General features: G+C 53.8%; 54 protein-coding genes and 2 pseudogenes (2 of these 56 running past the window's edge). 25 read left to right on the forward strand and 31 right to left on the reverse strand.

Annotated elements, in window-relative coordinates; translation table 11 throughout:
• Positions 1-1,114, forward strand: partial view of an aconitate hydratase AcnA gene (acnA, locus tag AC1UKS_RS10325; protein ID WP_482436737.1) — the final stretch only. 1,571 nt of this gene lie to the left of the window's left edge; only the last 1,114 of its 2,685 coding nucleotides appear in the window; its start codon lies off the left edge, out of view; its stop codon occupies positions 1,112-1,114.
• Between the two features lie 68 nt (positions 1,115-1,182).
• On the opposite strand, the gene ribA is transcribed toward acnA, so the two are convergent.
• On the reverse strand, positions 1,183-1,776 hold the full coding sequence (ribA, locus tag AC1UKS_RS10330) for a GTP cyclohydrolase II (RefSeq protein WP_013202380.1): 594 nt from the start codon (positions 1,774-1,776) through the stop codon (positions 1,183-1,185).
• 230 nt (positions 1,777-2,006) lie between these two features.
• Here ribA and pgpB point away from each other — a divergent pair, with 230 nt between their 5' ends.
• From pgpB to yciH, 5 genes are all read left to right on the forward strand, one after another.
• The gene (gene pgpB, locus AC1UKS_RS10335) at positions 2,007-2,768 is read left to right on the forward strand and encodes a phosphatidylglycerophosphatase B (protein WP_482436739.1); all 762 of its coding nucleotides are present in this window, start codon (positions 2,007-2,009) and stop codon (positions 2,766-2,768) included.
• Between the two features lie 143 nt (positions 2,769-2,911).
• Positions 2,912-3,220, forward strand: coding sequence for a LapA family protein (locus tag AC1UKS_RS10340; RefSeq protein WP_013202378.1), 309 nt, complete (start codon positions 2,912-2,914; stop codon positions 3,218-3,220).
• A 6-nt stretch (positions 3,221-3,226) separates the two neighbouring features.
• Complete coding sequence (gene lapB / locus AC1UKS_RS10345) at positions 3,227-4,396, forward strand: lipopolysaccharide assembly protein LapB (protein WP_265910619.1); 1,170 nt, start codon at positions 3,227-3,229, stop codon at positions 4,394-4,396.
• Between the two features lie 222 nt (positions 4,397-4,618).
• Positions 4,619-5,335 (forward strand): orotidine-5'-phosphate decarboxylase, encoded by a 717-nt coding sequence (gene pyrF, locus AC1UKS_RS10350; protein ID WP_482436740.1) that lies wholly within the window; start codon positions 4,619-4,621, stop codon positions 5,333-5,335.
• Positions 5,335-5,661, forward strand: coding sequence for a stress response translation initiation inhibitor YciH (gene yciH, locus AC1UKS_RS10355; RefSeq protein ID WP_482436741.1), 327 nt, complete (start codon positions 5,335-5,337; stop codon positions 5,659-5,661). Before pyrF ends, yciH begins: the two co-directional genes overlap by 1 nt.
• Positions 5,662-5,778: 117 nt before the next feature.
• Here yciH and osmB read toward each other — a convergent pair whose 3' ends face one another.
• Both osmB and AC1UKS_RS10365 read right to left on the reverse strand, forming a co-directional pair.
• Positions 5,779-5,997, reverse strand: coding sequence for an osmotically-inducible lipoprotein OsmB (osmB, locus tag AC1UKS_RS10360; RefSeq protein WP_013202374.1), 219 nt, complete (start codon positions 5,995-5,997; stop codon positions 5,779-5,781).
• A gap of 398 nt (positions 5,998-6,395) precedes the next feature.
• Positions 6,396-6,725 (reverse strand): hypothetical protein, encoded by a 330-nt coding sequence (locus tag AC1UKS_RS10365; RefSeq protein ID WP_482436742.1) that lies wholly within the window; start codon positions 6,723-6,725, stop codon positions 6,396-6,398.
• Between the two features lie 599 nt (positions 6,726-7,324).
• Between AC1UKS_RS10365 and araD the strand changes: the two genes are divergently transcribed.
• Both araD and AC1UKS_RS10375 read left to right on the forward strand, forming a co-directional pair.
• The gene (gene araD, locus AC1UKS_RS10370; RefSeq protein WP_482436743.1) at positions 7,325-8,026 is read left to right on the forward strand and encodes an L-ribulose-5-phosphate 4-epimerase; all 702 of its coding nucleotides are present in this window, start codon (positions 7,325-7,327) and stop codon (positions 8,024-8,026) included.
• Between the two features lie 199 nt (positions 8,027-8,225).
• Entirely contained in the window at positions 8,226-9,095 is an 870-nt protein-coding gene (locus tag AC1UKS_RS10375; protein ID WP_013202370.1) for a crotonase/enoyl-CoA hydratase family protein, read from the forward strand.
• On the opposite strand, the gene pdeR is transcribed toward AC1UKS_RS10375, so the two are convergent.
• From pdeR to AC1UKS_RS10400, 5 genes are all read right to left on the reverse strand, one after another.
• Positions 9,092-11,074, reverse strand: a complete 1,983-nt coding sequence (gene pdeR, locus AC1UKS_RS10380) for a cyclic di-GMP phosphodiesterase (protein ID WP_265910614.1) — start codon at positions 11,072-11,074, stop codon at positions 9,092-9,094. The two genes, AC1UKS_RS10375 and pdeR, sit on opposite strands and share 4 nt — an antisense overlap.
• 159 nt (positions 11,075-11,233) lie before the next feature.
• Complete coding sequence (locus AC1UKS_RS10385; RefSeq protein ID WP_482436744.1) at positions 11,234-11,524, reverse strand: YbdD/YjiX family protein; 291 nt, start codon at positions 11,522-11,524, stop codon at positions 11,234-11,236.
• Positions 11,517-13,583 carry a carbon starvation CstA family protein gene (locus AC1UKS_RS10390; protein ID WP_265910613.1) on the reverse strand — a complete coding sequence of 689 codons (2,067 nt, stop codon included), beginning with the start codon at positions 13,581-13,583 and terminating at the stop codon, positions 11,517-11,519. The genes AC1UKS_RS10385 and AC1UKS_RS10390 overlap by 8 nt, the downstream gene beginning before the upstream one ends.
• Before the next feature lie 177 nt (positions 13,584-13,760).
• Positions 13,761-15,701 (reverse strand): exoribonuclease II, encoded by a 1,941-nt coding sequence (locus tag AC1UKS_RS10395; RefSeq protein ID WP_482436745.1) that lies wholly within the window; start codon positions 15,699-15,701, stop codon positions 13,761-13,763.
• A gap of 116 nt (positions 15,702-15,817) precedes the next feature.
• Positions 15,818-18,127, reverse strand: a complete 2,310-nt coding sequence (locus AC1UKS_RS10400; RefSeq protein ID WP_482436746.1) for an FdhF/YdeP family oxidoreductase — start codon at positions 18,125-18,127, stop codon at positions 15,818-15,820.
• A 286-nt stretch (positions 18,128-18,413) separates the two neighbouring features.
• On the opposite strand from AC1UKS_RS10400, the gene AC1UKS_RS10405 reads away from it, so the two are divergent.
• Together AC1UKS_RS10405 and AC1UKS_RS10410 are read left to right on the forward strand one after the other, a co-directional pair.
• Entirely contained in the window at positions 18,414-19,961 is a 1,548-nt protein-coding gene (locus tag AC1UKS_RS10405) for a PTS transporter subunit EIIC (protein ID WP_482436921.1), read from the forward strand.
• 172 nt (positions 19,962-20,133) lie between these two features.
• Entirely contained in the window at positions 20,134-21,069 is a 936-nt protein-coding gene (locus AC1UKS_RS10410) for a LysR family transcriptional regulator (RefSeq protein WP_105759731.1), read from the forward strand.
• Here AC1UKS_RS10410 and AC1UKS_RS10415 read toward each other — a convergent pair.
• The 6 genes from AC1UKS_RS10415 to pdxR all read right to left on the reverse strand — a co-directional run bounded on the left by AC1UKS_RS10415 (position 21,058) and on the right by pdxR (position 27,950).
• Positions 21,058-22,221: a CMD domain-containing protein gene (locus tag AC1UKS_RS10415; protein ID WP_482436747.1), complete on the reverse strand. Its 1,164-nt coding sequence runs from the start codon at positions 22,219-22,221 to the stop codon at positions 21,058-21,060. The genes AC1UKS_RS10410 and AC1UKS_RS10415 overlap by 12 nt on opposite strands.
• 217 nt (positions 22,222-22,438) lie before the next feature.
• A complete protein-coding gene (gene sapF, locus AC1UKS_RS10420) occupies positions 22,439-23,248 on the reverse strand; it encodes a putrescine export ABC transporter ATP-binding protein SapF (protein ID WP_265910609.1) in 810 nt (269 codons plus the stop codon).
• Positions 23,248-24,240 carry a putrescine export ABC transporter ATP-binding protein SapD gene (sapD, locus tag AC1UKS_RS10425; RefSeq protein WP_013202360.1) on the reverse strand — a complete coding sequence of 331 codons (993 nt, stop codon included), beginning with the start codon at positions 24,238-24,240 and terminating at the stop codon, positions 23,248-23,250. Before sapD ends, sapF begins: the two co-directional genes overlap by 1 nt.
• Positions 24,241-25,131, reverse strand: a complete 891-nt coding sequence (gene sapC, locus AC1UKS_RS10430; protein WP_482436748.1) for a putrescine export ABC transporter permease SapC — start codon at positions 25,129-25,131, stop codon at positions 24,241-24,243.
• Between the two features lie 290 nt (positions 25,132-25,421).
• Complete coding sequence (locus AC1UKS_RS10435) at positions 25,422-26,387, reverse strand: magnesium and cobalt transport protein CorA (protein WP_265910607.1); 966 nt, start codon at positions 26,385-26,387, stop codon at positions 25,422-25,424.
• 78 nt (positions 26,388-26,465) lie between these two features.
• The gene (pdxR, locus tag AC1UKS_RS10440; protein WP_482436750.1) at positions 26,466-27,950 is read right to left on the reverse strand and encodes a MocR-like pyridoxine biosynthesis transcription factor PdxR; all 1,485 of its coding nucleotides are present in this window, start codon (positions 27,948-27,950) and stop codon (positions 26,466-26,468) included.
• 104 nt (positions 27,951-28,054) lie between these two features.
• On the opposite strand from pdxR, the gene puuE reads away from it, so the two are divergent.
• The 4 genes and pseudogenes from puuE (at position 28,055) to uraH (ending at position 30,754) form a co-directional block, all read left to right on the forward strand.
• Complete coding sequence (gene puuE, locus AC1UKS_RS10445; RefSeq protein ID WP_482436922.1) at positions 28,055-29,320, forward strand: 4-aminobutyrate transaminase; 1,266 nt, start codon at positions 28,055-28,057, stop codon at positions 29,318-29,320.
• A 67-nt stretch (positions 29,321-29,387) separates the two neighbouring features.
• Positions 29,388-29,929, forward strand: a pseudogene (locus AC1UKS_RS10450) (spermidine dehydrogenase); the annotation flags it as partial.
• A gap of 20 nt (positions 29,930-29,949) precedes the next feature.
• Positions 29,950-30,096, forward strand: a pseudogene (locus AC1UKS_RS10455) (cytochrome c); the annotation flags it as partial.
• Positions 30,097-30,334: 238 nt separating this feature from the next.
• On the forward strand, positions 30,335-30,754 hold the full coding sequence (uraH, locus tag AC1UKS_RS10460) for a hydroxyisourate hydrolase (RefSeq protein WP_265910603.1): 420 nt from the start codon (positions 30,335-30,337) through the stop codon (positions 30,752-30,754).
• Between the two features lie 83 nt (positions 30,755-30,837).
• On the opposite strand, the gene AC1UKS_RS10465 is transcribed toward uraH, so the two are convergent.
• From AC1UKS_RS10465 to AC1UKS_RS10480, 4 genes are all read right to left on the reverse strand, one after another.
• The gene (locus AC1UKS_RS10465; RefSeq protein ID WP_482436752.1) at positions 30,838-32,769 is read right to left on the reverse strand and encodes a methyl-accepting chemotaxis protein; all 1,932 of its coding nucleotides are present in this window, start codon (positions 32,767-32,769) and stop codon (positions 30,838-30,840) included.
• A 458-nt stretch (positions 32,770-33,227) separates the two neighbouring features.
• Positions 33,228-33,467 carry a transcriptional regulator gene (locus AC1UKS_RS10470; protein ID WP_482436753.1) on the reverse strand — a complete coding sequence of 80 codons (240 nt, stop codon included), beginning with the start codon at positions 33,465-33,467 and terminating at the stop codon, positions 33,228-33,230.
• Positions 33,468-33,865: 398 nt separating this feature from the next.
• Positions 33,866-35,047, reverse strand: a complete 1,182-nt coding sequence (locus tag AC1UKS_RS10475; protein WP_482436754.1) for an MFS transporter — start codon at positions 35,045-35,047, stop codon at positions 33,866-33,868.
• 86 nt (positions 35,048-35,133) lie between these two features.
• Positions 35,134-36,270, reverse strand: a complete 1,137-nt coding sequence (locus AC1UKS_RS10480; RefSeq protein ID WP_482436756.1) for an alpha/beta hydrolase — start codon at positions 36,268-36,270, stop codon at positions 35,134-35,136.
• Positions 36,271-36,438: 168 nt separating this feature from the next.
• Between AC1UKS_RS10480 and AC1UKS_RS10485 the strand changes: the two genes are divergently transcribed.
• The 3 genes from AC1UKS_RS10485 (at position 36,439) to AC1UKS_RS10495 (ending at position 39,212) form a co-directional block, all read left to right on the forward strand.
• Positions 36,439-37,323, forward strand: coding sequence for a LysR family transcriptional regulator (locus tag AC1UKS_RS10485; protein ID WP_482436757.1), 885 nt, complete (start codon positions 36,439-36,441; stop codon positions 37,321-37,323).
• 172 nt (positions 37,324-37,495) lie between these two features.
• Positions 37,496-37,771, forward strand: a complete 276-nt coding sequence (locus AC1UKS_RS10490) for a metal/formaldehyde-sensitive transcriptional repressor (protein ID WP_013202339.1) — start codon at positions 37,496-37,498, stop codon at positions 37,769-37,771.
• 331 nt (positions 37,772-38,102) lie between these two features.
• Positions 38,103-39,212, forward strand: a complete 1,110-nt coding sequence (locus tag AC1UKS_RS10495) for an S-(hydroxymethyl)glutathione dehydrogenase/class III alcohol dehydrogenase (protein WP_482436759.1) — start codon at positions 38,103-38,105, stop codon at positions 39,210-39,212.
• A 105-nt stretch (positions 39,213-39,317) separates the two neighbouring features.
• Here the strand turns inward: AC1UKS_RS10495 and AC1UKS_RS10500 are convergent, their stop codons facing one another.
• The 7 genes from AC1UKS_RS10500 to AC1UKS_RS10530 form a co-directional block, all read right to left on the reverse strand.
• Positions 39,318-39,458, reverse strand: coding sequence for a hypothetical protein (locus AC1UKS_RS10500; protein ID WP_482436760.1), 141 nt, complete (start codon positions 39,456-39,458; stop codon positions 39,318-39,320).
• Between the two features lie 45 nt (positions 39,459-39,503).
• Entirely contained in the window at positions 39,504-40,151 is a 648-nt protein-coding gene (gene grxB / locus AC1UKS_RS10505; protein WP_482436762.1) for a glutaredoxin 2, read from the reverse strand.
• A gap of 31 nt (positions 40,152-40,182) precedes the next feature.
• A complete protein-coding gene (locus tag AC1UKS_RS10510; RefSeq protein ID WP_482436763.1) occupies positions 40,183-40,536 on the reverse strand; it encodes a putative quinol monooxygenase in 354 nt (117 codons plus the stop codon).
• 126 nt (positions 40,537-40,662) lie between these two features.
• Positions 40,663-41,109, reverse strand: a complete 447-nt coding sequence (locus AC1UKS_RS10515; RefSeq protein WP_482436764.1) for a LysR substrate-binding domain-containing protein — start codon at positions 41,107-41,109, stop codon at positions 40,663-40,665.
• A 9-nt stretch (positions 41,110-41,118) separates the two neighbouring features.
• Complete coding sequence (locus AC1UKS_RS10520) at positions 41,119-41,358, reverse strand: LysR family transcriptional regulator (RefSeq protein ID WP_482436766.1); 240 nt, start codon at positions 41,356-41,358, stop codon at positions 41,119-41,121.
• Positions 41,359-41,532: 174 nt separating this feature from the next.
• A complete protein-coding gene (locus tag AC1UKS_RS10525) occupies positions 41,533-42,132 on the reverse strand; it encodes a nitroreductase family protein (protein WP_482436767.1) in 600 nt (199 codons plus the stop codon).
• 176 nt (positions 42,133-42,308) lie between these two features.
• The gene (locus AC1UKS_RS10530; protein WP_265910591.1) at positions 42,309-42,518 is read right to left on the reverse strand and encodes a YdgH/BhsA/McbA-like domain containing protein; all 210 of its coding nucleotides are present in this window, start codon (positions 42,516-42,518) and stop codon (positions 42,309-42,311) included.
• 325 nt (positions 42,519-42,843) lie between these two features.
• On the opposite strand from AC1UKS_RS10530, the gene AC1UKS_RS10535 reads away from it, so the two are divergent.
• A complete protein-coding gene (locus AC1UKS_RS10535; RefSeq protein ID WP_482436768.1) occupies positions 42,844-45,201 on the forward strand; it encodes a phosphoketolase family protein in 2,358 nt (785 codons plus the stop codon).
• An 88-nt stretch (positions 45,202-45,289) separates the two neighbouring features.
• Here AC1UKS_RS10535 and chaB read toward each other — a convergent pair whose 3' ends face one another.
• The 4 genes from chaB to pspF form a co-directional block, all read right to left on the reverse strand.
• Complete coding sequence (gene chaB / locus AC1UKS_RS10540) at positions 45,290-45,523, reverse strand: putative cation transport regulator ChaB (RefSeq protein ID WP_013202329.1); 234 nt, start codon at positions 45,521-45,523, stop codon at positions 45,290-45,292.
• 74 nt (positions 45,524-45,597) lie between these two features.
• Positions 45,598-46,563 carry a putrescine export ABC transporter permease SapB gene (sapB, locus tag AC1UKS_RS10545; protein ID WP_482436770.1) on the reverse strand — a complete coding sequence of 322 codons (966 nt, stop codon included), beginning with the start codon at positions 46,561-46,563 and terminating at the stop codon, positions 45,598-45,600.
• A gap of 2 nt (positions 46,564-46,565) precedes the next feature.
• The gene (sapA, locus tag AC1UKS_RS10550; protein WP_482436771.1) at positions 46,566-48,188 is read right to left on the reverse strand and encodes an ABC transporter substrate-binding protein SapA; all 1,623 of its coding nucleotides are present in this window, start codon (positions 48,186-48,188) and stop codon (positions 46,566-46,568) included.
• A 327-nt stretch (positions 48,189-48,515) separates the two neighbouring features.
• Positions 48,516-49,505: a phage shock protein operon transcriptional activator gene (gene pspF, locus AC1UKS_RS10555; protein ID WP_482436773.1), complete on the reverse strand. Its 990-nt coding sequence runs from the start codon at positions 49,503-49,505 to the stop codon at positions 48,516-48,518.
• 174 nt (positions 49,506-49,679) lie between these two features.
• Here pspF and pspA point away from each other — a divergent pair, with 174 nt between their 5' ends.
• From pspA to tyrR, 7 genes are all read left to right on the forward strand, one after another.
• Positions 49,680-50,345 carry a phage shock protein PspA gene (gene pspA, locus AC1UKS_RS10560; RefSeq protein ID WP_013202325.1) on the forward strand — a complete coding sequence of 222 codons (666 nt, stop codon included), beginning with the start codon at positions 49,680-49,682 and terminating at the stop codon, positions 50,343-50,345.
• A 72-nt stretch (positions 50,346-50,417) separates the two neighbouring features.
• Positions 50,418-50,645, forward strand: a complete 228-nt coding sequence (pspB, locus tag AC1UKS_RS10565; protein WP_013202324.1) for an envelope stress response membrane protein PspB — start codon at positions 50,418-50,420, stop codon at positions 50,643-50,645.
• Entirely contained in the window at positions 50,642-51,007 is a 366-nt protein-coding gene (pspC, locus tag AC1UKS_RS10570) for an envelope stress response membrane protein PspC (protein WP_482436775.1), read from the forward strand. The genes pspB and pspC overlap by 4 nt, the downstream gene beginning before the upstream one ends.
• Before the next feature lie 54 nt (positions 51,008-51,061).
• Positions 51,062-51,298 (forward strand): phage shock protein PspD, encoded by a 237-nt coding sequence (gene pspD / locus AC1UKS_RS10575; protein ID WP_013202322.1) that lies wholly within the window; start codon positions 51,062-51,064, stop codon positions 51,296-51,298.
• A gap of 64 nt (positions 51,299-51,362) precedes the next feature.
• Positions 51,363-52,760, forward strand: a complete 1,398-nt coding sequence (locus tag AC1UKS_RS10580) for a YcjX family GTP-binding protein (RefSeq protein WP_482436776.1) — start codon at positions 51,363-51,365, stop codon at positions 52,758-52,760.
• Positions 52,757-53,815: a TIGR01620 family protein gene (locus AC1UKS_RS10585; protein WP_482436778.1), complete on the forward strand. Its 1,059-nt coding sequence runs from the start codon at positions 52,757-52,759 to the stop codon at positions 53,813-53,815. Before AC1UKS_RS10580 ends, AC1UKS_RS10585 begins: the two co-directional genes overlap by 4 nt.
• 147 nt (positions 53,816-53,962) lie before the next feature.
• On the forward strand, positions 53,963-55,525 hold the full coding sequence (gene tyrR, locus AC1UKS_RS10590) for a transcriptional regulator TyrR (RefSeq protein ID WP_265910584.1): 1,563 nt from the start codon (positions 53,963-53,965) through the stop codon (positions 55,523-55,525).
• A gap of 83 nt (positions 55,526-55,608) precedes the next feature.
• Here the strand turns inward: tyrR and tpx are convergent, their stop codons facing one another.
• Positions 55,609-56,112: a thiol peroxidase gene (gene tpx / locus AC1UKS_RS10595; RefSeq protein ID WP_013202318.1), complete on the reverse strand. Its 504-nt coding sequence runs from the start codon at positions 56,110-56,112 to the stop codon at positions 55,609-55,611.
• 88 nt (positions 56,113-56,200) lie between these two features.
• Positions 56,201-57,296: the 3' portion of a diguanylate phosphodiesterase gene (locus AC1UKS_RS10600; protein WP_482436779.1), read on the reverse strand. Its footprint extends 122 nt past the window's final position; 1,096 of the gene's 1,218 nt are visible here — the last part of the coding sequence; its start codon lies off the right edge, out of view — the gene reads right to left on this strand; it ends in the stop codon at positions 56,201-56,203.

Below are 57,296 nucleotides of genomic sequence, written 5' to 3' on the forward strand. Positions count from 1 at the left end.
CGATTTGACCGTTGGCGCCGTATTGTCCGGCAACCGTAACTTCGAAGGTCGTATTCATCCTTATGTGAAAACGAACTGGCTGGCATCACCGCCATTAGTGGTGGCCTATGCGCTCGCCGGCAACATGAATATCAACCTGCAACAGGATCCCATCGGGCAAGATAAGGCCGGTAATCCGGTCTATCTGAAAGATATCTGGCCATCGCCGGAAGAGATTGCCGAAGCTGTGCAGCTGGTGTCGACCGATATGTTCCATAAAGAGTACGCCGAGGTGTTTGAAGGCACGCCAGAATGGCAGCAAATCAAAGTCAGCGAAGCCGCGACCTATGACTGGGATGAAGGATCGACCTATATTCGCCTGTCACCGTTCTTTGATCATATGGGCAAAGTGCCCGATCCGGTTAAAGACATTAAAGGTGCGCGGATCCTGGCTATGTTGGGCGATTCGGTGACCACTGACCACATCTCTCCTGCGGGCAGTATCAAAGCGGAAAGTCCGGCAGGGCGTTATCTACTCGATCATGGCGTCGAACGTAACGACTTCAACTCCTACGGTTCGCGTCGTGGTAACCATGAAGTGATGATGCGCGGGACCTTTGCGAACATTCGTATTCGCAACGAAATGGTCCCGGGTGTGGAAGGTGGCGTAACCCGATTTGTGCCGGGTGACGAGCAGTTAGCCATTTACGATGCGGCGATGAAATATCAGCAGCAGGGTACGCCTCTGGCCGTCATCGCGGGCAAAGAGTACGGATCTGGCTCAAGTCGTGACTGGGCCGCCAAAGGACCGCGTTTGTTGGGTGTACGCGTGGTGATCTCCGAATCCTTCGAACGTATCCACCGATCCAACCTGATCGGTATGGGGATCCTGCCACTGGAATTCCCGCAGGGCGTAACCCGTAAAACGTTGGGATTAACCGGCGACGAATGGATTGACGTGGAAAATCTGACGCAGCTTAAGCCTGGCGGAACGGTGAACGTGACGCTGACTTATGCTGATGACCGCAAGGAAGTGCTGGAAACCCGCTGCCGCATAGATACCGGCAATGAACTGACCTATTACAAAAACGATGGCATTTTGCACTATGTCATCCGTAATATGCTGGACACGTAGTCATCAAAAGCAATCTGAAATGAAAAAGGGCCGATCTCAGTCGGCCCTTTTTTTGTGCTAATTACGGCTCAGTCTTTTGACAGCAGATGGCCCATTTTGGCCGCCTTGGTATCCAGATAGTGCGCGTTTTCGGGATTACGACCGACGATCAGCGGGACGCGTTCAACGATGTTGATCCCGGCTTCGCTGAGGATCTCAACTTTACGCGGATTATTGGTCAGCAGACGCACTTCGTTCACCCCTAACAGCTTGAACATATCGGCGCACAGGGTGAAGTCGCGTTCATCAGCGGCAAAGCCAAGCTGGTGGTTAGCTTCAACCGTGTCATAGCCTTTATCCTGCAAGGCATAGGCGCGGATCTTGTTTAGCAAACCAATATTGCGTCCTTCCTGACGATGGTAGAGCAGCACGCCCCGTCCTTCTTCGGCGATATGGTTCAGCGCAGCTTCAAGCTGGAAGCCACAATCACAACGCAGGCTGAACAGCGCATCGCCGGTCAGACATTCGGAATGTACGCGAGCAAGTACCGCATCGCTGTTGGTAATATCTCCATAAACCAGTGCCACATGATCGTGACCGGTTGCCAGTTCTTCAAAACCAACCATCAGGAAATCTCCCCATGGCGTGGGCAGTTTGGCTTCTGCTACCCGTTTAAGCTGCATGTGACTCTCCAGAACCATCAAGTGTTGCGCTATCATCATGGTAGCGCGCTGTCAGCAAACTGACACAATTCATAACGCTTATTTTGCCACAATCAAGGCGAAGGCGGTTAACGAGTTAGAGCGATTGTAGTGATACCGCACAATTATCACCTTGTCAGTCAGTATGTTATTATTTTTTATCATAAACTTATCTTGTTTTGATCATACACCCGGTCCAGTAAAGGATGACTATGAGAGAAATTGCGCTTCGCACCACATTGGGTGCACTGATATTGCTTATTATGCCAGCAGCCGTCTGGCTATCGGGTTGGCAGTGGCAACCGGTTGAAATGGGCATCGGTTATAAAATGCTGTTCTGGTTGACCGAAACGGTGACCAGCCCGTGGGGTACGCTGACCAGCGCGGTGCTGTGTGGCTGGTTTTTATGGTGCCTGCGTTTTCGTTTCAAACCGGCACTCCTGTTGCTGGTGATTGTGATTTCGGCCATTCTGGTCGGGCAGTATGCCAAGAGCTTTATAAAGGAGCAGGTGCAGGAGCCTCGTCCTTATGTTCTGTGGCTTGAACACAATAATGGGCTTGATGAAAAAACATTCTACGAGCAGAAACGCCCGGAGCGCAGCACGCTGGTGCGCAATGCACTGATCAACAATACGCAGCTGCCTGACTGGTTAAAGCAACATTGGGAATTCGAGACCGGTTATGCGTTTCCCTCAGGCCATACGATGTTTGCCGCCAGCTGGGCATTGCTGGGGATTGGGCTGCTCTGGCCGCGTCGCCGCATCGTCACGGTGGTGATATTAGTGGCGTGGGCCGTCGGTGTGATGGGCAGTCGACTGGTACTGGGCATGCATTGGCCACAGGATCTGATTACCGCCACCGCAATCAGCTGGGCGCTGGTCACGCTGGCAACCTGGCTGGTGCAGCGCTATTGCGGGCCGTTGACCGTGCCGCCGCAGGAAGAGCAGGAAATCGAGCAGCGCGATGCGGAGTGATTGAATTTCTGGCTTTTGTCCCCATAACTGAGGGATGTGCAGGAATTTTTCATGGTCTCCGCGTTTCCAGACGCATCGGACAAGCAACAGCGCTTTTTTTTTGGCATAATTCATCTGGTTAACACCAGACTATGGGATGGACTGTGAAATATTTGCTGATTTTTTTACTGGTATTGGTGATCTTTATCATCTCTATTACGCTTGGGGCGCACAACGATCAGGTTGTTTCATTCAACTACCTGTTAGCGCAGGGTGAATACCGCGTATCCACGCTGCTGGCCGTACTGTTTGCCGCCGGATTCTTACTTGGTTGGGCTATTTGCGGTCTTTTCTGGCTGCGCGTACGTGTTTCACTGGGCCACACTCAGCGTAAATTAAAACGCCTTCAGCAACAGCTGGGGCAGGCAGAAGAGACCGTGACAGTGTCACAAGTCCCTGCCGTTAAGGAATAATCTCTTATGTTGGAACTGCTGTTTCTGTTATTACCTGTTGCCGCCGCCTACGGCTGGTATATGGGGCGCCGTAGTGCGCAACAGGACAAGCAACAGGAAGCAAGCCGCCTGTCACGCGATTATGTGGCGGGCGTTAACTTCCTGCTCTCCAATCAGCAGGACAAAGCGGTCGATCTGTTCCTTGATATGCTAAAAGAGGACAGTGGCACCGTTGAAGCGCACCTGACGCTAGGCAACCTTTTCCGCTCGCGTGGCGAAGTTGACCGCGCTATTCGTATCCACCAGGCCTTGATGGAAAGCGCCTCACTCACTTACGATCAGCGCCTGTTAGCGATACAACAGCTGGGCCGCGACTATATGGCCGCCGGCTTTTACGATCGTGCTGAAGAGATGTTCAGCCAGCTGGTTGATGAAACGGATTTCCGCGTGGGTGCCTTACAACAGCTGTTGATCATCCATCAGGCAACCAGCGACTGGCCTAAAGCGATTGAAGTGGCCGAGCGCCTGGTGAAGTTGGGCAAAGATAAGCAGCGGATGGAAATTGCGCATTTCTATTGCGAACTGGCCTTGCAGGCAATGGGCAGTGACGATCTCGATCGCGCAATGGGCCTGCTGCGGAAGGGTGAGTCAGCCGACCGGCAGAGCGCACGCGTGTCGATCATGATGGGCCGTATCCATATGGCCAAAGGCGAGTATGCCAAAGCCGTTGGGCACCTGCAGCGCGTGCTTGAACAGGATAAAGAGCTGGTCAGTGAAACGCTGGAAATGCTGGAAACCTGTTATCAACAGCTCGATCAGCCGAAAGCCTGGGCAGAGTATCTTAAGCGTTGCGTGGAAGAGAATACCGGAGCAGCGGCAGAGCTGTACCTCTCTGATGTGATTGAACATGACGAGGGCGGGGAAGTGGCACAGCTGTATATCAATCGTCAGCTTCAGCGCCATCCGACTATGCGGGTGTTCCACCGTCTGATGGATTTTCACCTGCATGAAGCGGAAGATGGCAGGGCGAAAGAGAGCCTGATGGTGCTGCGTGACATGGTAGGCGAGCAAATCCGCACCAAACCCCGTTATCGCTGCCACAAATGTGGCTTCACCGCCCATGCACTTTACTGGCATTGTCCTTCATGCCGTGCGTGGTCTTCGGTAAAACCTATTCGCGGTCTCGACGGCCAGTAACCCGTAATTGGGCCACTGGCCTGTTGTACACCCCAATTTTAGTTACAACATACTAAATAATATTATTAATAAGATACCCGTGGCATCGGCGTTGTTTGCGGTCTGACAGGGCAGGCTGACGAAAACTCACGCGCCAACCTGTGATTTTGCCGGTGTCGCAGGTAGAATGCTTGCCGTTTATCTCTTGTGCCAAAGGCGCATCACTCTTAAGAGGGCTCTTCTATGCAATCACTTTCGGTCACCGGTTCCCCCATTCTGGTCGCGCTGGATTATAACGATCGCGCTGCCGCTATGGCTTTTGTGGAACGCATTGACCCACAGAGTTGCCGGTTGAAAGTAGGCAAAGAGATGTTCACCCTTTTCGGACCTGAGCTGGTGAAAGACCTGCACACGCGGGGTTTTGACGTCTTCCTCGACCTGAAATTCCACGATATCCCTAATACTACCGCCCACGCCGTAGCGGCGGCCGCCGAATTAGGTGTCTGGATGGTCAATGTCCACGCCAGCGGCGGAGCGCGGATGATGACTGCCGCGCGTGAGGCGCTGCTGCCTTTTGGCAAAGATGCGCCGCAGCTGATTGCCGTCACCGTACTGACCAGCATGGAGGCTTCAGACCTGAAAGATATTGGCATCGATACGTCCCCGGCCGACCATGCCGAGCGTTTAGCGCGTCTGACCCAGCAGTGCGGGCTGGACGGTGTGGTGTGCTCAGCGCATGAAGCGGTTCGCTTTAAACAGGCTTTTGGCTCAGACTTCAAGCTGGTGACGCCGGGCATTCGTCCAGCGGGCAGCGACGCGGGCGACCAACGTCGGATCATGACACCAGAACAGGCGCAGCAGGCTGGCGTGGATTATATGGTGATCGGGCGTCCAATTACCCAATCGTCCGATCCGCAAGCCACGCTGAAAACCATTCTTGCATCATTACAGGAGGCATAATGGCCGATAATAACAGCCGCCTCGTTTACTCGACGGAGTCAGGCCGTATTGATGAGCCGAAGCAGGAAGTCCAGCGGCCTAAGGGCGACGGCATCGTGCGTCTGCAACGGCAAACCAGCGGCAGAAAGGGCAAGGGTGTTTGCCTGATTACCGGGCTGGAGATGAATGCTGCAGAAATCGAAAAGCTGGCGGCGGAATTGAAGAAAAAATGTGGCTGCGGCGGTTCGGTGAAAGAGGGCGTGATTGAAATACAGGGCGACAAGCGTGACCTGTTAAAAACGTTACTCGAAGCGAAGGGGTTGAAGGTGAAGCTGGCAGGAGGCTGAAGCGACATCGCTGCAGCAATCCCCTCTGGGGCTGGTCATCTCAAGCCATAATAAAGGCCGCGAATTTCGCGGCCTTTTGCTGTAGATGCATTGCATAGTCTGAATTTATTATGGTTATTATTTGCTGATTTGGTGGCCGATAATACCACCGACGGCGGCACCACCCACGGTGCCCAGTCCGCTACCGTTGGACAGAATATTTCCGCCAATAGCACCAGCACCAGCACCAATTGCCGTATTACGATCGCGTTTAGACCAGTTCGAGCAAGCGCTCAGTGAAAGCACCAGAGTTGCGGCTAACACGCCAGCGGTAATACGTTTTGCGGTCATTGACATCATCAATTCTCCTTAATGTCTTTTACAGAGATATCTTTCTCAGTATAGCGTCTGCTTTGCGTTGAAGGCCCAATCCGGGCATATTTATGAGTGGTTTATCTCACTTAAAGGAAATTAACCGCTATAAAAAATGCTGTGCTTAGTCCGCAGTTGGAACGCAAGTAATCGCTGGCAACAGAGCGGATAAAGATAGAAACCTAACTATAACATCGGGTTCTATTGCCTTTCTGTATTGTATTCACCGCTGATCATCTTCACAGGTAAAAAATCCTAAATACGTAGACATTTCTGGTCCTAAAACGCGTTACCGTGAATCATCCAGTTCCACCATTAAAACGTAACGGCTTGGGATGTGGGGCATTCTTTACCTCAGTTTAATACATTCAGTTAATCAGCAATCAAAGACCATGCGCACGGCCATTAGGGCTGTTATGCGCTGATGCCTGGGCGTTCTCTGCACCCCGACCCTGATGGCCAATGCTGCCTTTATTGTGGCCCGCTTTGTCGTGGCGTGTGTGGCTAATCTGGAAGGCTGAGACGTATGGAACCGCAACCTGTACGCCGGGAATCGTCGTAGCAAGTTGCGCGGCGGTTGTTACCTGCGTTACGCCGTTGGTCGTTACTAAAACCTGCGTTGACGGCTTAAGGGTTGACGCCGCGACGTTGATAGTTGGCACGCGCTGGTTAATCGCAGCAGGTGCAACCGGCGTTTTTTGTAATACTGTCATATAGATATTGAAACGCGCTTCCGCTAAGGCCGGTAAGTGATGGCGAGTTTTCCTCCGCAACAGCAGCAAAAGTAGAAACGGCGGCAACAGCCAGGGCGATCATTTTGATACTGGTATTCATATTCAGGCATTCCGTAATTTGGGTATGTGCGCATTCATTACGGTCAGATTCCCCCTTTGACGGCGGTAACAGGGCATGCACATCTAACCGAAACTTATTTCACTTCCCGGAAAAAGCCCCCTGATACCTGCCAGGCATTCAGGGGGAAAGCTCACCAGGAATAAAACGATGGCAACAATGTCGGAATGGAATCGACATGCCATTTCTCGTCGGTGCGCAAATTACGCCGTTTAGGATTGGTTTAAGTTGATATACATCAATCGCGAGTGGAAACGATTACACGCGTAAACTAATCCCTTATTTTGCAGGAAAAAAAATGTTTGCAGGCTGTTTTTGATTATTCGTGCGTAGAGAGGATCCATGTTGTTCACACATTTACTGGCCTACAGCGAATTCCTGCCGGACATCCAGCGAATAGCTCCATACCCAGTCCGTAATTCGCGGGGGAAAATGGAGAAAATGGGGCTGGAGAAGAAAAATGTTAGAACAGTTAAAACAACAGGTACTGGAAGCCAATCTGGCATTGCCAAAACACGGTCTGGTAGTCTTTACCTGGGGTAATGTCAGTGCGCTGGATCGCGACAGTGGGCTGATGGTGATTAAACCTTCGGGTGTCAGCTATGACGTCATGCAGCATGACGATATGGTGGTGGTTAACGTCGCCACGGGGGAGGTGGTTGAAGGCAGCAAACGACCTTCATCTGATACGGATACCCATCGCGCGCTCTATCAGGCCTGGCCAGAGGTAGGCAGTATCGTCCATACCCATTCCCGCCATGCGACGATCTGGGCCCAGGCTGGCCGGGATATCCCTGCCTGGGGAACCACCCATGCGGATGATTTCTATGGCGCTATTCCCTGCACACGACAAATGACGCCAGAAGAGATTCAAACGCGATACGAATGGGAAACCGGGCAAGTGATTATTGAAACCTTCCAGCAGCGTGAAATCGACCCGCTGGCGGTTCCTGCAGTACTGGTGAACTCGCATGGGCCATTCTGTTGGGGCAGATCGGCAGATGATGCCGTTCACTCAGCCGTGGTGTTAGAAGAAGTGGCTTACATGGGGATCTTCAGTCAGCAGCTCACGGCCAACCTGCCTGCCATCCAGCAGCCACTGCTGGATAATCACTATTTGCGTAAGCACGGCACTAACGCCTGGTATGGTCAGAAAAAATAATTTTATCAGGCCCGTTAACGTAATTCAGGCAAACGTTTTGTCTGAATTACGGTCTGTCAGTATTTAGCACTATTTTTTGCTTGACTGCCCATCCTGCCCACCTGTTTTATCTTAAAAATCAAAACCAGATTTTGTGATTACCCGCTCTGGATTACGCTGGAACCGCGCTTAAGCGCTCCCATAACCAGAGGATAGGATAATGACAGTAATTAATCAGACTACATGCAGGTTGTTTAGCGAAGTTGGACAAACCACACAGCTCTCCGCTTACTACGAGGAAGGGCGTCGCACCATGTGGATGTTACTTCGCGCGCAACCGCGCCCCAGCTTCAACCACGAGCTGATCGAAGAGATCATGAACCTCAGTTATGCCGCTCAGCGTTCTGGCTTACCCATCGACTTTTGGGTGACCGGTTCGCTGGTTCCGACGATGTTTAACGCCGGTGGCGATCTGCGGTTCTTTGTTGAATCGATTAAAAATGGACGGCGTGAAGCACTCAGGGCTTATGCCCGGGCCTGCGTGGACTGCATTCATGCCGCCGCACGCGGCTTTGATACCGGCGCAGTCAGTATTGCCATGATTGAAGGCAGCGCTTTGGGTGGTGGCTTCGAGGCTGCATTGGCCCACCACTTTATTCTGGCGCAAAACACCGCCCGCATGGGCTTCCCGGAAATTGCGTTTAACCTGTTTCCTGGCATGGGCGGCTATTCATTGGTCGCCCGTCGTTCAGGCATGAAACTGGCGGAAGAGCTGATCTGTGAAGGGGAGTCACATACCGCCGAATGGTTTGAACAACGTGGACTGGTCGATAAGCTGTTCCAGCCGGGTGATGGATACCAGGCGACGCGTACTTTTATCGACACCATGAAGCCAAAACTGAACGGCGTGAAGGCGATGCTGAAAGCGCGTCAGCGTGTGTTACAGCTGACGCGCGCGGAGCTGATGGATATCACGGAAGACTGGGTAGACTTCGCGTTCACCATTGAACCGAAGGATATTGCCTATATGGAACGCCTGGTGCAGTTGCAGAACCGTCACAGTGCGCAGGTTTTGCGTAAAGTCGGCTAAGCCCTGGTCCGGTTCGCCAGCCAATGCTCGATATCGTCGGCGGGCATGGGTCTGGCATAGAAATAACCCTGGCGGGTATCCACACCACTCGCCAGGACAAAGGCCTCTTCCTCTTTGGTTTCAATCCCTTCAGCAATGACCTGCAAATCCAGTGCCTTCGCCACCGCCACAATCGCCTTAACTAACGACTGCGATACCGGCTGATCGTTTACGTTGCGGACAAAACTCTGGTCGAGCTTAATGGCATCGATAGGCACGCGAGCCAGCTGTGAAAGCGAGGAATATCCGGTACCGAAGTCATCCAGATGCACCTCTGCACCCAGCTGCTGGAACTGCAACATCAACGCCAGCGCCTTTTCTTCATTCTCGATCAGGCAACTTTCAGTCAGTTCAATATCAATCGGGCAGCGCGACAGATTCAACTGCTCCAGCGCCAGTTTCAAATCGGTATAAATACTCTGATCGGTCAGCTGACGGGCGGAGACATTCACCGCCACGCGTAAATCGATGCCTTTCTCCCGCCAGCGAACGACCTGTTCAAGCGCAGTCAGCATCACCCAGCGACCGAGCGGCACAATCAATCCCGACTCTTCGGCATAAGAGATAAAATCGCCTGGCGGAACCAGACCACGTTCCGGCGAAAGCCAGCGCACCAGCGCCTCCACACTTTTCACCTCGCCATTTCCGTCAATTTTCGGCTGATAATGGATAATCAGCTGATTCTGATCCAGCGCTTTGCGCAGGTTGGTATCCAGCCACAGATATTCAAATACCCGTTGGTTCATTTCGGCAGAGAAGATGCAGAATTTACCACGACCATTTTCTTTGGCTGTATACATGGCGGTGTCAGCATTGCGCATCAGGCTCTCTTTATCTTCGCCGTGCTGCGGGCTGACCGCGATGCCAATGGAGCAACCTGAATAGACTTCAATCAGGCCGATACGGAACGGCTGCTTCAGACGATCGAGGATGCGCGATGCCATCGCTTCCAGCGAAGCCTGACTGGCGGCGGTGGCCAGCACGATGAATTCATCACCGCCCAGACGCGCCAGGGTCTGATCTTTATCCAGACAGCTTAAAATCGCCAGCGAAACGGCCTGCAACAGCTGATCGCCAAACATGTGCCCGTAGGCATCATTGACCTTCTTAAAGTTGTCCAGGTCGAGATAGACGATGCCAATCTGTTGCTCACCACGCTGTTCCAACGCCTCAGCGATAGCGTGGTTAATCGCATTGCGGTTTGGCAGGCCGGTAATAGTGTCGGTATTCGCCAGCACGCGCAGGCGCTCCTGAGCGCGACGTTCTTCAGTAATGTCGGTCCCCGAGCAGATCAGGTAGATCTCATTTTTCCCGCTGCCGCTGTGGACAAATTTATTGCGGAACAGGAACAGGCGCTGGCCCTTTTTGGTTTTGATCCAGCGTTCTACTTCGTAAGAGCTGCCATCGCGGAAAAAGCCGCTGATATTACGGCGGGAAGAAGAAGCTTCCTGCTTGGTCATAAACAGCTGGAATACATTACGGCCAATCACTTCCTGTTCTTTCAGGCCGGTATATTCTTCGCTCAATCGATTAAAGCGCTGAATGTTGCCGCGCTGGTCGACAATAACGATCACCGAATTGGCTTCAGAAACCACCTGTTCGGCAAATGAGAGTCCCAACACCAGATCGCGCGCCACGGCGGAGGTATCTCCCCACGCGGATGCGCTGCCGGCCCATGAGGTTTGATTAACTCTTCTGCCGACCAGATGCATAGAAAGAGGTTCACCGTACAGGGACAGTGTCAGGTTAACGCTGGACGTAATTACCGTCATGCTGCGGATCAGGCTGGCCTGTGGGCCAGTTAGCGCCACGGCGATATGTGTACTTGCCTGTTCATCCTCAGCAAAAAGGAGTGCATCGCTATCTGCCATTAAACGCCAATGAGGGCTGGTGGTACCAAAATAGGTATAAAGTAATGATTGCCCTGGTTCATCGGTCATCAGGTGTCTCCTTGAGGGATGCAATGAAGGCTGTATCTTCTTATTTTAGCAACAGTATTCGGCAACCAGTATAATCTCAAGGTGTATCTCAGATATATTTTTCGAGCAAAAATTAACGGGCAGAGGAAAATGCCCCGATCTGGCGATCGGGGGCGTGGATTAGCAGGGACATTTGCCTAACTTCCCAGCCTTACTCGGGAAGCGGGCATCAAGACAGTAGCGATGAAATTCTTTCTCTGTCATAGGTTTAATCTGAGGATGCTGCTGATTCATGTGCCGAAGATAACCAGGGTAATCCTGTACGCCCACCATCAGGCGGAAGGTTTGCGCCACACGTGACATAAGAAGCCGTAACGTTAATTTCTCTGGTGATTTTGTGCTATTCATCGCCAGGCAGCGATAAATGATCAGCGAACGTCGTTTAGGTATCGCAAAAACAGCATCAGACATGGCGAGCCTCACTACGCAAGGAAACGGCGGTTTCGTGGGTGGTCGGTGTTGCGCTGTTCAGCGCGCGACGGATCACGAAGAAGGCAGAAATCAACATCGTCACCGCCACCAGCATAAAGAAAGCGCAGAGCGCGGCGTTGATTTGATTGCTAAAGACGATGGTTTGCATATCTGCCACGGATTTGGCCGGGGCAATAATGATGCCGTTATCGATCCCTTTAGAGAACTTATTGGCTTGTGCCAGGAAACCAATGCTCGGCTTCTCATGGAAAATCTTCTGCCAGCCCGCGGTCATCGAGGTGATAAACAGCCAGACGGTCGGCAGGATGGTTACCCATGCATAACGCTGCTTCTTCATTTTGAACAACACCACTGTGCCGAGGATCAAGGCCATCGACGCCAGCATCTGGTTACCGATGCCGAACAGCGGCCACAGCGTGTTAATGCCGCCCAGCGGATCGACCACGCCCTGATAAACGAAGAAGCCCCAGCCGGCCACCGCCACTGTGGTGCCAGCCATATTGCCTAACCAGGAACGGTTGTTGGCCAATGAAGGCACCACCACGCCGACCAAATCCTGCACCATAAAACGACAGGCGCGCGTGCCGGCATCGACCGCGGTAAGAATAAACAGCGCTTCAAACAGGATTGCGAAGTGATACCAGAACGCCATCATCACCCGGCTGTTAAACACCTCGGTAATGATATGCGCCATGCCTACCGCGAAGGTTGGCGCACCGCCGGCACGGGAGAGGATAGTGCTTTCGCCGACGTCCCGGGCAATGCCGGTCAGCATCTCAGGCGTCACCACAAAGCCCCAGCTGTTGATTGCCTGCGAGGCGGTTTCCACCGTGGTGCCAATCAATGCGGCGGGCGAGTTCATCGCGAAGTACACGCCAGGTTCAATCACCGAGGCGCAAATCAACGCCATGATGGCCACGAACGACTCCATCAGCATCGCGCCGTAGCCGATAAACCGAATGTGGCTCTCACGCTCAATCAGCTTCGGCGTGGTGCCGCTGGAGACCAGCGCATGGAACCCGGAGATCGCGCCGCAGGCAATGGTGATAAACAGGAACGGGAACAGGGCACCGGAAAACACCGGGCCGCTACCGTCGATAAAGCGGGTTACCGCCGGCATTTTCATTTCCGGCATGGCAAACAGAATCCCGACCGCCAGGCCTGCAATTACGCCAATTTTCAGGAAGGTAGACAGATAATCTCGCGGCGCCAGTAACAGCCACACCGGCAGAACCGAAGCAATAAAGCCGTAAATAACCAGCACCCAGGTCAGGGTCGTGCCTTTCAGCGTGAAGAACGGTCCCCAGTAGGGATGTTGCGCGATATCACCGCCATAGATAATCGCTGCCATCATCAGCACAAAGCCAATCAGTGACACTTCCGCGATTTTTCCGGGGCGAATAAAACGCATATAAATGCCCATAAACAGCGCAATCGGGATGGTCGCCGCGATGGTGAACAATCCCCACGGACTGTTTGCCAGCGCCTTAACCACCACCAGCGCGAGGGCGGAAAGAATAATGATCATCACGCCCAACGCCCCGAGCATGGTGACCACACCGGCAAAGGCACCCAGCTCCTGTTTGGCCATTTCACCGAGTGAGCGTCCGTCTCTGCGGGTCGAAATAAACAGGATCAGGAAGTCCTGCACCGCACCGGCCATCATCACGCCCACCAGGATCCAGATGGTGCCGGGCAGAAAGCCCATCTGCGCGGCGAGGATCGGCCCAACCAGCGGACCGGCACCGGCGATGGCGGCAAAATGGTGGCCGAACAGCACCCATTTATTGGTGGGAACATAATCCAGACCGTCGTTATTGCGTTCCGCAGGTGTGCGGCGACGGTCGTCTAACTCAAAGATATTTTTAGCGATAAACAGGCTGTAAAAACGGTAAGCAATGCTGTAGCACGCGATGGAAGCCACCACCAACCACAATGCATTAACATGTTCGCCGCGGCTGAGCGCCAGCATAGCAAACGCCCCGGCTCCAATTAACGCCACCGCGGACCAGGTGACGCCGGTTTTGACGTTTTTCATCACATTACTCCTTGCAGGATCCATAAGAAGGTCTGAACAAGAACTTAAAGTAATGTAATTGTTTGTTAATGAAAGCGAAGGCAGGGAGAAGTGTGAGGCGAGAAGCTTTTTTTCTGTTACGGAGGAGGGGAAGAGATGTCAGGTGGGATAACGGATGCTATCCCACCTGAAAAGCCTTTACGCCACCGGGCGTGCAACCACGCTGCGGTTTTCCATACGGACTTCAGCAATGGTCACTTCAATCAAATCGGTCACGCGATAAGCCACTTCACCTTTGATCTGCACGATGCCATTTTCCTGGCTGCATACCAGCTCATCACGCACGGCGTGGATGAACGGTGCCGGGATAAAGGCAACCGCGCCGTTCGCCGTCAGACGAACGCGCATGCCGCCGCGAGAAACGTCGATGATTTCAGCGCCGAAACGCTGGTCGGTGCCCGCCGCGCTCTGCAGGAATCGCGAATACAGCCAGTCGCCAACGTCACGTTCTGCCATGCGGTTCTGACGGCGACGTTCGCCCATCTTCACCGTGATGTCATCATTTGGACGGCGGGCTTCTTCCCCTTTGATCATCGCTTTCAGCAGGCGATGGTTGATCATATCGCCATACTTACGGATCGGTGAAGTCCAGGTGGCATACGCCTCCAGACCCAGGCCAAAGTGCGGGCCCGGCTCGGTGCTGACTTCAGCAAACGACTGGAAACGACGGATGCGGCTGTCCAGGAACTGCGTCGGCTGTGAATCCAGCTCGCGGCGCAGTTCGCGGAAGCCTGACAGGGTGGCGATCGCCAGCGGATCCACTTTCAGGCCGTGGTTTTCCAGCATGGTGGCCGCCAGTTCCGCTTTCTCGGCATCAAAGCCCAGATGGATATTGTAGATGCCGAAGCCCAGTTTCTGACGCAGCACGGTGCCGGCACAGATATTGGCGGTGATCATCGCTTCTTCCACAATGCGGTTAGCAATGCGGCGGTGCTCAGCCACGATATCCAGCACTTCGCCTTTCTCGCCCAACAGGAAGCGGAAGTCAGGGCGATCTTTGAACACCAGCGCATGGGTTTGACGCCATTCGCCGCGCGCCAGGCACAGGCGATGGAGCAGACGGATCTGCGCTGCAATCGCGTCGTTCTCAGGCTGCCATTCGCTGGTACCGTCGCTTTCCAGCCAGTCGGAGACGTGGTCGTAAGCCAGTTTCGCTTTGGACTCAATCCACGCGGCAAAGAAGTGAATCTCTTCACTCAGGGTGCCGTCTGCGGCCACGTTCACGCGGCAAGCCAGCACCGGGCGGCGCTCGTTCGGGCGCAGCGAACAGATGTCATCAGACAGCTGGCGCGGCAACATTGGGATGTTGAAGCCCGGCAGATAGTTAGTGAATGAACGCTCAGCGGCAATCGCATCCAGCTCGCTACCGGCCGCGACATAAGCGGTCGGATCGGCGATGGCGATGGTCAGACGAAGCGCGCCGTCGGCGGCTTCTTCCACATACAGCGCATCGTCCATATCTTCGGTGCTGGCGCTGTCGATGGTAACGAATTCAAGGGCGGTGAGGTCTTCACGCTCCAGCTGCTCGTCCAGCATCTCGCCGGCGGTGGCCTCTGGCGCTTCACGCTCAAGATTATGACGGGAGAGGGTGACCCACCAGGGGGCTAAGTGATCGTCAGCCGTGGTGATAAACGCCGTCAGTTCAGCATAAAACGTGCGATCGCCTTTCAGCGGGTGGCGGCGCATTTCCGCCACGGCCCAGTCGCCATTCTGGAAATCATGCGTCACGTTACGATCGGCACGACACTGAATGGCGTCTTTCATCAGGGGATGATCGGGAACGATCGACAGGCGATCGTCTTTGCGCTGAACGCGGCCAACAAAACGGGTCAGGAAAGGCTCAATCAGCTTTTCCGGATCGGCAACTTCACGATCCTTATCGGTTTGCAGGACGGCGACCACGCGATCGCCGTGCATGACTTTTTTCATGAACGGCGGTGGAATGAAGTAACTTTTTTGTGCGTCGACTTCCAGGAAGCCAAAGCCTTTTTCGGTGCCTTTCACTACCCCTTCAACACGCGGCGTCTGGGAGTGGAGTTTCTCTTTGAGCTGCGCGAGCAGCGGGTTATCCTGGAACATAATCTCAACAGTTTTCGTGGCCTAAGAGCGGCAGACAGTTTTACGCGATTAACCGCTTCGCGGCAAGTAAAAAGCCGGGAAACCCGGCTTTGATTAATTCTGAAAATGCAGAGAACTTACGCGATGCGCAGGTCGCTTTTTGCCCCGGAGAGGGTGATTTTCACCGGCACCGATTTGGAGGTTGGCGTCCCGCTGCCATCACCAAAGCTGGAAAGGGGAACCAGCGGATTGGTTTCCGGATAATAGGCGGCAAGGTTACCCTTAGGAATATTGTAAGAGACCAACTTAAAGTTGAACACTTTACGAATAATTCCGTCATTCCACAGGGTTTCGATATCGACATCATCGCCGGCGCTGAAGCCCATTTTTGCCATATCGTCCGGGTGCATAAACAACACTTCGCGCTGACCATAAACGCCACGGTAACGGTCATCAAGGCCGTAGATGGTGGTGTTGTACTGGTCATGCGAACGCAGCGTCTGCAGGGTGAACGGCACCTCAACATCGCCCAACTGCGGGAACAGGGAGTTCGGCAAGCGTGCGCTGCTGAACTGCGCCTTATTGTTCAGGGTGTTGAAGCGGAATTCGGCTGCGGCATTGCCCAGGTAGAATCCGCCTTTAATATCGCACTTCTGATTGAAGTCGGCGAAGCCCGGTATGGTGGCGGCGATATGGTCACGGATCTTATTATAATCGGCGGCCAGTTCGAGCCAGTCCAGCTTCTGATTGCCGAGCACGGCGTTGGCGATGCCGGCAACAATCGCCGTTTCTGAACGCTGGGTATCGGCAATCGGTTTGCCCACGCCTTCAGAGGCGTGAACCATGCTGAAGGAGTCTTCAACGGTGATGAACTGCGGTCCGGACGCCTGGATATCCTGCTCGGTACGGCCAATGGTTGGCAGGATCAGCGCATCAACCGCACCCGGGCACAGGTGGCTGCGGTTCAGTTTGGTGCTGATTTGCACCGTCAGTTCGCAGCGACGCAGCGCTTCTTCAGTGCGTGGGCTGTCCGGTGCTGCAGCGGCAAGGTTGCCACCCAGCGCGATCAGCACTTTAATTTCATTGCGCAGCATCGCTTCCAGCGCTTCTACGGTGTTATGACCGATGTTGCGCGGCGGCTCGAAGTCGAAATGCGCCGCCATGCTGTCGAGGAAAGCCTTGGAGGGTTTTTCATCGATGCCCATGGTGCGGTTGCCCTGCACATTACTGTGGCCACGCACCGGACAGAGGCCCGCGCCTTTTTTACCTAACTGTCCAAACAGCAGTTGCAGGTTGGTGATTTCACGCACCGTATCAACCGAGTGTTTGTGCTGGGTAATGCCCATCGCCCAGGTACAAATCACCCGCTCGGCACTTTGATAAATCGCCGCCGCTTCTCGGATTTGCTGCTCGGTTAAACCGGACTGCTGGACAATTTGCGCCCAGTCTGTCGCTTCAACCACCGCCAGATACTCTTCAATCCCTTCGGTTTTGGCATTGATGAACACTTCATCAAACAGGCCTTTTTCACCGGCGGCAATCAGTTCGTTATGGGATTGCGACAGGGCTTTGACCATGCCGCGGATCGCCGCCATATCCCCACCGAGGTTCGGCTGGTAATAGGTTGAGCTGATGGTGCCGGCTTTGCTGGTGACCACTTCCAGCGGTTTTTGCGGATCGGCAAAGCGTTCCAGACCGCGTTCGCGCAGGGTATTGAAGGTGACGATTTTCGCGCCATGATCGGCAGCGTGACGCAGGCTGTGCAGCATACGTGGATGGTTGGTGCCCGGGTTCTGACCGAAGACGAAAATCGCATCAGCATGGTCAAAATCGTCCAGACGGATGGTGCCTTTACCGACGCCAATGCTGCGTTTAAGGCCGGTGCCGCTGGCTTCATGACACATATTGGAGCAATCAGGGAAGTTGTTGCTGCCGTTCATGCGACCAAACAGCTGATACAGCCAGGACGCTTCATTACTGGCGCGGCCGGAGGTATACAGCTCCATTTGATCCGGATTGTCCATCGCCTTGATATGTTTGGCGATAAGCGTAAAGGCATCATCCCAGCTAATCGGTTCGTAGCGATCCGTTTCGCGGTTATACCGCAATGGTTCAGTCAGTCGCCCCTGATACTCAAGGAAGTAGTCACTCTGCTGATACAGGGAAGAGACGCTGTACTTTTCAAAGAAGCTGGCATCAACATAACGGCGGGTCGCTTCCCAGGTCACGGCTTTCGCGCCGTTTTCGCAGAAGCTGAAGGTGCTTTTATTGTCATCTCCCCAGGCGCAGCCCGGGCAGTCAAAGCCTTTGGCTTTGTTCATGCGCATCAGGTTACGCATGTTTTTCAGGACTTGTTTGCTGTCAAAGACAAAACGGGTGGTGGCTTCAAGAGATCCCCAGCCGCCTGCCGCAGCCTTATACGGCTTAATTTCAGTTTTAAATTTCATTGGGCTTCACAGGTGTCTTAATTGTTTTAGAGTTGTTAAGAAACTATTGCTTCTTTTGTGGGATTAGTCTGCAACCCGGTAAAAAAATTGTCTAATTGATTGGTTTAATGGTGCGATAGGCGCTGTTTATCGCAAAAGCGTGAACTGACTCAAAGAATCGTCCGTCGCATTGTGTATTTACCAGGCCCCTGCCAGAGAACAGGCTAATAATTAACCTTTCTTCAGTGACGACGAGGTGCCTGTGAAAGAATTTGCCAGCAAAATCCATGCGTTCGGCAAGGCGCTGATGATGCCGATTTCGGTGATCGCCGCCGCCGGTATTTTCCTTGGTGTGGCGGCTGCAATGCAGAACCCGGCGATCACTGGCGAAGCCTTTGCCAGCCTGCATACGCCGCAGTTAATCATAGGTTTTATTCGTAAGGTGGCCGGGGCGCTGTTTGCCAATCTGCCGTTGTTCTTTGCGGTAGCCAGCGCCATTGGCCTGGCGAAGGCCGAAAAGCCCACGGCGGCGTTTGCGGCGGTGATTGGCTTTATCGCTATGCATGTCGGGGTAAGCGCCACGCTGGGGGCGCAGGGACTGACGGCGGCAACCACCACGCCAGACGCGTTGCAGGCCAAAGGCATGGCGCAGACCGCAGCGATGATGACTTCCGCCGAATATATCCAGATGCTGGGCATCTTTACTTACAATATGAGCGTGCTGGGTGGGGTGATTTCCGGGCTGTTGACGGTGGTAATCCACAACCGCTTCTACACCACGCAGTTGCCAACGGCGATCGGCTTCTTTGGCGGCAGGCGGCTGGTGCCGATTATTACCGTGCTGGTGCTGCCGCTGGTGGGGGTGCTGCTGGCGATGATCTGGCCGACCATCGGCGCTGGCATTGCCTGGGTTGGCGAGCTGATTGGTAAAAGTGGCCAGTATGGCGCCTTCCTCTATGGCACCAGCGAGCGGCTGCTCATCCCAACGGGGCTGCACCATATTTTGAATGAAACGGTGCGCTTTACCCCCATCGGCGGGGTGGCGACCATAAACAATGAGACCATTGTGGGCGCGCTGAACATCTTCAACACCGCCTTAACCCATCCAGGTTCGATCCCCGATGAAACGGTGCAAAATGCCACCAGGTTCCTCGCCCAGGGCAAAATTCCGGTAATGATGTTTGGTTTGCCTGCCGCCGCGCTGGCGATGTACCACACCGCGCGACCGGAGCATAAGCAGCGGGTGAAAGCTCTGGTGCTGGCGGGTGCGCTAACCTCCTTTACCACCGGGATCACCGAGCCGCTGGAATTCTGCTTTATCTTTGTCTCGCCGGTGCTCTATCTGTTCCACGCCGTGCTCAGCGGACTCTCATTTATGCTGATGTCCGCGCTACATTTGATGATTGGCAACATCCAGGGAGGCGCCATCGATCTGGTGGTATTCGGTATTCTCGGCGGCAGTAAAACGCAGTGGTGGTGGGCCATCGTGCTCGGACTGATTTATGTGCCGGTTTACTACTATGGCTTCAAGTTTGTCATCACCAAAATGCGTGTTGAAACGCCAGGGCGGGAGACGGATGAAGCCGAAACCGCGCCGCAAAAAGTCACCGCCGATCAGCGAACCCGGGTGATCATCAGCGGTCTGGGCGGCGAAGCCAATATAGAGGACGTCGATTGCTGTTTCACCCGGCTACGTGTGCGGGTGAAAGAAATGCGGGAAGTGGTCGATCAAACCTTACTGTCGACGGGTGCCAATGGCGTTAACCGGGTCAGCGATCATGATGTGCAGGTCATTTACGGTCCGCAGGTGGAAAAAATTGCCCACGAGGTGAAAACAGCGCTGGGCGTTGGCTGAAATCTGCCGATAAAAAATACCGGCTGCGAAGCCGGTATGATCAACAGCATCTTGTGAAGACTGTTAAGGGGAGTAAACTTCAGCGGGTTTTCCAGAAAATAGCCCCTCATTCAATCTGATAACCCGAATGCCAGCATTAAGGACCGCCTTCACCACATGAAAGTTAACAACGATGGACATTAAACAGCTTATCTATCTGGTCAATCTGGAGCGCGAGCGCCACTTTGGTCGTGCGGCGGAAGCCAGCTTTGTCAGCCAGCCTACGCTGTCGATGCGCCTGAAGAATCTGGAAAAAGAGCTGGGATTATCGCTGATCAACCGCAGCAACAACTTTGATGGCTTCACCGCAGAAGGTGAACGCGTGCTCTCCTGGGCGCGTGAAATCGTCTCAGTATATCAGGGGCTGAAACTGGAAGTGGAATCGCTCAAGCACGGCGTGAAAGGCACGTTACGCATCGGCGTGGTGCCGCAGTGCAGTATTTCCCTGCCGTTGATGCTGAAGGGCATCAGCGAACGCTATCCCCAGCTGGATTATCGCGTCGCAGTGTTAAGCGCCGACCAGTTACTGGATGCGCTTAACAGCCACACGGTGGATGTTGGCATCGGTTTCTTTGAGCTGGCCACGCTGCGCGAGCTGCATTTTCAGGCTGAACCCTTGCGGGATGACGGTGTGGAAGTGGTGTTTCATCCGCAGCATTTTCCCCAGCTGGTTGGGGACACGCCGCTGGAACTGAGCGATCTTGCCGACGTTCCGCTGTGCCTTGCCGAGCAGACGCGCTATTTCCGCCGCTATCTTGATACGCATTTTCGTGAAGCGGATATCCGGCTGCGCGTGGTGCTGGAAACCACCTCGATATTTCAGCTGGTGCAGGGGATTCAGGTGGGGCTGGGCTGTCTGATTTCGCCGTGCGGCCATTTGTTGCCGGAAATGACCCCGGAATTGCACAGCCGCAAGCTGGCGATTGCGCCAATGTCACGTCAGGCTGCGGTGGTGATTGCTGAACCGGGCAGGGCGACGCCGCTTGCCCAACACTTCTTCGACGAGGTGCGTCGCTGGCTAAGCGAAGGACAGGGCGGAAGGCTATCCGCCCCGAGTTTAACGGGCTGAATCCACTGCGGGCGCGGTGGAACCCAAAGCCTGCATCAGGCGATTGTTCCACGCCGCCAGCGCGATACTTTGCACAATACTGAACACCGCGCGATCGCTAAAACCGGCTTCTTTCAGCGGTTGTAGGTGGGCCGCACTGAATCGCTCAGGAGAACGGGTCAACTGGGCCGCGCAGTGGATCACCGCTTTTTGTTCCGCTGTGGCTTTATTCAGCGCCTGTTCCACGCTTTCAAGCAACGCTTCACGTAACGACGCATCGGCAAACTGCTGGAAACAGAGCGGGCTTCCGTTGATGCGTGCACTGACGGCGGAGGCCAGACGACCGGCTTCAGTACCGGTCACGTCCTGCATCGCGTTGAGTAAATTTCCCCAGCCATACAACGCTTCACCATCGTGGGCCAGCAGCCAGGCGCTATCACGTAACAGTTGCTGAGGCTGGCACCAGGTTAAGGCTTCCAGCTGACTGGCTGAGGCGTAACGTAACTCAACCGGCGGTAAAAACGGGCGCCAGGCGTCCAGATGCTGGAAGCAATCGGACGCCGCATCTTCTGGCAGGGTAACGCCGGGGATCCAGCGCACCGGCAACGCCAGCAGGGCATTCATGCCCGCCACAATACGCGCCTGATAGCTGACAAAACCGATCAGCTGATGGAAGGTGACGATATCCGGTGCCGTTAATCCCACTTCATCCAGACGGGCCAGAGCCACGCTGTCGACCAGGGTTGGCTGGCTAGCCAGTTGACGCGCATATTCGGTGATCTGGGTAAGGCGTCGGTTGCTCTCGCGTGAAGAGTCCGGGCCGGTCAGGGGATTCAGACGCGCGGCATAGTGGTTACACAACCGCTGAATGCCGGTGACCTGAGCCACGGTCAGCGCGGTGCTGAGACGATCGTAAATGGTCAGCGTATGGGTTTTGCTGGTGGCCAGCTGCTGCGGCAACAGCAGCTGATACAAATCTCGCGAAGCCAGCATCGCAGGCTGACATTGGCTGATGGTTGGCCCTAAGGTGTCGGCATACTGCTGAGCCAGACCAAGCAGAAAGCGGTCTTCAATCTCGGCCGCTTCTGGAAACAGCGGCGCAGCATGGGGCGTTAATGTGGACTGCGTTTCATGATACCAGTGGCTGTTGCCGGGAAAACGGCGCTGTTCCATGATCATTCCTTTTCAAGTTAACCGGCCCGGTGAACCAAAAAAGAGGGGTATGCGCGTCAACGGGCCTGAAGAGCCTGACTATCCTCGCGCAAGCGCTGAGGTGAACCAAAGAATGATCGGTGCTAACACATAGCGGAATGGTATAACGGCGCGGGAGTTGGCGTGAACCGCGCAGAAATCAGACATTCCGCACGGTTCTGGCAAAGCTTAGCGGAATTTATGCCAGGTCTTTACGCCAGGCGTCGGCTTTTAACGGTTCACCGAAGTGGCTGTTAATCAGGCGTTTAGTCAGATCGTGGAGCGGGCAGGCCAGCACGTCCGCCGTGCTGCCGCGTTCCACCACTTCGCCCTGGTGCATCACAATCACCTGGTCGCTGATGTGCTTCATCATCCCCAGATGCTGGGTAACGTAGATATACGAAATCCCGTGCTTATCCTGCAGCTCCAGCATCAGATTGATCAGCTGCGAACGCATCGACATATCCAGCGACGCCATCGCCTCATCGGCAATAATCACTTTGGGTTGCAGGATCAGCGCACGCGCCAGGCCAACACGCTGTTTCTGACCCGGTGCCAGCATATGTGGATAGTACGCCGCATGATCGCGCAGCAGGCCGACCTGGCGAAGCGTGGCAATGATCCTTTTCTCGCGCGCTTCCGTAGAGAGTTCGGTGTTCAAGCGCAGCGGAAAATCGAGGATCTGTCCAATGCGCTGGCGCGGATTAAGCGAGGTTGACGGGTCCTGAAAAATCATCCGGATACGCTGGCTGCGATAGCCATAATCGCCATACTCCAGCGGATGGTCATCGATCAGAATATCGCCGGTGCTTGGCGCCACCATGCCGCTGAGCATTTTCGCCAGCGTCGATTTGCCCGAGCCGTTTTCACCAATAATTGCCAGCGTCTGCCGTTCTCTCAGCGTAAAGCTGACCTCTTTGACCGCCTCAACATGCTGACGACGAAACAGCCCGGTGCGATAGCGGAACGTTTTGCTGAGATTGCGCACTTCCAGTAGCGTTTCAACCATTACTGACTCTCCATGTTAAGCGGGAAGTGGCAGGCAAACAGATGGGATTTGGCGCCGGACAACCTCGGCGTTTCAATACACTTCTTCTGCGCATAGGGGCAACGCGGCCCCAGCCGGCAGCCGATCGGCAAGTGTTCCAGAGAGGGAATGGCACCGGGCAGGGTGTTCAGCCGGCTTTTGTGGGGCATCGCCAGACCAAAATCGGGCATCGCGCGGATCAGCGCCTGCGTATAAGGATGGTGCGGCGCGACGATCAGCGCTTCGCTCGGTGCGGTCTCGACCGTTTGCCCACAATACATCACGTTAATGCGGTCGGCCCAGTGACTAAGCATCTGCAAGTCATGGCTGATCAGCAGAATAGTGGTGTTGTTGTTTTGGTTCAGACGCGCCAGCAGGCGGAAAATCTGTGCCTGCGTGGTCGGTTCCATGGCGTTGGTGGGTTCATCCGCAATCAGCAGGCGCGGCTGGTTTGCCAGCGCGATGGCAATCATCACTTTCTGGCACTCGCCGTCGGTCAGCTCATACGGGAAGCTGCCCATAATATCTTTGTGATCCTTGATGCCGACGCGGTGCAACAATTCAATCGCCCGGCGGTGACGCCAGCGGAATCGCTGATACCAGCGACCCTTGTAGGTCCATCCGGGAATGGCCTGCACGATTTGCTGGCCAATGCTTTCAGACGGATCCAGACAGGACTGCGGCTCCTGGAAGATCATCGAGACGTTGTGGCCGATAATCTTGCGTCTTTCACGCGGGGAGAGATGCAGCAGATCGATATCATCAAAACGCATCCTGTCTGCGGTGACACGCCAGTTATCTTTAGTCACGCCGCAGATTGCTTTCGCAATCAGGCTTTTGCCGGAACCGGATTCACCCACCAGCCCGCGCACTTCGCCTTCGGTCAGCGTGATGCTGACGCGGTCAACCGCCTTCACCGGACCGTCGGCGGTCATAAATTCAATCGTCAGGTTACGAATATCAAGCAACGGCATCTATTCAACTCCCGCAACGATGGCCCGACGAATTCCGTCACCCAACAGGTTAACGATCAGCACGCTGAGCATAATGGCCGCGCCAGGCAGCATCACCGTCCACGGGGCAACATAGATCAGTTCCAGCGCATCGCCCAGCATCGCGCCCCATTCGGGGGAAGGGAGCTGGGCACCCAGATCCAGGAACCCCAGCGCGGCAATATCGAGGATCGCCATCGACAGGGCGCGGGTGAATTCAGAAACCAGCAGGGCGAGGATATTCGGCAGAATGGCATACCAGAGAATATTCAGGCTGCTTGCGCCGTCCAGCCTGGCGGCAATCACATAGTCTTTCTCCAGTTCGTCATGCACCGCGGTATAGATGGCGCGAACCAGCCGGGGAATGATCGCCAGGAACACCGCCAGCAGGGCATGTTCGAGGCGCGGCCCAAGAAACGCCACCACGATAATCGCCAGTAACAGCGACGGGATGGAAAGCAGCGTATCGAGGATATGGTTCAGTATCGCCGAGCGTAATCCTTTGGTCAGGCCGGCCAGCACCCCTAAAACCATGGCACACACTGCGGCAAAAAATGTGACCAGGATCGCTGAACCGACGGTCGGCGCAGCGCCGCTGATCAGGCGGCTGAGAATATCTCGCCCGAGATCGTCGGTGCCGAGGAAGAACGACACGTCGCCATAACGCGACCAGGAAGGCGGCAGCAATTGGTAACCGAGGAACTGTTGATCCAGCCCGTAAGGCGCCAGCAGGCGGCCAAAGATGCAAATCAGCAACAGTGCAATAAACGCATAGAAACCGACCATCGCGCTGGTGTCGTGATTGAACAGGCGCCAGGCGTTGCGTAGCGTGCTGGGGAGCCGCTCTTCGGCATAAATATTATCAGCGGGCATAGGATGCCACGTGATGCGGTGTAATCAGGCCTGGGCGTGGGTTAAATTCTTTATTCATATCAGTAATTTGCTCTCTTTTATGCTTCGCACGGCTCAATGTCAGTCTATCGGTCACCGGCAGCGTCACACTCGCGACGCGGGTGAAGATCGGCCCGTACCACTCAGCATAGGCGATTATCCTTCGATATCACTGCCGCAGGCAAGGGAACGCAGAGAACAATTTCACTGATGGATTACAAAAGCTTACGAACCACAGCGGCCTATACCACCCGCCGCTTCGCGCAGCGCTGTTAAATCCATTTGGACTTTCTGAGCTTCCGCCACATCAGCACGCACAGTAACAGCGTGCCGACCAGCGTTGCCGGATAACCATAGCGCGCCTGCAGTTCCGGCATATGGGTAAAATTCATACCGTACATGCTGAATACCACCGTTGGAACCACCAAAATGGCACCCCAACCGGCCAGCTTTTTCACCACCTCATTCTGCTGAACTGTCACCAGCGCCAGATTCACATGCATGGCGCTGGTCAGCATTTCCCGCATGTCATCGGTATCCGCCACCACATGGCTGGCATGATCCTGCACGTCACGAATATAGGCCCGCAGCGGTTTAGGAATGATATGTTCATGAATACGGATCAGCTGGGTGCAGATTTCCTCAACCGGCGCGGCGGCATTCTTCAGCGCCAGCAGATGACGTCGCATGCTGTAAACAACCTGCACCGCGTCCCGATCAAAATCGCTGCGGAACATCGATTCTTCCATATCGCTGATTTTTTCTCCCAGCGCAGCAGTCAGTTCGGAATAGCGATCGGTAATGAAATCCAGAATGCAGTACAGCGGATAGCCCGGACCATGACAAAGCATCTCCGGATTCTGCGCAGCGCGGGTGCGAACCGGGGCATAGCTTTCAGACGCGCCGTGGCGGATGGTAATCAGAAAGTTTTTACCGGCAAAGAGATGCGTCTCGCCAAAGCTGAAGTCACCTTCATGCTCCTTCACCGTTTTCACCACGATAAATAGCGAGTCGCCGTACTGCTCGATTTTAGGGCGCTGATGGGCGGTCAGGGCGTCCTCGACCGCCAGCTCATGCAGGCCGAACTCTTCCTGCACCTTATACATAAAGTCGGGCTCGGGCTGGTAAAGACCCAGCCAGACAAAGGCGTCAGGCTCTTTGATCACCTCGCTAATATCTTCCATGTCCACGACTTCATCCTGCCGGCCAGGCCGGTAAACCATGCTGTTGATTATCATATTGTTCCGGGGAGTGCTGCTAAGATGCTAACAGCATAATGCCTGTTGTGTGTTTATGCCTTCTGACAATGACAGGATTCAGTCTGACAGGCTGGCTTTTATGATGGCAGTCAGCGCGAGGAAGGCAGGTTCAAGCTCTTGCTCATCCATATGAGCAAATCCCAGCAGTAATCCCCTTGATGTCACCGTGCCGACAAAATATCGCGATAAGGGCCGCACCAGCAGGCCACTGTTGTTGGCTTGCCGTGCAATGTCAGCATCATCGCTATCAATGGGCAGTTGCAAAATCAGATGAAGACCGGCGTTACTGTTGTAGAGCCCCAGGGCATTGATCCCCATAACGCGGGTAATCAAATCGACCAGAATCTGCCTGCGGCGTCCATAGAGCTGGCGCATCTTGCGAATATGCGCCGCGTAATATCCTTCACTAATAAATTCGGCCAGCGCCGCCTGAACCTGCAGGTGTCCACCGCGATACAGTTCACTGTGCATCTTTTTAAGCGGGGCTGAGAGCGTTTTGGGCAACACCATATAGCCAAGACGCAGTGCCGGATAAAGGGTCTTACTGAAGGTGCCGATATAGATAACCGGACTGTTCTCTTCAAGTCCCTGCAAGGAGGGAACGGGCTGGCCGGAAAAACGGAATTCACTGTCATAATCATCTTCAACGATCCAACTCCCTGAGGTCCGGGCGATCGACAACAGGTGCTGTCTGCGACTCAGGCTCATCACCGACCCCAAAGGATACTGATGAGACGGGGTGACGAAGATAAGCTTGGGCGAGGCACCCACCTTCTGCTCGGGAATAAGACCCTGTTCATCCACCGGCATGGGCGTAATGCCGACGTTGTTGATGCGCAGAATATTCTTTATTCCCCAATACCCCGGCTCCTCGGTCCATGCGCTGTCACCGGGATTGCACAAAGAGCGCGTCACCAGGTCCAGCGCCTGATGAATACCCTGGGTGATGAGGATCTGATCGGGGGTACATCGCACCCCACGCGCCGTCCGCAGATAGTCGGTCAGGGCCACCTTCAGCACCTCCGCGCCGCCGGTGGAATCGTAGGTCAGGTGCTGCGGAAGGGGATGACGTACCTGACGATCCTGGAACTTCTTCATCACCCGATGAGGAAAATGAATGACGTCCGGTACGCCGGGAAGAAAAGGCCCCCACTGGCTGGGACTTGCGCTGGCATGATGAAGAAGCTGCAGGCATCGGTCTGAAAGTAGCGAACGGTCTTCTGCCACGGGGTGTTCGGGATTGACCGACGCCTGGGGCCGGGCATCCAGATTATCCAGTACGCTGTGGGTGACGAACGTTCCATTGCTTTGCTGGGTAGAAATATACCCTTCGGCCTGCAATTGCTCATACACCCGCAGCACGGTATTCCGGGAGATCTCAAGTTCATTTGCCAGATCGCGCGTCGGCGGCATGCGGGCAGCGGGGTTAAGGTTGCCATTCAGAATCGACTCAGAGATCGCCGAATAGAGTCGCTTATGCAGTTTTCCTTCCCCACGGTGAAAAAATGCCTGTCTGATCACATCTCCAGCAAGTGAACGCATTTGGATCCTATAAATAAAACAGTCTGGCTCTCGTTTAAGGTACCAAACGCTGACAGATTGTCTCTGGTATTACAAACACTTTGTAGAGAGATGAGGCAATGACTATGAACAATAACGAGCTGCAGCAGCGTCGTCTGAGTGCCACTCCGCGCGGTGTTGGCGTCATGTGTGATTTTTATGCTGAATCGGCTGAAAACAGCACGATCACCGACGTTGAAGGGAAGACCTATATCGATTTTGCGGCGGGTATTGCGGTGCTGAACACCGGCCATCGGCATCCCCGGCTGGTGAAGGCGATGGAGCAGCAGTTGCAGGCCTTCACCCATACCGCCTATCAAATTGTGCCTTACGAGAGCTACGTATCGCTGGCGGAGAAAATTAATGCTGCCGTGCCGATCCCTGGCCCACTGAAAACCGCCTTCTTCTCAACCGGAGCGGAAGCGGTGGAAAACGCGATTAAGATTGCACGCGCGCATACCGGGCGTCCGGGGGTTATCGCCTTCAGCGGCGGGTTCCACGGTCGCACCTATATGACGATGGCCCTGACCGGTAAAGTGGCACCCTATAAAAAAGGGTTTGGCCCATTCCCCGGCTCCGTTTACCACGTGCCGTATCCTTCCGAGCTGCATAACATTTCAACAGCGGATGCATTGACCGCCATTGAACGTCTGTTCAAAGCGGATATCGATCCCAGCCAGGTAGCCGCCATTATATTTGAGCCGGTACAGGGTGAAGGCGGATTTAATGTGGCGCCTGCTGAGCTTATCGCCGCCATTCGTCATCTTTGTGATGAGCACGGTATCCTGATGATTGCTGATGAAGTGCAGAGCGGTTTTGCCCGCACCGGGAAACTCTTCGCCATGGATCATTATGCCCATCAGCCAGACCTGATGACGATGGCCAAGAGCCTGGCGGGAGGGATGCCGCTGTCAGGCGTGGCGGGCAAGGCAGAAATAATGGATGCGCCGTCACCGGGCGGACTAGGCGGCACCTATGCCGGCAACCCACTGGCGGTGGCTGCTGCCCATGCGGTGCTGGATGTTATTGAAGAGGAAAAACTCTGCCAGCGTGCGGATGTTCTTGGCGACCGTTTACGTGTTGCGCTGGTGGAATGCAAAGAGTCCTGTGCGGAACTGGTGCAGGTTCGCGGCCTGGGTTCGATGATTGCGGCGGAATTTTGTGATGCGGAGACGGGTGCGCCTTCCGCAATCACGGCACAGCGGATCCAGAATTGCGCGCTGCAACAGGGTCTGCTGCTACTCACCTGTGGTCAATATGGCAATGTGATCCGCTTCCTTTATCCTTTGACCATTCCCGACGACCAGTTTGATGCCGCGCTCAACATCCTTAAATCGGTGATAAAAAGCTGAAGGACTCACGCTTCCTCATTCCCTGTGCCGGAATACTTCGCTCACGCGAGCGCCGACGAGTGTTATTACTCGTCGGCGCCTGAACAGCATTGTGATTAATGCGAAAAATACCGACAACGGCGTTATCGTCACCTACATCCATCAGGGACACCCTTATCGCGTACGCGGTGGCAATACCATCATGGCCGGTTATAACATGATGATTCCGTTCCTCGTCCCCGAAACGCCGGAGGAACAGAAATCCTATTTGCGAATGAACGTTAAGGCGCCACTGGTGTATACCAATGTGGCCATCCGCAACTGGCGATCCTTCACCTATCTGGGTATCCATGAATTTTATTCACCCGCCGCGCCGTAAAGCCGGGTCAAACTTGATTATCCCGTCAGTTTGGGGAAATACCATCACCCGCAAAATGCGGATGACCCGATGCTTTTTCATAGGGTCTACGTTCCCAGCTATCCCGGCAGTAACCTCACCGCACGCGAGCAGTTTCAACGAGGAATCGCCTGGTTATCAGGAAAACCTTCGAGACTCACGAACACATGATCCGGGAGCAGTTGCAGCAAATGCTCGGGTCGACAGAATTTGATCATCAACGGGATGTTGCGGGTAGTGACGCAGATTTTAAAAAGCAGTCAGAAAAGGCGTGGCCCACGATGGGCATTATCTTTATCCAGCGATGCCCTATCTGTCATATGCCAAAATGAACGATGAAGATATGCAGGCGTTCTACACCTATTTCAAACAGGATGTGAAGGCATCCGCTCAAAAAAATTATCGTCAATTACGTCAGAGGTCAGTGGGGGAATCCTCCCCATCCGGTTGATGAAGACAACATTGAGGGCGTTTTAAACGCGGATAAATAATAACCGTACAGGCCGGGAAGGTTGGAGGTGGTCGGCCGGGCAGATCGCGGAATGAGAATCTGGGAAATTTCAGATATTTGAGAGAAAAATTGAGTGAGCTATCAATGTCGTTGAATATAGCTAGCAATTACAACACGGAGCTAACTCATGATCACTTCCCCTAAAATTGTCTTTTTATCGCTTTTCGCCGCCTCCTGCACGGCTGGTGCTGCGCAAACTGCGCCCGTTGCCAATCCGCTCAGCGTCCATGTCCTCAACCTGGAAACAGGTACGCCAACGCCGGGTGTGGAGGTTGAACTCCAACAGCGCCAAAAGGATAACTGGGTTAACCTGGCGTCAGGAAAAACGGATGACCATGGGCGCATCGCTGCACTGTTTCCGCAGGATAAGCCGATGACTGAAGGCGATTACAAGGTGGTATTCAAAACCGGCGATTACTATAAGAGTGCGGGCAAGCCAACGTTTTTCCCTGAAATCCCGGTGTTGTTCCATGTGGAAAATGGCGGGCATTACCATATCCCGTTACTGCTGAGCCAGTATGGTTACTCGACCTATCGCGGTAACTAAAAGAAACCGTCTGGTTGACTGAGCGGTCTTGTTTCCCAAAAGGGCCCGTTGCCTGAGGTGACGGGCCCTTTTGGGTCAGAGGCTCAGGATGCGGTACGGAAAACGGCCACCATGTCCCGAAGATGAGCCGCACGGTGTGCCAGATCATCCGCCGAGGTGGCCGATTCCTCAACCAGCACGGCGTTTTGTTGGGTTACCTGATCCATTTGATTTACGGCGATATTAATCTGCGTAATACCGCTGCTTTGCTCTGCGGATGAGGTTGAAATATCGCGGATCAGTTGTGAGGTCTGCTCAATGGCCTCCACGCTCTGTCTGACCCTATCTCCTGCATTCTTAGCCATAGCGATCCCCTCATGGGCATGATCAACCGACTGCTCAATTAACCCTTTAATCTCTTTCGCTGCAGCAGCCGAACGTTGCGCAAGGGCGCGCACTTCAGAGGCGACCACCGCAAATCCTTTGCCTGATTCTCCGGCACGCGCCGCTTCAACCGCGGCATTCAGCGCCAGAATATTGGTCTGGAAAGCGATGCCGTCAATCACGCTGGTGATCTCTTCAATTTTTCCGGAACTGCCGCGGATCTTATGCATTGTTTCCATCACGGATTCCATGGCATCCCCACTGAGAAGGGCAGCACTGGTTGCCGATTCTGCCATGGTGGACGCGTAGCGGGTATTTTCAGCATTATGACTGATGATGGACGCCAACTGCTCCATACTCGCGGCAGTCTCAGCAAGGGAAGCCGCCTGCTGTTCGGTACGAGAAGAGAGATCGCCGTTACCGCTGGCTATCTCTTCGGAAGAGGTTGCGATGGTGACAGCATTGGTTTTGATGCCCGAGACAAGTTCTGACAAACGGTTCTGCATCAGCAGCAATGCGTTTAACAACGTGGACATCTCATTCGTTCCTGTCACCGTAAACGAGGTCGTTAAATCGCCTGCAGCAACTTTGCTTGCCGCATTAACCGCCAGTTCCACCGGTCCGGTGACCGATCGCGAAATCATAACCGCCGTATATACCGCGAGTAACGCGATACTGAATAAGCCGGCCAGCAGCCAGAATTGAGCATGGCGTTTTTCGGTTGCCTGACTTTCCAGCATCTGGGACAGTTTATCCGCGCTATTCGACCCTAACTCTGCGTAACGGTTTATTGACTGGGTGAAAACGCGAATGTATTCGGCGGGCGCGACGGTAACGCTTTTACTGACAAAGATATGCTCCGCCAGTTGCAGGGCGTCATTGGCCTGCTTATTCGCATCCTGATCTGAACGGGCAAAGATTTCACGCAGGCTGGGTTCGATAGTGAACACTTTTTCCATATTGCTATTGAACTGCGCGAGGGCGGTTTTGCCACTTTCGATTTGAAACGCCATACGACTGCGATCCGCCTCAGTGACGTTATTGCCCGCAGCAATCACAGACGCGCCACTGGCTCTGATTTGTCCAAGGGTTTCGGTAAGCTGAGGTAAACGACTAAAAATACTGATAATAAACTGATAAGTATTGAGATCGGCATCCAGCGTTAAGCCATAAAAATCCAGCACATTCTGATTCGCTATCAGCAGTTTTTGAATCAGGCTGGCGTGGCGCTGCAGGCTGTCTGACAGGCTCAGCTTCCCGGCTAAAATATCGTTTTGCAACTGCTGCCAATCATCATTGAACGTCGTCAAACTGGTCAGCGGCTGCGCAGTGTTATCCACCTGCTTGAGGTCGGCGATAATCGTTGTGAGATCCCGGCTGGCATCTTCAGCCATCGCCAGGCGAGGCGCGTTGTCAGGTATATGTTGAGAAATCGCAATGGCGCTTTCGGCGCGGTGACGCTGGATTTTATTAAGCAGCGTCAGCATTTTTTTCTCTACCGGAATGCCGCTGAGTTCAATTTTCTTTGCATCAATAGCCAGACCGCCGCTTTGAATGAATAAAGCCGTGGGCAAAAAAAACAGTATCGCTGAAAACAGCCCAAGCATTAGAAACTTTGCAGGCAAACTGGTGCGGTTAAGTAGGTTTTTCATTCTTATTTCCTGGTGTAGGAGTACTGATTTTTTTTGTCAGACAGACCCAGCAGACAATTATTTTTAGTTATTTTTTATCCATTAACATCAATCTTTGCAGGTGTAGATACGCTAATTTTTATCTTTAGGTAGATGCTTCAGAGGTTTATTCAGCCTCCCCGGTTAATCAGAAAAATTGTATTATAGGTTGCGATCGGGGAATTGACAGGTGAATAAGCCACTAAATTTATTGGAGGTAAAAATAAAGCCAAATTAACTATTGGCTATGTTTTTCAAGGTGTTATGGGTTTTTCTTTCGGGCATTTGATACGTTGCGCGCGCTATCAGTGAGAAACAATCATTTATTAACCGCCTAATGAATTGCTGAGGCGCGAAAAAGCGGCGGGAAATGGACTTTAATTTTGGAAAGGGTTTCAATAAAACCTTACAAGCCTCAGGAACCCTGTGAGCAGAACGGTTCATTTTTTCTTTTGAGACAAAAGGACAAAATTAGGATGCTCTCCGGCCAGTAACAATAGCAATTCGTATTCTCCCTGGCTAAGCGGGGTTGGATTCTTTCCCGTCTCTTTCATCTGCCAGACGCGCAGGCTGAGATCGAAACGCTCTGCGGCAGTTTGCTGAGAGAAGCCGGCGGCGATCCTGAGTTCACGAATGTTATGCTTCACGGCCACAGGCGGTTCTATAAATTGATTTCTCATAATGATATTCCTGATGCCTCTCGCATTATGACGCCGGTTATGACGTTGTTAATGCGTCAATTTTTACGTTCGCGGCTGACTCTATTCTGCGGAGGCAATTTTATGTGTTTGGGGTTGTAGTGTAGGTATTCCCTGGTGCTGTCATTGCAAATGATAAGGGTTATCGTTTAACTATGTAGTGCACTTTATAATAGCGCGCTACTTATTTGGTTGGTCTATTGTGGCACTCATCTGTAAAAAGTAAAACATTCCCGTGATTAAATAAATGCATCGTCTCCGTATAAATATTTCGTTAAAGAAAATGAAAACGTCATCCGTCAAACTGCATTTACTCTTCGCGGGAAAAATAGCGGCGTGGCTTTTGGGGAAGTTGCGGGGCAGTCTGAAACCCCGGCGGTTTATTGAGATCGAGAAGTGATAAATGTCAGGACAACCGCACTGAGCAGCAACACACCGCTCAGTCCAAACGTGCTAAGCCAGCCCAGATGATCAAACACCATCCCGCCAGCCGTTGACCCAAGGGCAATTGACAGCTGAACGACGGCCACCATCAGACCGCCGCCTGCCTCGGCATTCTCCGGTAGCGTCTGTGCGATCCATGTCCACCATCCCGTTGGTGCGGCAGTTGCAAGCATTCCCCAAAGCCCTAATAGCGGCGCAACCAACCAGACGTTGTGACCCGCTAGCATTAACAGCCCGGCGAGGGTAGCCATAAGAAAAGGGATGGCCATGAGCGTCGGGTAAAACCGCGCGTTGAGAAAGAGGGAGACGATTAACGTCCCAACAAAACCTGAAACACCGATAATAAGCAAAATCAGTGATAAGCCGGACGGGTTTACCTGAGTGACGGTTTCCAGAAACGGGCGCACATAGGTAAATAAGGTAAACTGCCCCATAAAAAATAAGCCACACGCCAGCATGCCAATTAAAACAACAGGACGGCTTAATAGCCGAAAAACCATTCCGCGAGGCTGATTTGTCTTATTACCGGGCATATCTGGCAGACTCAACCATTGGCAGATGAAGGCGACCAGCGCAACCGGGACAATGCAGATGAAGGCGCCGCGCCACCCGATGGTTGCGCCAAGATAGCTCCCCAATGGGGCTGCTACGACAGTCGCCAGTGCATTACCGCCATTAAAAATGGCCAGCGCATGGGATACCCGATGCGAGGGCACCAGACGAATGGCCGTAGCCGCAGACAGAGACCAGAATCCGCCGATGGCAATACCAATCAGCGCACGCCCTGACATATAGACCAGATAGCTGGAAGCCTGCGCAATGATCAACCCCGACATGGCCATTAATACCGTCATCCCCAGCAGAAGGTGTTTGCGGTTTATATTGGCGGCAATGTCAGAAATTGTCAGACTGGTCAAAACCGCCAGTGCGCCGGAGATGGCGATCCCGAACCCAGCCAGTCCTTCGGTGACGTCCAAATCGCTGGCAACCGGTGTCAGCAGGCTGACCGGCAAAAATTCAGAAGCAACCAGGACGAAAGCGCAGAGGGTCATCGCAAAAATACCACTCCAGTTTGCACGTTGCGGGTTATGGGATGTTTTAACGCTCGATAGGGACATAATTTTACCTTCTCTAAATATCAGCCCTGAATGAGAAACCGCCTGTCGGTGACTGGCGGTTTTATCATTGAATCATGCTCGGGAAGTTAACGTAGGCGGGTTTTAAAGAACGTATCAAAGCGGGTGAAAGGTATCTTACCGGCAACGTTGTCGTATAAATCGACATGGTTAGCGCCCGGGACAATCACCAGTTCTTTATCTTTGCTGCCAACCGCCTTAAAGGCATCTTCCGCAAAATAGCGTGAATGGGCTTTTTCACCGGTAACGATTAACGTTGGAATAGTGATTTCATTGGCATAGCTCAGCAATGGCATATTCATAAACGACAAGGGCGTTGTGGCTGTCCAGGCACCGGCAGAGTTAACCGAACGCGGATGGAACCCGCGCGGCATACGGTAATAATCGAAGAACTCCTTCAACACGGGATTGGGATTTGCGGGTAAGGTTTCCGGTAGAATGCGTTCGGAAGTCGTTACCTTCCCGCTATCATCAACATAAATATCATGACTCGCATAGGCGGTTTGGCCGCTTTCTGCATCCTTCCAACGCTGCTCGTTCAGATAGTGCAAAACCGCACGGCGGTCGGCCGTTGAATAGCGGTCTTTTCCCTCGCCAACACCATGGCCCATGGCGCGGCTCATGTCGTACATAACGCTGGTCGCGACCGCTTTGACGCGGGTATCCATTGCTGCTGCATTCAGCGCCATACCTCCCCAGCCGCAGATGCCGAGCAGACCGATGCGGTTGCGATCGACCTCTTTTTGTAAACCAAGGAAATCTACCGCAGCACTAAAGTCTTCGGTGTTGATATCCGGAGAGGCAACATTGCGTGGCGAGCCGCCGCTTTCTCCGGTATAGGAGGGATCAAAGGCCAGGGTAACAAACCCATCTTCTGCCAGTGTCTGCGCGTATAAACCGCTGGATTGCTCTTTGACCGCGCCAAAGGGACCGCTGACCGCAATTGCCGCAAGCTTGCGGTCGCCACGATCTTTAGGAATATACAGATCGCCGACCAGAGTGATCCCGTAGCGGGTTGGGAAGGTCACCTTACGATGTTCGACTTTACTGCTTTCAACAAAGGTTTTGTCCCATTTCTCCACCATCGACACGGGCGCATTTGGATTGGTTGATTCAGCGTGACTCATTGTTGTAACTCCACTTAATGACGTACATAGCAGTAGCGCGGGTATGACAGCTGTGACTTTACGGGTGAAAATTTTCATAAAAGACCCCCCTTGAAAAACACGGTGTGAATGCAGTTTCCGCAAGGGAAGGCGCTGCATTTGAGCTCGAAAAGGGGATTATACTTAGCGTAAATAGTGATGATTAGTCGGCGGAAACTGCTAGGATTCATACCCTAATGGTATAGATCGAGATGCACGGGGACGGTGATGGCCAAACGGGAAAACTACAATGAGCTTTATCTGTTTATGCAGGTGGTGCGGGAAGGCAGTTTTACGGCCGCAGCGCAGCGGCTTGGGCTCGCTCAGTCTGGCATTAGCCGTTCTGTCCGCGAGCTTGAGGAAAGGTTAGGAGTACAACTTTTGGTCCGTACCACACGCAGGCTATCGCTGACCCAGGCCGGTGAGCAGCTCTACAATACGGCGGAGAACGGATTCGATGCGCTGAATAGTGGACTGGCCACACTGGCACATTATCGTCAGACGCCTTCTGGTACCGTGCGTATTAATGCCAGCCAGCATGCCATTGATAAAGTCCTCCTGCCCAAGCTGGCGGTTTTTCAACAACGCTACCCGGATATCCGGCTGGAACTGATCAGCGAAAGCCGGTTTGTCGATATTATTGCGGAAAGATTCGATGCTGGCATACGCCTTGGACCTGAAGTCGGACAAGGCATGATCGCCGTGCGGATTACGCCCGATATGGAGATGGCAATTGTTGCTACACCTGAACATTTTCGTCGTTATGGCTTTCCACAAACTCCGGAGGATTTAGTGGCCCATCCCTGTATTGCCTACCAGTTTGCCGACGGCAGTGTGTATGCCTGGGAACTTAACCATCAGGCAAAAAAAATCACCCACCGGCCTCAGGGACAATGGGCCTTTTCTGACAGTTATATGGAGGCCGAAGCCGCCAGGCTTGGCCTGGGATTGGCATATGTTCCAGAGGAACTGGTATCCGATGATCTGCAGCGGGGGAGATTGGTCAGAGTGTTACAGCGTTTCAGCCAACGCCTCGACGGTTCATTCCTCTATTATCCGCATCGGAATGTGTCACCGGCATTAAGAATCGTGATTGATGCATTAAAAACCTGAAGGTTGAGGGTGGGGGTATTGGTGAAGCCGTTCCCCTCTGGCAAACTGTCCGCTAACGTCCATCGCTGAAGGCGCTAAGGTCTTTCTGGGAGAATAATTATCCTGTCAGTTTTCGGCCATATCAGTTATAACGTCATGTCATAATATACCCCGGTACCCTATATGAGGATGTATGCCACACTCCCCCGAAGATAAGAAACGCGCGCTAAACAGAATAAAAAGGATTCAGGGGCAATGCGAAGGGATACAGCGTTCGCTGGAAGCGGGTGCGGATTGTGCCCCGGTACTGATGCAAATGGCAGCAGTCAGAGGCGCGATGAATGGCCTGATGACCGAAATCCTCGAAAGTTATATAAAAGAAGAGTTTGCCGGGAAATTGAAGCCTGACAGCGAGGCGGGTGAAGATATCGGTGAGCTGGTCAAGCTGGTCAAATCCTACTTCAAATAACGTCCTGTTAGTATGTTCAGTCATCTCAATGCCGGCAGCCCACCCACAGGCGGCTTTGTGCCTAAAAAACTGCGCATCTGCTCAGTTAGCCAAATATCAGAAGCACCCGCCAAAATATCGTCATGATCCTCAGCGACATTTAAATTCTCGTTATAACAATCAATTAATTCATTAAGTACTATTTAATACCCAGAGTCTATATACCCCATAGGGGTATGCGATCTATACTCTTCCCCATGATGAATCATTCATCCCTGCAGAGAGCGGTGAAAATGAGCCTAACAATCTCGCCGTCCGCTTCCTCTAACCCTATTTATGTGGAGTGCAATATATGAAATCTCGTGCTGCGGTTGCGTTTGGTCCAGGCAAGCCTTTAGAAATTGTCGAGCTCGATGTTGAGCCGCCGCGTGCTGGCGAAGTGCTGGTGAAAATCAGCCATACCGGCGTGTGTCATACCGATGCCTTCACCTTGTCTGGCGACGATCCTGAAGGGGTGTTCCCTGCAGTGCTGGGCCATGAAGGTGCAGGTGTGGTGGTTGAAGTGGGTGAAGGGGTCACCAGCGTTAAGCCAGGCGATCACGTCATCCCGCTGTACACCGCTGAATGTGGCGAGTGCCTGTTCTGTAAATCCGGCAAAACCAATCTGTGTACCGCCGTTCGTGCCACCCAGGGCAAAGGCCTGATGCCAGATGGCACCACGCGTTTCTCCTATAACGGCCAGCCAATCTATCACTATATGGGCTGTTCAACATTCAGCGAGTACACCGTGGTCGCTGAAGTTTCGCTGGCGAAGATCAATCCGGAAGCCAATCACGAGCACGTTTGCCTGTTGGGGTGTGGCGTGACCACCGGTATTGGTGCGGTTCACAATACGGCTAAAGTGCAGGCAGGCGACTCGGTAGCAATCTTTGGCCTGGGCGGTATCGGTCTTGCAGCGATTCAGGGCGCGCGTCAGGCGAAAGCGGGTCGCATCATTGCTATCGACACCAACCCAGGCAAGTTTGAGCTGGCTAAACAATTCGGCGCGACCGACTGCATTAATCCAAACGATTTCGACAAGCCGATTCAGGAGGTCATTGTTGAAATGACCGGCTGGGGTGTTGATCACTCATTTGAATGTATTGGCAACGTGAACGTGATGCGTGCCGCGCTTGAGTCTTCGCACCGTGGTTGGGGTCAGTCCATCATTATTGGCGTTGCCGGCGCGGGTAAAGAGATCTCCACGCGTCCGTTCCAGCTGGTAACCGGTCGTCAGTGGAAAGGCTCGGCGTTCGGTGGCGTTAAAGGCCGCAGTCAGTTGCCTGCAATGGTTGAAGACGCGATGAAAGGGAATATTGAGCTCGAACCGTTTGTTACGCACACCATGGGTCTGGATGACATCAACGATGCATTCGATCTGATGCACGAAGGTAAATCTATCCGCACCGTTATCCATTACTGAGATCAGCCAGCCTTCAGAGGTAATGATCTCCCCTAAAATAACGGCTGCTTAGACCTGTTACCGGTTACCCCTGCTGGGAGTAACCGGTTTTTTTATGCCTGAAAGTCATGCGTAGTGGATGGCCGTAATAGCCTGGTGGTGTGTTATTTCACGGATAAATACCAACCCTGCCAGTACCTGTAACGCATCCGCCGATAATGACAGCGGATGGTAGGAAAGTTCATCGGCCAGTTTATTAAATGCCACTTCAATAGGCTCCGGCGTGGCGGGGGATTCGCCAGCAGACCGGCATTATATAGCGATATCGTCGTTGAGATTGACCTGAGATCGCAGGGCAATCTCTCTGCGCCAGGCATCAACCCGTGGCGGCCAGTGAATTCCCTTCACGATGGATAATGAACGCAGCAGGGGGAAAAGGCGAATATCCGTCAGTGATACTGTTTCACTGTCACGCTTCGTCACTGATATTAACGTTTCCAACGCGGCAAGTTTCTCATTCATTTCGGCAACCAGCGAATCGGTTTGTTCAAGTAAAGACGGGAACGGGCCAAAAACAGCTTCTTTCTTAGCGGTAAAATACTGCCTTGCTGGCGCCTGACGAAACTCTTCAAAATCTGAACTCGCCCAGCGCGGGATCGCCAGTTGAAAAAGGCGTGTCGAAGCGTCATCCATCCAGCTTTCAATCGCTGAGTTTTCAGATCCAGTCAGCATCGGTGAACCGTAGGTGGCATCAATATAGTTAACGATATCCAGACTCTCACCAATCGCCTGGTTGCTCTCGGTGACCAGCACTGGCAGCATTTTTTTCCCAATGAGTCGCGTTGGCGTGGCTTCATCATTATTCGGCAGAGTAACGATTTCACAGGCAACGTCTTTTAAGCCAAAAATCATGCGTGAACGCACGCAGAACGGGCAGTGATCGTAAACATAAAGTTTCATAGCAGTGTCTTTTTTGGTCTGTTGCAGGAGTTTAGCGGGTAAAGCCATCGAAGGGTTTCATATACACGGCACCGAATGGGTTCAGTCGTGCGCGAATTTCATCATCCGGCTCACCGTAAACCGTCAGGCAGGTGATGGTCACCAAAGAGAGGAAGGCTTCGGCGAAAGGCGCGAACGTGATGTCGACATGGCTTACCACATCCTGCTGGCGATAACGCTCAACAATGTGGGCCGTTTTCTGGTCGTCGCTGACGCTGTAGACATAGCTGAGGGTGCCGGGCTCTTTGCTGGTGGCTTCGACCACGCGGGAAACTAATTCCTTAAACGCCGGAAATTGTCCGTCATTGACGGCCAGGTGAAATACACAGGTAATTTCATTTTTCATAAAGATCTCCAGAGATCGGGGAGGAAGCGGAAGTACAACGGAGAAAGCGGGGAGTGCAGTAAAGTGGCACAGGCCGTTAAGAGCAAAGACCTAACGGCCGCCAGGGCTGCATCTCAGCCCGATTTTTTAGCGTCTCAGCAAAAATCTCACCTGAAATTGCCCAGTTGTCGGTAGTGACGTCGTTGAAAAACGAATCAACCAGCTGAGCGGTGCGCCACCGCGCCAGGCGAGCACACAGCGATGATGATTGAGATCGTCCAGTGTCTCCGGTTTGCCGTAAGCCGACAGATATTCAGGAGACGCGCAAATGATCAGCTGCTGGTCGTTCAGCTTGCGGGCGATAAGATCGGTGGTGTCTTTTACTGCGCCAAAACGAATGGCGAGATCGAAGCCAATATCCAGTGGGTCAATGATGCGGTCATTAAAGATGATCGTCAGCTTCAGGTGGGGATAGCGTTTTGTCATATCCATCAAAATCGGCATCATTACCGATCGGCCAAATGCCGCCGGCAAATCCATCCTCACCGTGCCCGTGGGTTCCGTCAGCTTAGAGCGCAATGCCATCTCGGCCATTTGCAGCGTTTACAGCGCGCTCTGGCAACTGGCGAGATAGGCTTCACCTTCCGTCGTCAGGCTGATTTTTCGGGTGGTGCGGTGGAACAGCGCGGTACCCAGATTATGTTCAAGGCGCTGAATACTTTTCCCAATTGCCGATTTCGACACCCCCAGCTGTTCAGCGGCTTCAGTAAAACTGCTGGAATTTGCCGCCGTCACAAAATGAACGATGCTGTTGAAGGATTCTGTGGAAATAACTGCTGGCATAGTGGGCGCCCGCATGAAAATCAGTAAGTTACTTTAGCGTAAACGCTAATGACCTACACGTTAATGATGACAGTGAAAAAGATAAATCAGGTAGGAAGAACAACAGGAGAAATGAATTGTTGAGAATAGAGGGGCCGTTGATAACAAGCCGCCTGGCGGCGGCCTGAAGAGGTTTTACTTTGCAATGATGAAGCGCTGGTCGTCATCAATGTAGGTTTTTTCGCCTGCTGGCGCTTCAATTGAGCCAAAGTTCATGTGTGCCCTCAATTTCCACGAGTCGGGGATCTGCCAGGCAGTCTTCACATCGCTGTCTATCAGGGGATTGTAGTGCTGCAGGTTAGCGCCAATGCCTTTTTCGGCCAGTGCCAGCCATACAGCGTACTGTGCAATGCCGGTGCTGTGTTCAGACCAGACCGGGAAATTATCGGCATAAGAAGCAAACTGCTCCTGAAGCGTTTTCACCACGTCCTGATCTTCGAAGAACAGTACCGAGCCTGCTGCAGCGGCAAAGCCATCGACTTTGGCAGAGGTTCCCGCAAAGTGATCCGCCGGCACGATTTTTCTCAGCTGCTCACGGGTGATTTCCCAGAAACGGTTATGCTCTTTTCCCAGCAGGATAACGATACGGGAACTTTGGGAGTTAAAGGCAGAAGGGGCCTGTTTCACCGCCTCTTTGATCGTATCAATCACTTCGTCATCCGCGACAGGCATGTCTTTACCCAGTGCATAAACAGTCCGGCGTTGTTTTGCCAGGGCCAGAAAGTGATTAGACATCGTATTTTCCTGTTGCTGAGTAGTATCGAAATGCATTTCCGTGGAATTTTCATTCCCGCGTTTGAAAATGCTGCTGAGTAGTTTGCTGAACATAGACAGGTATTCCTTCCGAAGTCACTGTGCGGGCAGAATTTAACGCTTTCAGGGCCGCCGGAGGGGCGACCCGACGCGTTTTATTATTTAATCAGCTCTGCGGTCATGTGCACGTAATTGTTAGAGCTTGCTTCGGTGATTTTATATTTTGCACCGAGTTCCTGTGCCTGGGCGGCGATTTGCGCTTCAGCACCATCCAGAGAGGAGGCTGAAGCGGTGATGCTCTGCGCAAAGCTACCGAAAGAAATTGTAGAGAGGGCAATAATCGCAACTAAATTTTTGACTGATTTCATAATGGTTTCCTGAGTTTGTTTTATTCATAATGAGGCTTGCTGCCTCGATGTGAAGAATGATACTCCTGATGATTATTTTGCGAAAGGCTTGTTATTTGCTGGTGTTTGTCAAAATATATGAATAAGGTTTGGGTGTGTTAACCGCTGCTACAATGTGGCAAGCGTGGGCTTAACGTTAATACCACAAGGGTGATCGCCTCCCCCGCCACGACGCGTCCATCCCATCCCATCCCATCCCATCCCATCCCATCCCGGTCCGCTGGTTCGCGCGATCGGTGATCCTCGAGTAGGGTTAGTTAAAGGCTAACTCTCTGGAGAAAAAGTGATGGCAGAAGAATCCGTGACCCACGAACTGGCGCTGCTGGATAAATACTGGCGTGCTGCAAATTATCTTTCGGTGGGGCAGATTTACCTGATGGGTAATCCGTTATTACGCAATCCTCTTTTGCCAGAGCACATCAAGCCCCGCCTGCTTGGGCACTGGGGAACCACGCCCGGCCTGAATTTTATTTACGCCCATTTGAACCGCATTATCCGTCAGCGCGATCGGGACCTGCTGTTTATCTGTGGGCCGGGGCACGGCGGCCCCGCGATGGTGGCAAATACCTGGCTGGAAGGCAGTTACAGTGAAATTTACCCCGACGTCAGCGAAGACGAAGCGGGTATGCAGCGACTGTTTAAACAGTTTTCATTTCCCGGCGGCATTCCCAGTCATGCAGCACCGGAAACGCCGGGTTCAATCAATGAAGGGGGCGAGCTGGGGTATTCTTTATCCCATGCCTTTGGCGCCGCTTTCGATCATCCCGAACTGATTGTGCCTTGTGTGATTGGTGACGGTGAAGCGGAAACCGGGCCGCTCGCCTCAAGCTGGCACGGTATAAAATTTCTAAATGCCCAGCGTGATGGCGCGGTACTGCCTATCCTGCATCTTAATGGCTATAAAATTGCCAGCCCGACCATTCTGGGACGCAGCAGTGACGATGACCTCACACAGCTGTTTAGCGGCTATGGCTACGCGCCGCAGTTTGTCTCGGGTCACGAACCTGCCGACATGCATCAGCAAATGGCATCGGCACTGGATGCGGCTTTCTCAAAAATTGCCGATATCCAGCAGCAGGCCCGTTCGGGTAAAGGCTCAGAGACTGTTCCACGATGGCCAATGATTGTGTTTCGCAGCCCAAAAGGCTGGACCGGGCCAAAAGAGGTTGATGGCAAAAAGGTCGAGGATTTCTGGCGGGCGCATCAGGTGCCGGTCTCGGCCTGCCGGGAAAACGACGCGCACCGGGAAATTTTAGAGAACTGGATGCGCAGTTATCAGCCGCAGGAACTGTTTGACGATAATGGCTCACTGATAGCAGAACTCCGCGCGCTGGTGCCTGCGGCGAATAAACGGATGGGGTCTTCACCTTATGCCAACGGCGGTCGCCTTCGTCGCGAGCTGAGCGCACCTGATATCCATGACTTCTCGCTGGAAACCGGTCAGCCAGGCAGCACAACCGGAGGCGCTACGGAACAGCTGGGTCATTATCTCGCGGAGATATTCCACCGCAATCCTGATAATTTCCGTCTTTTTGGTCCTGATGAAACCGCGTCGAACCGGCTCACCCCGGTGTTGGACGCCACCAGCCGCACCTGGATGGCGCCGCTGAAGACATATGATGAGCAGCTAGCTCGCGATGGCAGAGTGATGGAGATCCTCAGCGAACATCAGTGTCAGGGCTGGTTGGAGGGCTATCTTCTGACGGGCCGTCACGGCCTGTTTAACTGCTACGAAGCGTTTATTCATATCGTCGATTCGATGTTCAACCAGCACGCAAAATGGCTGAAGGTGACGCGCAAACTGGGGTGGCGCAAGCCGGTGTCGTCGCTGAATTACCTCCTTTCTTCACACGTCTGGCGACAGGACCACAACGGTTACAGCCATCAGGATCCCGGCTTTATCGATCACGTTGCCAATAAGAAAGCCGACATCGTGCGGATTTACCTGCCGCCGGATGCCAATACGCTGCTGTGGGTAGGCGATCACTGTCTGCGCACCTGGGATCGCATCAATGTGATTGTTGCCGGCAAGCAGCCTTCACCGCAATGGCTGGATATGGCAGGTGCGATTGCCCATTGCGAAGCCGGTATGAGTGAATGGCGTTGGGCGAGCAGTGAGGGCGAACCTGATGTGGTGATGGCCTGTGCCGGCGATGTGCCAACGCTGGAAACTCTGGCGGCCGTTGACCTGTTACGTGAGATTTTGCCGGAATTACGCGTCCGCGTGGTCAATGTGGTCGACCTGCTGGCATTGCAAACACAGCAGCAACATCCTCATGGCAAATCTGAGACGGAGTTTGATGCGCTGTTCACCTGCGATAAGCCGGTCGTTTTCGCTTTCCATGGCTATCCCAACCTGGTTCACCGACTGACCTATCAGCGTAACAATCATCATAACTTCCACGTGCATGGATTTAATGAAGAGGGGACCACCACCACGCCATTTGATATGACGGTGCTGAATGAGCTGGATCGCTATCACCTGGCGCTGTCGGCCATCCGCCATGTTCCGGGACTGGCCGACCGTCACCCACAGGCCGTTGACGATCTGCAGCGACGTCTGGAGAAACACCACCATTACGTGCGCGAATATGGCGAAGACCTGCCGGAAATTCAGCACTGGGTGTGGTCGGGTACAAAATAATAAACCGCCGGGCGGCGGTTCAGGTCAACATAAAGCGTTAGAATTTTCAGCAAGCCGCAGCAAGATTTTCAGCGTTAATGCCTTCTGATTACGATGACTTCTTATGCCACTTATCATCGTCGCCTTTTTCGTACTGATGCTTAACGGCCGCCCAGGCCACTTTATGGGCCACTTCTTCCCGCGAGCTGTCATCCTTGCGGTCTTTTTTATCTTTATACTCATCCCAGGCACTGTTAAATGCGGCCATATAAATGTCCTGGGCATGAGCAGGAAGAACATGCTGAACGCTGTCGGGTAAGGCACTTCGTGAATCGTAGGGCATGACTGACCTCCTTTAATCGATGCGCTAAAGTCTGGCGCAGTCAGGCGATTTTTCAAGCTGCCCTGCGAGTGCGCCTAGCGGACGGCGTTCCATTCTTTATGCTTCAGCGGCGTCAACGCGGCACCCAGAACATCGGCCAGCACGTTTACCGTGATCACCAGACCGCCCACCATCAGCACCCCGGCGGAAATCGCCGCGTAATCCTGCTGACGAATGGCATCCACCAGCCAGCGTCCAAGCCCCGGCCAGCTGAACACCACTTCGGTAATCATCGCCAGCGTTAACATAGTGGAAAATTGCAGGCCCAGGCGTGGGATCACCGGTGGCAGGGCGTTATGCAGCACGTGACGGCGAATGATGGTAAACCGTGACAGGCCGCGGGTGGCTGCCGCCTTAATATAGTTCTGCTCCATCACTTCGCGGGTACTGATGCGCAGCAGACGCACAACTTCCGTGGTCGGCGCGACGGCGAGGGCGGTGACCGGCAAAATCAGATGCATCAGCGCACTGACCAGCATCTCATGGCGCCACGGCGAAGGGCTGAACCACGCATCAATCAGCGCAAAGCCGGTGACATTCTTCACCGGGTACAGCAGGTCAAAGCGGCCAGAAACCGGCAACCATCCGAGGTTCAGCGAGAAGAACAGCGTCAGTAACAGCGCCAGCCAGAATACCGGCATCGAAAAACCCAGCAACGCCAGCGCGCTGATGGTTTTATCCTGCCATTTATTGCGCATCACGCCGGCAGCAATTCCCAGCGGAATACCAATAAACATCGCCAGCGCGAACGCCATAATGCACAGCTCCAGCGTGGCGGGAAACACCTCGCGGATCTGCTGACCAATTGGCTCGCCGTTAATGCTGGAAACGCCAAAATCCAGCTGGAACAGGCCTTTGTACCAGAAGAAGAAGGCGTCTGACAGCGAGGCCCCTTGTAAAGGCGCATGCGGCGTAAAGTAACTGAGGCTGAAGCCCACCAGCGTCAGCATAAACAGGGTAACCAGCCACAGCACCAGGCGTCGCAGCGTATAAATCACCATGGTTATTTCTCCTCGCCTTTGTCACGGTGCACGCCGGCAAACGACGCGTTACCGAACGGGCTCAATACCAGTCCCTGAATATCGTGGCGATAAGCCTGCAAGCGAAGGGAATAGGCCAGAGGCAGCACCGGCAGCGACTGGGCGAGCATCCGTTGTGCCCGATCGTAATAGTCTATGCGCGAAGCCAGCTGCTGAGAAAGCAATGCCTTATGCAGCACCTCGTCAAAGGCCGGGTCACACCAGTGAGCATAGTTGGTCTGCGAGCCGATCGCCGCGCAGCTTAATAGCGGACGGAAGAAGCTGTCCGGGTCGTTACTGTCCGTCGACCAGCCCGTCAGCGTCAGGTCATGATTCATCTGCATCAGGCGCGCTTCCTGGAATCGGCCTTCAACCGAGACGATGGTGACCGTAACGCCGATTTGCGCCAAATCCGCCTGAATCAGCTCAGCCGTTTTTAACGGGCTGGGATTCCACGACTGGGATGCTGACGGCACCCATAAATTCAGATGCAGATCGGTAACGCCCAGCGCCTTTAGCTCTTCACGGGCTTTTTTCGGATTATATTCGGTCACTCTGGCTTCATTGTCGTAAGCCCAGGACGCGCGCGGCAGAATAGATGCCGCGGTTTCCGCCGTGCCGTAATAAATGGATTCCATCAGACGTTCGTTGTTGATCGCCAGCGCCAGCGCCTGACGCACCTCAACGCGATCCAGCGGCGCTTTGCGGGTGTTAAACGCCAGATAGGCAATATTCATTCCCGGACGCAAGGTCAGACGCAGACGCGGATCGTCGCGCAGAATCGAAATCTGGCTGGCGGCAGGATAGGCCAGCACGTCGCATTCGCCGGTCAGTAACTTCGACAGCCGGCCCGTGCCGCCAGCGCCCATATCAATCACCACCTGCGGCATGCGCGGCAGGCCTTTCCAGTACTCCGGATTACGCGCCAGACGGATATATTGCCCGGTGCGATAGCTGCTTAACATAAACGGACCGGTGCCGACCGGCTGGCGATCCATCTGTTCCTGGCGATCTTCCTTCGTCAAGCGATCGGCATATTCGGCGGAAAGCACCGGCGCATAATGGGTGGCGATATGCCAGAGGAATGAGGCGTCCGGATTATGCAGGCGGATCTCAACGGTATTTTTATCCAGCTTCTTCACGTTTTGCACGGCATCGGCGAACTGCAGGCTGTCGAAATAGGGATAGCTGCCGCCATTGACGTTATGCCACGGCGACTGGCGGTCAAAAATGCGCTGGAAGCTGAACACCACATCGTCGGCATTCATCGTGCGGGTAGGGGAGAACCAGGCTGTTTTCTGGAAATGGACATTGTCCCGCAGATGAAAACGGTAGGTGGCGCCGTTATCAAGCACTTCCCAGCTTTGCGCCAGTTCCGGGATCAGCCGGTAGGTATAGGGGTCAACATCCAGCAGACGGTCATACAGCTGGGCCGCCAGCGTATCAACCACCAGGCCGCCGCTGGCTAACTGCGGGTTAAAGGTGGTGACCGCGCCGTTGACGCAATAGACAAAACCGCTCTGACGAATATCGCCGGGCGAAGCGGACCAGGTTGAGGCACTGAACAGGCTCAGCCCCAGCAAAAGCGTGGAGAATAATGTGCGCATAAGTCATCTGAAAAATCAGGCAATAGTCAGAGTGTACCGCACTCTCCGGCCTGCCCCAAAGTTTGCCGGGATAACTGACGCTTTTTCCGGCAAAAACGGAATAAAAGGTTTCCCTGCACTGTTCAGGGATGTTCATAATACGCCCAATGTTGCCATGGTAATGAGAAATATTCTCAACAAAGTGCTTTACAGTTGATACTGCGAATGATTATTATTCTCCTGCGCTTCGACGGTGGCTCTACCGAAGAAGAGCACGACATTGCTCACATTGCTTCCAGTATTTTTTAGCCCGCCTCGAGCGGGCTTTTTTTTGTCAGCCGTCAGGGCTTACTTATCGACGTTGATGCCGTGCTTTTTCATCATCGCGCGCAGCTGGTGATAGGTAACGCCCAGTAATTCCGCCGCGCGACGCTGGTTATAGCGGGCCTGAGCCAGGCTTTTATCCAGCAGATCTTTCTCCTGCTGATTCTGCCAGCGGCGCAGATCCAGAGGTAAATCAGGCAGGCTGCCAGCCTCAGCCACTTTAGTTTCCCTGGCAGGCTGTTGAGGCTTAAAAGGGTTAATAATAATGCTGTCCAGCTCCTGATCGACTTCGTTATGGCGATAAACCGAGCGCTCTACCACATTCTTTAACTCACGCACATTACCCGGCCAGCGGTAGTCCAGCAGGATCTGTTTTGCCTGCGCCGAAAAGCCGGGGAACAGCGGCAGGCCAAGCTCGCGGCACATCTGAATGGCAAAATGCTCGGCCATCACCAGAATATCGCTGCGGCGTTCGCGCAATGGCGGCAACTGAACCACATCAAACGCCAGGCGATCGAGCAGGTCGGCGCGGAATTTTCCCTCCTGCGCCAGCAGCGGCAAATCATCGTTGGTGGCACAAACCAGCCGCACGCTCACCTGCAGCGGCTGACTGCCGCCAACGCGCTCTAAATGTCCGTACTCAATCACCCGCAGCAGTTTTTCCTGCACCAGCATCGGTGCGGTAGCCAGCTCATCGAGGAATAGGGTGCCGCCATCAGCACGTTCGAAGCGTCCCAGATGGCGCTTTTGTGCGCCGGTAAAGGCGCCGGCTTCATGGCCGAACAGTTCCGAATCCAGCAGGTTTTCATTCAGCGCCGCACAGTTAAGGGAGATAAATGGCCCCTGCCAGCGGTCGGACAGGTAATGCAGACGGCTGGCGATCAGCTCTTTCCCGGTTCCCCGCTCGCCAATGACCAACACCGGCTTGTTCAACGGCGCCAGACGGGAAACCTGCTCAAGCACTTCGAGGAAATTATTTGACTCGCCGAGCAACGTCTCGTTATTTTCGCTCATGAAATTCACCAGATGTTAGTTATTTACACCACATTAACCAATCAGCATCCGCCTGTAAACACTGTGAATGCCCACAAATCAATAAGATAAAAGTTGGCACGCGATTTGAATAGGTAATAGCGTCGACGCAGATCACTGCGCACATTCAATAAGACACTACCGAGGACTTTGATTATGGGTATTTTTTCTCGCTTTGCCGATATCGTGAACGCCAATATCAATTCGCTGCTGGAGAAAGCAGAGGATCCGCAAAAGCTGGTACGCCTGATGATTCAGGAAATGGAAGACACGCTGGTCGAAGTACGCTCAACATCCGCCCGTGCGCTGGCAGAAAAGAAACAGCTGGTGCGTCGTATCGACCAGGCTGAAGCCCAGCAGACCGAATGGCAGGACAAAGCCGAGCTGGCGCTGCGTAAAGAGAAAGACGATCTGGCCCGTGCGGCGCTGATCGAAAAACAGAAGCTGACCGAGCTGATTGTGTCACTGAAGCGTGAAGCTGAGCAGGTTGAAGAGACGCTGACCCGTATGAAAGGCGAAATTGGCGAGCTGGAGAAAAAACTCACCGAAACCCGCGCCCGTCAGCAGGCCCTGACCTTACGTCATCAGGCCGCTTCTTCTTCACGTGACGTGCGTCGTCAGCTGGACAGCGGTAAAATTGATGAAGCGATGGCCCGTTTCGAATCCTTTGAACGCCGTATCGATCATATGGAAGCCGAAGCCGAAAGCCAGAGCTTTGGTAAAAAGAAAACGCTGGATCAGGAATTTGCAGACCTGCACGCCGATGATGAAATCAGTGAGCAGTTGGCGGCGTTAAAAGCCAAAATGAACCGCAGTGAGTAATGCCTGTGCCCGGCATCCCTGGCTGGATGCCCGTTCCTGAAAATGTTCAGGTCGATATTTCAAGGAGAATGAATGAGCGCGTTATTTCTGGCCATACCCCTGACGATTTTCGTGCTGTTTGTGGCACCGATCTGGTTATGGCTTCATTACAGCAACCGTCAGAACAACGGCGCTGAGCTGTCACAAGGTGAACTGCAGCGTCTGCAGCAGTTAACTCAGGATGCTAAACGGATGCGTGAGCGTGTGCAGGCGCTGGAAGAAATTCTGGATGCAGAGCACCCGAACTGGAGGCAGCCATGAGCGGCGCAACCATTAAGGGCAAAAAGCTTTACCGCATTCCTGCTCGCGGCAAAGTGAAGGGCGTTTGCGCCGGCGTGGCCGAATATCTGGATATCCCGGTACGTCTGGTGCGGGTGATTGTGGTGCTGTCGATGTTCTTTGGCCTGTTTTTCTTCACCCTGATCGCCTATTTCGGCCTGGCGTTTTTGCTGGATGAGATGCCAGAGGAACTGGACAGAAATGGTGAAAGAGCGCCAACCGCGCACCAGCTGCTGGATCAACTGGGCGCCGAGCTGAACGGCGGCGAAGCCAGCCTGAGGAACATGGAGCGTTACGTTACCTCGGAAACCTTCAGCGTCCGCAGCCGTTTTCGTCACCTATAATCCCTCTGAGCGGGCTCGTTCGCGGGCCTTTCTCTTCTTTTCAGGAGTACATTTATGCGTAACTGGCAATCATCTGTAAAAAGTAATGCCGCGCCCGCGTTTAAGAGGGTGGGAAAATTCGTGTTGATTAGCGCACTGACTTACGGACCCGGCGGTCTGGCCGGATGGGCGGTTAAATCTGTCGCCCACCGTCCGCTGAAAATCTTCCTTGCCTGGGCACTGGAACCGCTGCTGCGTCGTGCCGTGCGTGGCGCTTCCGCCCGCTGGAATAAGTCTAAAACCTTGCCTTAATTTGCTACACTTGCCGTCCCGAACAGTGCTGTAAACAGAACAATAAAAAGGTGCCGACACCACAATGAACCGACTTCAAAATGAATTGCTGTCGCTGGTGAATCGGGGCGCGGATCGCCACCTGCGCCTTGCTGTCACTGGCCTCAGCCGCAGCGGCAAAACCGCTTTTATCACCTCTCTGGTTAATCAACTACTCAACGTCAATTCCGGCGCGCGCCTGCCGATGTTTTCCGCCGTGCGCGAAGAGCGGCTGTTAGGCGTTAAGCGCGTGCCACAGCGTGATATGGGCATTCAGCGCTTCACCTATGACGAAGGTCTCTCTCAGCTTTATGCGTCGCCGCCGGACTGGCCAACGCCGACCCGCGGCGTCAGCGAAATGCGTCTGGCGCTGCGCTATCGTTCACGAGAATCGCTGCTGCGGCATTTCAGAGATACCTCAACGCTCTATCTGGAAATTGTCGACTATCCCGGCGAGTGGCTGCTGGATTTACCGATGCTGGCCCAGGATTACCTCGGCTGGTCCCGGCAGATGACCGGCTTGCTGCAGGGCGACCGCGCCAGCTGGTCTGAACGCTGGAAAACCCTGTGCGAAGGTCTGGATCCGCTGGCGCCGGCTGATGAAAATCGGCTGGGTGAAATTGCGGCGGCCTGGACGGAATACCTGCTGAAATGTAAGCAGGAAGGCCTGCATTTTATTCAGCCTGGTCGCTTTGTACTGCCCGGTGATATGGCGGGCGCGCCCGCACTGCAGTTCTTCCCGTGGCCACAGCTGGATGAGAGCCATGAAGCCCGGCTGGCGCAGGCGGACGCCAGTACCAACATCGGTATGCTGCGCGCGCGCTTTAACTACTATTGCCAGCATGTGGTCAAAGGTTTCTATAAAAACTACTTCCTGAAATTCGACCGCCAGATCGTGCTGGTCGACTGTCTGCAACCGCTGAACAGTGGCCCGCAGGCGTTTAACGATATGCGCCTCGCGTTGACCCAGCTGATGCAGAGCTTCTCCTACGGGCAGCGCACGCTGTTCCGCCGTTTGTTCTCGCCGGTGATCGATAAGCTGCTGTTTGCCGCCACAAAATCCGATCACGTCACCGCGGATCAGCACGCTAATCTGGTGTCACTGCTGCAGCAGCTGGTGCAGGACGCCTGGCAGAACGCGGCGTTTGAAGGCATCACCATGGACTGTATGGGCCTGGCTTCGGTGCAGGCGACCCAAAGTGGCTTGGTGGATCATCAGGGTGAGAAGATCCCGGCATTACGCGGCCATCGCCTGGCGGATAACGAACCGCTCACCGTCTATCCCGGTGAAGTGCCGCCACGCTTGCCGGGCAACGCATTCTGGCAGCAGCAGGGTTTTCACTTTGAACAATTCCGGCCACAGGATTTGGATGTGGATCGTCCTCTGCCGCACATCAGGATGGATGCGGCGCTGGAGTTTTTACTGGGAGATAAATTGCGATGAATACGCCAATCAAACCTCGAATTGATTTTGCCAAGCCGCTGGAAGCCGAAACGCTGCCGAATCTGAAGGCGGCACAGGCATTTGAGCAGCAGAACGCGGTTTTCGTCCCGGAAGATCCCGATCTTGAGCCTGTCGAAGAGGGCGAAGGTGAACGCGTGGTGGAAGCGGCCCTGCGGCCAAAACGCAGTCTGTGGCGCAAAATGGTCAAGGCCGGTCTGACCGTACTGGGGATCAGCGTGGTCGCGCAGGGCGTACAGTGGGCGCATAATGCCTGGCTTCAGCAGGACTGGATAGCGATGGGCGGCTGTGTCGCCGGTGGGTTGATTGTGTTTGCCGGCGCGGGTTCATTGATTGCCGAATGGCGTCGCCTGTATCGCCTGCGTGAGCGTGCGGAAGAAAGGGATGTGGCGCGGGAATTACTCACCAGTCACGGCATGGGCAAAGGGCGGGCGTTCTGTGAAAAGCTGGCCAGACAGGCCGGGCTGGATCAGGGCCATCCGGCGCTGCAACGCTGGCATGCCTCGCTGCACGAAACCCACAACGATCGCGAAATAGTCGGTCTGTATGCCCAGCTGGTTCAACCGGTGTTAGATCGTCAGGCCAGGCGTGAAATTGGTCGCAGTTCGGCTGAGTCGACCCTGATGATCGCCGTCAGCCCGCTGGCGCTGGTGGATATGGCGTTTATCGCCTGGCGAAACCTGCGTCTGGTGAACCGTATCGCCGCCATTTATGGCATTGAATTGGGCTACTTTAGCCGTATCCGCCTGTTTCGTCTGGTGCTGCTGAATATCGCGTTTGCCGGTGCATCCGAACTGGTCCGGGAAGTGGGGATGGACTGGATGTCTCAGGATCTGGCCGCGCGCTTTTCCGCCCGTGCTGCGCAGGGGATTGGTGCCGGGCTGCTGACCGCCAGGTTGGGGATCAAAACCATGGAATTGTGCCGTCCGCTGCCGTGGATTGAAGGTGACAAACCCCGTCTGGGTGATTTCCGTCGCGATCTGATTATCCAGCTGAAAGAAACCCTGCAAAAAGGGCCAGTAACTCCCGAAAAATAGTCGAAAGTTTACGCGCCAATCCAGATTATTGCTGGGTTGGTGCGCATTCAGCACGGTCCCTGTCAACTTTTCCTTCCAGACCACTACTGGCGCTCACGCCGATAGAGTATCATCAGTCATAGCCCGAATAATGAAAGGTTGCCCCCTATGCGTCTGGAAGTTTTTTGCCAGGACCGACTTGGTCTTACCCGTGAATTGCTCGATCTCCTGGTGGAGCGAAACATCGATTTGCGCGGAATTGAAATAGCCTCAATCGGGCGCATCTACCTCAACTTCAGTCCGGTTGAATTTGAACTGTTCAGCCAGCTGATGGCAGAAATCCGCCGCATTCCCAGCGTAACCGATGTCAGAACGGTCAACTTCCTTCCTTCGGAACGTGAACATCGTGCGCTCAGCGCGCTGCTGGTGGCGCTGCCGGAACCGGTGTTTTCTATCGATATGAAAAGCAAAGTGGAGCTAGCGAACCCGGCGGCTCAGGGATTGTTTGCGCTCAACGAAGAGAAGATGCGTAATTTTGGCGCCGGTGCACTGATCCCCGGTTTCAACTTTCAACGCTGGCTGGAGAATGAGCGCATCGAACCTCAGGCTCACCATGTGGTGATTCAGGGGCGCGATTTCCTGATGGAGATCACCCCGATTTATGCCGTAGGTGAGGTGGTCAACCCGGTGGGTGCGGTGGTGATGTTGAAATCCACCGCCAGAATGGGCCAGCAGTTGCAAAACCTGGCGGTGAATGACGACAGCGAATTTGACCACATCGTCGCGGTGACGCCGAAAATGCGCCAGGTGGTCGATCAGGCGCGCAAACTGGCGATGCTTGATGCACCGTTGCTGATTGTCGGCGATACCGGCACCGGCAAGGATATGCTGGCCCGGGCCTGTCATCTGCGCAGCGCGCGGGGCAAAAAGCCGTTCCTGGCCCTGAACTGCGCGTCATTGCCAGACGATGTGGCCGAAAGCGAACTGTTTGGCCATGCGGCCGGGGCCTATCCGAACGCGCTGGAAGGCAAGAAGGGCTTCTTCGAACAGGCCAGCGGCGGCTCCGTGCTGCTGGATGAAATTGGCGAAATGACCCCAAGGATGCAGACTAAGCTGCTGCGTTTCCTCAATGACGGCACCTTCCGCCGGGTGGGCGAAGAACATGAAGTGCATGTGGATGTGCGGGTGATCTGTGCCACACAGAAAAATCTGACCGAAATGGTGCATCGCGGGGAGTTCCGCGAAGATCTGTTCTACCGCCTCAATGTCCTGACGCTAAACCTGCCCCCGCTGCGCGATCGACCGCAGGATATTCTGCCGTTGACCGAAATGTTCGTGGCCCGGTTTGCCGATGAGCAGGGCGTGGCCAGACCAAAACTCGCGCCACAGCTGAATGCGTTCCTCAGCCGTTATACCTGGCCGGGTAACGTGCGCCAGTTAAAGAATGCTTTGTATCGGGCGCTGACTCAGCTTGACGGTCATGAACTGCGTCCGCAGGATATCATCCTGCCGGAGTTCGCCATGGAGATGCCGTTAGGCGAGGAAGTGATGGAAGGGTCGCTGGATGAGATTACCAGCCGCTTTGAGCGTTCAATCTTAACCCGGCTTTATCTCTCGTATCCCAGCACGCGCAAACTGGCAAAACGACTGGGCGTGTCTCACACCGCGATTGCCAATAAACTGCGTGAATACGGGCTCAGCCAAAAGAAAGTCGATCCCGAGAGTAAATAAAAAGCAGGGCGGAAACACGCCGCCCTGCTTTAACACGTCGTGCTGACGAGGGAAGGTGGACTCCCTTCACGCAACGTTTGCCATTACTTTAAGGCAGCAAGCGCGGCGTCATATTCCGGTTCGGTGGTAATTTCGTTCACCAACTGGCTGTAAATGACCTTGTCCTGCTCATCCAGAATTACCACTGCGCGCGCCGCCAGACCTTTCAACGGGCCATCAGCAATCGCCACACCATAATCCTGTTTGAAATCACTGCCACGCAGCGTGGAAAGGGTGACCACGTTGCTTAAGCCTTCAGATCCGCAGAAGCGGGACTGAGCAAAAGGTAAGTCGGCAGAGATACACAGCACGACCGTGTTGCTCACTTCGCCTGCCAGCTGGTTAAATTTGCGTACCGAAGTGGCACACACGCCGGTATCGACGCTTGGGAAGATGTTAAGCACTTTACGCTTGCCGGCATATTGAGTCAGCGAGACTTCCGACAGGTCTTTAGCGACCAGTGTAAATGGCTTAGCGGCTTCGCCCTTCTCGGGGATCTGACCTGCAACGGCAACCGGGTTGCCTTGAAAATGAACTGTCTGAGACATAATTTTTCCTTATAAGCGCAGTAAACCCAGCACTGAGTGTATGTCATGCTGGCGATCGCACACAGAAAAATCCGTAACAAACAGCGTATCAGAGCGCGTCTTCGTTCAGTTCAGGCCAGGCAACCGCAGGGACTGCCTCAATTTTTGGGGTCGCAAACAGGAAGCCCTGAAAATGACTGATCCCGGCGGACTCCAGCCACATCCACTCTTCCGGCTGCTCGACGCCTTCCGCAATCACACCGATGTTCAGCGACTGACAACACTTAATGATGGCGTGCACAATCGCCTGTTTTGGGCCGCTTTTATGCACGTCATTAATAATGTAGCGATCGATTTTGACACGGTCCGGCTGGAACCGGGCCAGCAGTAATAAACCGGCGGATCCGGCACCAAAGTCATCAATGGCCAGATTAAAGCCTGCGGCTTTCAACTGTTTTATGGCCAGCGAAAACTCGTCCGGGCGCGAGATAACTTCGTTTTCGGTCACCTCAATCACGATTTGCTCGGGCACTAATCCGTTGGCATCGATCTGCTGAATCAGGAAATCTACCGCGTCGGGCACCATCACCAGTGACATTGGCAGTAAATTAATGGAAAGCGTCAGTCCCTCGATGCCCATCTTTTTAGCCAGTTCAAACACTACTTTCTTAGACTTTATATCCAGTTCGTAAAGTTCATTACGAGGCAGGGTGTCAAAATAGTCCAGCGGATTCATGCCGGAAGCGTTACGCATCAGGGCTTCAAGTGAAACGATCTTTTGTGACAGTGGATCGACGATCGGCTGGAAGGCAAAACTGTATCCCTGCTCAGGGAACTGGCGATCATTTTCGTCAGGCTCAGCATCGCTGACAAAGTTCCAGTTAACGGCAGGGGGAATTTCAAAATACTCTTCACTTTCTCGCGCTTCGACAAAAGAACGCAAAAACTGCAAAGCGCGGTCGTCGTAAGTCAGTTGATACTTTGACGTTCCTTTATCCAACACCGCCTGCAGCACGGTTTCGCGATCGTGGAGGCGCAAATCGAAAAGCTCCATTCCGGCATTGCCAAAGCGGCGGGAAGGGGCATAGTCGCGCATTAACTCCACCAAATTATGATGACGTTTATCGAGGCAAATATGCTCGTATATGGTTTTTACCGCCTGTTCAGGGCCTTCCAGCAGCTGGAAGAAATGGGTGCCGTTAAAC

The organism is Erwinia sp. AK-PDG3-5, assembly GCF_056821705.1.

Bases quoted from the DNA above. Each gene is read 5' to 3' on its own strand.
- pspB (WP_013202324.1), top strand. From the start codon at position 50,418: ATGAGCGCGTTATTTCTGGCCATACCCCTGACGATTTTCGTGCTGTTT.
- pgpB (WP_482436739.1), top strand. From the start codon at position 2,007: ATGAGAGAAATTGCGCTTCGCACCACATTGGGTGCACTGATATTGCTT.
- AC1UKS_RS10510 (WP_482436763.1), bottom strand. From the start codon at position 40,536: ATGAAAAATGAAATTACCTGTGTATTTCACCTGGCCGTCAATGACGGA.
- AC1UKS_RS10475 (WP_482436754.1), bottom strand. From the start codon at position 35,047: ATGTCCCTATCGAGCGTTAAAACATCCCATAACCCGCAACGTGCAAAC.
- AC1UKS_RS10410 (WP_105759731.1), top strand. From the start codon at position 20,134: ATGGACATTAAACAGCTTATCTATCTGGTCAATCTGGAGCGCGAGCGC.
- pspD (WP_013202322.1), top strand. From the start codon at position 51,062: ATGCGTAACTGGCAATCATCTGTAAAAAGTAATGCCGCGCCCGCGTTT.
- sapC (WP_482436748.1), bottom strand. From the start codon at position 25,131: ATGCCCGCTGATAATATTTATGCCGAAGAGCGGCTCCCCAGCACGCTA.
- sapB (WP_482436770.1), bottom strand. From the start codon at position 46,563: ATGGTGATTTATACGCTGCGACGCCTGGTGCTGTGGCTGGTTACCCTG.
- AC1UKS_RS10375 (WP_013202370.1), top strand. From the start codon at position 8,226: ATGACAGTAATTAATCAGACTACATGCAGGTTGTTTAGCGAAGTTGGA.
- AC1UKS_RS10480 (WP_482436756.1), bottom strand. From the start codon at position 36,270: ATGAAAATTTTCACCCGTAAAGTCACAGCTGTCATACCCGCGCTACTG.
- AC1UKS_RS10385 (WP_482436744.1), bottom strand. From the start codon at position 11,524: ATGTCTGATGCTGTTTTTGCGATACCTAAACGACGTTCGCTGATCATT.
- sapF (WP_265910609.1), bottom strand. From the start codon at position 23,248: ATGGTTGAAACGCTACTGGAAGTGCGCAATCTCAGCAAAACGTTCCGC.
- AC1UKS_RS10365 (WP_482436742.1), bottom strand. From the start codon at position 6,725: ATGACAGTATTACAAAAAACGCCGGTTGCACCTGCTGCGATTAACCAG.
- puuE (WP_482436922.1), top strand. From the start codon at position 28,055: ATGAACAATAACGAGCTGCAGCAGCGTCGTCTGAGTGCCACTCCGCGC.
- yciH (WP_482436741.1), top strand. From the start codon at position 5,335: ATGGCCGATAATAACAGCCGCCTCGTTTACTCGACGGAGTCAGGCCGT.
- AC1UKS_RS10470 (WP_482436753.1), bottom strand. From the start codon at position 33,467: ATGAGAAATCAATTTATAGAACCGCCTGTGGCCGTGAAGCATAACATT.
- AC1UKS_RS10415 (WP_482436747.1), bottom strand. From the start codon at position 22,221: ATGGAACAGCGCCGTTTTCCCGGCAACAGCCACTGGTATCATGAAACG.
- tpx (WP_013202318.1), bottom strand. From the start codon at position 56,112: ATGTCTCAGACAGTTCATTTTCAAGGCAACCCGGTTGCCGTTGCAGGT.
- pspF (WP_482436773.1), bottom strand. From the start codon at position 49,505: ATGAGCGAAAATAACGAGACGTTGCTCGGCGAGTCAAATAATTTCCTC.
- AC1UKS_RS10485 (WP_482436757.1), top strand. From the start codon at position 36,439: ATGGCCAAACGGGAAAACTACAATGAGCTTTATCTGTTTATGCAGGTG.
- sapA (WP_482436771.1), bottom strand. From the start codon at position 48,188: ATGCGCACATTATTCTCCACGCTTTTGCTGGGGCTGAGCCTGTTCAGT.
- AC1UKS_RS10435 (WP_265910607.1), bottom strand. From the start codon at position 26,387: ATGATAATCAACAGCATGGTTTACCGGCCTGGCCGGCAGGATGAAGTC.
- osmB (WP_013202374.1), bottom strand. From the start codon at position 5,997: ATGTCAATGACCGCAAAACGTATTACCGCTGGCGTGTTAGCCGCAACT.
- lapB (WP_265910619.1), top strand. From the start codon at position 3,227: ATGTTGGAACTGCTGTTTCTGTTATTACCTGTTGCCGCCGCCTACGGC.
- AC1UKS_RS10495 (WP_482436759.1), top strand. From the start codon at position 38,103: ATGAAATCTCGTGCTGCGGTTGCGTTTGGTCCAGGCAAGCCTTTAGAA.
- pspC (WP_482436775.1), top strand. From the start codon at position 50,642: ATGAGCGGCGCAACCATTAAGGGCAAAAAGCTTTACCGCATTCCTGCT.
- tyrR (WP_265910584.1), top strand. From the start codon at position 53,963: ATGCGTCTGGAAGTTTTTTGCCAGGACCGACTTGGTCTTACCCGTGAA.
- uraH (WP_265910603.1), top strand. From the start codon at position 30,335: ATGATCACTTCCCCTAAAATTGTCTTTTTATCGCTTTTCGCCGCCTCC.
- pdxR (WP_482436750.1), bottom strand. From the start codon at position 27,950: ATGCGTTCACTTGCTGGAGATGTGATCAGACAGGCATTTTTTCACCGT.
- AC1UKS_RS10490 (WP_013202339.1), top strand. From the start codon at position 37,496: ATGCCACACTCCCCCGAAGATAAGAAACGCGCGCTAAACAGAATAAAA.
- pyrF (WP_482436740.1), top strand. From the start codon at position 4,619: ATGCAATCACTTTCGGTCACCGGTTCCCCCATTCTGGTCGCGCTGGAT.
- AC1UKS_RS10585 (WP_482436778.1), top strand. From the start codon at position 52,757: ATGAATACGCCAATCAAACCTCGAATTGATTTTGCCAAGCCGCTGGAA.
- araD (WP_482436743.1), top strand. From the start codon at position 7,325: ATGTTAGAACAGTTAAAACAACAGGTACTGGAAGCCAATCTGGCATTG.
- pspA (WP_013202325.1), top strand. From the start codon at position 49,680: ATGGGTATTTTTTCTCGCTTTGCCGATATCGTGAACGCCAATATCAAT.
- pdeR (WP_265910614.1), bottom strand. From the start codon at position 11,074: ATGACCGATGAACCAGGGCAATCATTACTTTATACCTATTTTGGTACC.
- AC1UKS_RS10515 (WP_482436764.1), bottom strand. From the start codon at position 41,109: ATGGCCGAGATGGCATTGCGCTCTAAGCTGACGGAACCCACGGGCACG.
- AC1UKS_RS10400 (WP_482436746.1), bottom strand. From the start codon at position 18,127: ATGAAATTTAAAACTGAAATTAAGCCGTATAAGGCTGCGGCAGGCGGC.
- AC1UKS_RS10535 (WP_482436768.1), top strand. From the start codon at position 42,844: ATGGCAGAAGAATCCGTGACCCACGAACTGGCGCTGCTGGATAAATAC.
- AC1UKS_RS10405 (WP_482436921.1), top strand. From the start codon at position 18,414: ATGATGCCGATTTCGGTGATCGCCGCCGCCGGTATTTTCCTTGGTGTG.
- grxB (WP_482436762.1), bottom strand. From the start codon at position 40,151: ATGAAACTTTATGTTTACGATCACTGCCCGTTCTGCGTGCGTTCACGC.
- AC1UKS_RS10465 (WP_482436752.1), bottom strand. From the start codon at position 32,769: ATGAAAAACCTACTTAACCGCACCAGTTTGCCTGCAAAGTTTCTAATG.
- AC1UKS_RS10525 (WP_482436767.1), bottom strand. From the start codon at position 42,132: ATGTCTAATCACTTTCTGGCCCTGGCAAAACAACGCCGGACTGTTTAT.
- AC1UKS_RS10530 (WP_265910591.1), bottom strand. From the start codon at position 42,518: ATGAAATCAGTCAAAAATTTAGTTGCGATTATTGCCCTCTCTACAATT.
- sapD (WP_013202360.1), bottom strand. From the start codon at position 24,240: ATGCCGTTGCTTGATATTCGTAACCTGACGATTGAATTTATGACCGCC.
- ribA (WP_013202380.1), bottom strand. From the start codon at position 1,776: ATGCAGCTTAAACGGGTAGCAGAAGCCAAACTGCCCACGCCATGGGGA.
- AC1UKS_RS10390 (WP_265910613.1), bottom strand. From the start codon at position 13,583: ATGAAAAACGTCAAAACCGGCGTCACCTGGTCCGCGGTGGCGTTAATT.
- AC1UKS_RS10395 (WP_482436745.1), bottom strand. From the start codon at position 15,701: ATGTTCCAGGATAACCCGCTGCTCGCGCAGCTCAAAGAGAAACTCCAC.
- AC1UKS_RS10520 (WP_482436766.1), bottom strand. From the start codon at position 41,358: ATGCCAGCAGTTATTTCCACAGAATCCTTCAACAGCATCGTTCATTTT.
- chaB (WP_013202329.1), bottom strand. From the start codon at position 45,523: ATGCCCTACGATTCACGAAGTGCCTTACCCGACAGCGTTCAGCATGTT.
- AC1UKS_RS10580 (WP_482436776.1), top strand. From the start codon at position 51,363: ATGAACCGACTTCAAAATGAATTGCTGTCGCTGGTGAATCGGGGCGCG.